36 protein-coding genes and 2 pseudogenes are annotated in these 47,108 nt (G+C 59.6%); 27 read left to right on the forward strand and 11 right to left on the reverse strand.

The window, feature by feature from the left end; genetic code table 11:
- Positions 1 to 262: 262 nt before the first annotated feature.
- The 6 genes and pseudogenes from recC (at position 263) to yfiB (ending at position 11,956) form a co-directional block, all read left to right on the forward strand.
- Complete coding sequence (gene recC / locus AC19YQ_RS22355) at positions 263 to 3,712, forward strand: exodeoxyribonuclease V subunit gamma (protein WP_500595977.1); 3,450 nt, start codon at positions 263 to 265, stop codon at positions 3,710 to 3,712.
- Positions 3,712 to 7,401, forward strand: a complete 3,690-nt coding sequence (recB, locus tag AC19YQ_RS22360) for an exodeoxyribonuclease V subunit beta (protein ID WP_500595978.1) — start codon at positions 3,712 to 3,714, stop codon at positions 7,399 to 7,401. Before recC ends, recB begins: the two co-directional genes overlap by 1 nt.
- Positions 7,398 to 9,482, forward strand: a complete 2,085-nt coding sequence (recD, locus tag AC19YQ_RS22365) for an exodeoxyribonuclease V subunit alpha (RefSeq protein ID WP_219262357.1) — start codon at positions 7,398 to 7,400, stop codon at positions 9,480 to 9,482. Before recB ends, recD begins: the two co-directional genes overlap by 4 nt.
- A gap of 121 nt (positions 9,483 to 9,603) precedes the next feature.
- The gene (gene yfiR, locus AC19YQ_RS22370) at positions 9,604 to 10,179 is read left to right on the forward strand and encodes a regulatory sequestration protein YfiR (RefSeq protein WP_133078804.1); all 576 of its coding nucleotides are present in this window, start codon (positions 9,604 to 9,606) and stop codon (positions 10,177 to 10,179) included.
- Positions 10,176 to 11,445 (forward strand): annotated as a pseudogene (gene dgcN / locus AC19YQ_RS22375) (diguanylate cyclase DgcN/YfiN). Before yfiR ends, dgcN begins: the two are co-directional and overlap by 4 nt.
- A 7-nt stretch (positions 11,446 to 11,452) precedes the next feature.
- A complete protein-coding gene (gene yfiB / locus AC19YQ_RS22380; RefSeq protein WP_338648839.1) occupies positions 11,453 to 11,956 on the forward strand; it encodes an outer membrane lipoprotein YfiB in 504 nt (167 codons plus the stop codon).
- Between the two features lie 118 nt (positions 11,957 to 12,074).
- Here the strand turns inward: yfiB and AC19YQ_RS22385 are convergent, their stop codons facing one another.
- On the reverse strand, positions 12,075 to 13,022 hold the full coding sequence (locus AC19YQ_RS22385) for a LysR family transcriptional regulator (RefSeq protein WP_219262359.1): 948 nt from the start codon (positions 13,020 to 13,022) through the stop codon (positions 12,075 to 12,077).
- Between the two features lie 114 nt (positions 13,023 to 13,136).
- On the opposite strand from AC19YQ_RS22385, the gene AC19YQ_RS22390 reads away from it, so the two are divergent.
- Together AC19YQ_RS22390 and mmsB are read left to right on the forward strand one after the other, a co-directional pair.
- Entirely contained in the window at positions 13,137 to 14,651 is a 1,515-nt protein-coding gene (locus AC19YQ_RS22390; protein ID WP_133078812.1) for a CoA-acylating methylmalonate-semialdehyde dehydrogenase, read from the forward strand.
- 11 nt (positions 14,652 to 14,662) lie between these two features.
- Positions 14,663 to 15,550, forward strand: coding sequence for a 3-hydroxyisobutyrate dehydrogenase (gene mmsB, locus AC19YQ_RS22395; protein WP_133078813.1), 888 nt, complete (start codon positions 14,663 to 14,665; stop codon positions 15,548 to 15,550).
- Positions 15,551 to 15,605: 55 nt separating this feature from the next.
- Here mmsB and AC19YQ_RS22400 read toward each other — a convergent pair whose 3' ends face one another.
- From AC19YQ_RS22400 to AC19YQ_RS22410, 3 genes are all read right to left on the reverse strand, one after another.
- Positions 15,606 to 15,950, reverse strand: a complete 345-nt coding sequence (locus AC19YQ_RS22400; protein ID WP_016783536.1) for a cupin domain-containing protein — start codon at positions 15,948 to 15,950, stop codon at positions 15,606 to 15,608.
- 137 nt (positions 15,951 to 16,087) lie between these two features.
- Positions 16,088 to 17,491 (reverse strand): amino acid permease, encoded by a 1,404-nt coding sequence (locus tag AC19YQ_RS22405; RefSeq protein WP_133078814.1) that lies wholly within the window; start codon positions 17,489 to 17,491, stop codon positions 16,088 to 16,090.
- 138 nt (positions 17,492 to 17,629) lie between these two features.
- Positions 17,630 to 18,511 carry a LysR family transcriptional regulator gene (locus AC19YQ_RS22410; protein WP_500595979.1) on the reverse strand — a complete coding sequence of 294 codons (882 nt, stop codon included), beginning with the start codon at positions 18,509 to 18,511 and terminating at the stop codon, positions 17,630 to 17,632.
- Between the two features lie 197 nt (positions 18,512 to 18,708).
- Here AC19YQ_RS22410 and AC19YQ_RS22415 point away from each other — a divergent pair, with 197 nt between their 5' ends.
- The 6 genes from AC19YQ_RS22415 to AC19YQ_RS22440 all read left to right on the forward strand — a co-directional run bounded on the left by AC19YQ_RS22415 (position 18,709) and on the right by AC19YQ_RS22440 (position 25,423).
- Positions 18,709 to 19,473 (forward strand): sulfite exporter TauE/SafE family protein, encoded by a 765-nt coding sequence (locus AC19YQ_RS22415; protein WP_500595980.1) that lies wholly within the window; start codon positions 18,709 to 18,711, stop codon positions 19,471 to 19,473.
- Between the two features lie 143 nt (positions 19,474 to 19,616).
- Positions 19,617 to 20,207: an NADPH:quinone oxidoreductase MdaB gene (gene mdaB / locus AC19YQ_RS22420; RefSeq protein WP_339476687.1), complete on the forward strand. Its 591-nt coding sequence runs from the start codon at positions 19,617 to 19,619 to the stop codon at positions 20,205 to 20,207.
- Between the two features lie 115 nt (positions 20,208 to 20,322).
- Positions 20,323 to 21,243, forward strand: coding sequence for a LysR substrate-binding domain-containing protein (locus AC19YQ_RS22425; protein WP_339476684.1), 921 nt, complete (start codon positions 20,323 to 20,325; stop codon positions 21,241 to 21,243).
- A 334-nt stretch (positions 21,244 to 21,577) separates the two neighbouring features.
- The gene (locus AC19YQ_RS22430; RefSeq protein WP_500595981.1) at positions 21,578 to 21,835 is read left to right on the forward strand and encodes a DUF3077 domain-containing protein; all 258 of its coding nucleotides are present in this window, start codon (positions 21,578 to 21,580) and stop codon (positions 21,833 to 21,835) included.
- A 289-nt stretch (positions 21,836 to 22,124) separates the two neighbouring features.
- The gene (ggt, locus tag AC19YQ_RS22435) at positions 22,125 to 23,792 is read left to right on the forward strand and encodes a gamma-glutamyltransferase (protein WP_219262365.1); all 1,668 of its coding nucleotides are present in this window, start codon (positions 22,125 to 22,127) and stop codon (positions 23,790 to 23,792) included.
- Between the two features lie 185 nt (positions 23,793 to 23,977).
- Positions 23,978 to 25,423 carry a SulP family inorganic anion transporter gene (locus AC19YQ_RS22440; protein ID WP_500595982.1) on the forward strand — a complete coding sequence of 482 codons (1,446 nt, stop codon included), beginning with the start codon at positions 23,978 to 23,980 and terminating at the stop codon, positions 25,421 to 25,423.
- 133 nt (positions 25,424 to 25,556) lie between these two features.
- Here the strand turns inward: AC19YQ_RS22440 and AC19YQ_RS22445 are convergent, their stop codons facing one another.
- The 3 genes and pseudogenes from AC19YQ_RS22445 to AC19YQ_RS22455 form a co-directional block, all read right to left on the reverse strand.
- Positions 25,557 to 26,000, reverse strand: a complete 444-nt coding sequence (locus tag AC19YQ_RS22445) for a hypothetical protein (RefSeq protein WP_500595983.1) — start codon at positions 25,998 to 26,000, stop codon at positions 25,557 to 25,559.
- Positions 26,001 to 26,249: 249 nt separating this feature from the next.
- A complete protein-coding gene (locus AC19YQ_RS22450; RefSeq protein WP_374105713.1) occupies positions 26,250 to 27,113 on the reverse strand; it encodes a methyl-accepting chemotaxis protein in 864 nt (287 codons plus the stop codon).
- A gap of 39 nt (positions 27,114 to 27,152) precedes the next feature.
- Positions 27,153 to 28,199 (reverse strand): annotated as a pseudogene (locus tag AC19YQ_RS22455) (methyl-accepting chemotaxis protein); the annotation flags it as partial.
- A gap of 342 nt (positions 28,200 to 28,541) precedes the next feature.
- On the opposite strand from AC19YQ_RS22455, the gene pmrG reads away from it, so the two are divergent.
- Positions 28,542 to 29,264, forward strand: coding sequence for a lipopolysaccharide core heptose(II)-phosphate phosphatase PmrG (gene pmrG, locus AC19YQ_RS22460; protein ID WP_339476674.1), 723 nt, complete (start codon positions 28,542 to 28,544; stop codon positions 29,262 to 29,264).
- Positions 29,265 to 29,474: 210 nt separating this feature from the next.
- On the opposite strand, the gene AC19YQ_RS22465 is transcribed toward pmrG, so the two are convergent.
- The 3 genes from AC19YQ_RS22465 to AC19YQ_RS22475 form a co-directional block, all read right to left on the reverse strand.
- A complete protein-coding gene (locus tag AC19YQ_RS22465; protein WP_500595984.1) occupies positions 29,475 to 29,981 on the reverse strand; it encodes a hypothetical protein in 507 nt (168 codons plus the stop codon).
- Positions 29,982 to 30,073: 92 nt separating this feature from the next.
- Complete coding sequence (locus AC19YQ_RS22470; RefSeq protein WP_500595985.1) at positions 30,074 to 31,534, reverse strand: ArnT family glycosyltransferase; 1,461 nt, start codon at positions 31,532 to 31,534, stop codon at positions 30,074 to 30,076.
- A gap of 197 nt (positions 31,535 to 31,731) precedes the next feature.
- Positions 31,732 to 33,027: a carbohydrate porin gene (locus AC19YQ_RS22475; RefSeq protein ID WP_500595986.1), complete on the reverse strand. Its 1,296-nt coding sequence runs from the start codon at positions 33,025 to 33,027 to the stop codon at positions 31,732 to 31,734.
- Positions 33,028 to 33,204: 177 nt separating this feature from the next.
- On the opposite strand from AC19YQ_RS22475, the gene AC19YQ_RS22480 reads away from it, so the two are divergent.
- The 12 genes from AC19YQ_RS22480 (at position 33,205) to AC19YQ_RS22535 (ending at position 43,576) form a co-directional block, all read left to right on the forward strand.
- Entirely contained in the window at positions 33,205 to 34,218 is a 1,014-nt protein-coding gene (locus AC19YQ_RS22480; protein ID WP_500595990.1) for an ATP-grasp domain-containing protein, read from the forward strand.
- Positions 34,219 to 34,312: 94 nt separating this feature from the next.
- A complete protein-coding gene (locus tag AC19YQ_RS22485; protein ID WP_133078829.1) occupies positions 34,313 to 35,449 on the forward strand; it encodes a phosphoribosyltransferase domain-containing protein in 1,137 nt (378 codons plus the stop codon).
- Positions 35,439 to 36,197: an HAD family hydrolase gene (locus AC19YQ_RS22490; RefSeq protein WP_500595987.1), complete on the forward strand. Its 759-nt coding sequence runs from the start codon at positions 35,439 to 35,441 to the stop codon at positions 36,195 to 36,197. The genes AC19YQ_RS22485 and AC19YQ_RS22490 overlap by 11 nt, the downstream gene beginning before the upstream one ends.
- Positions 36,190 to 37,284 (forward strand): cysteine protease StiP family protein, encoded by a 1,095-nt coding sequence (locus AC19YQ_RS22495; protein ID WP_133078831.1) that lies wholly within the window; start codon positions 36,190 to 36,192, stop codon positions 37,282 to 37,284. The genes AC19YQ_RS22490 and AC19YQ_RS22495 overlap by 8 nt, the downstream gene beginning before the upstream one ends.
- A complete protein-coding gene (locus tag AC19YQ_RS22500; protein WP_133078832.1) occupies positions 37,284 to 38,243 on the forward strand; it encodes an HpcH/HpaI aldolase/citrate lyase family protein in 960 nt (319 codons plus the stop codon). Before AC19YQ_RS22495 ends, AC19YQ_RS22500 begins: the two co-directional genes overlap by 1 nt.
- The gene (locus AC19YQ_RS22505) at positions 38,240 to 38,914 is read left to right on the forward strand and encodes an HAD-IB family hydrolase (RefSeq protein ID WP_339476656.1); all 675 of its coding nucleotides are present in this window, start codon (positions 38,240 to 38,242) and stop codon (positions 38,912 to 38,914) included. The genes AC19YQ_RS22500 and AC19YQ_RS22505 overlap by 4 nt, the downstream gene beginning before the upstream one ends.
- Before the next feature lie 73 nt (positions 38,915 to 38,987).
- Positions 38,988 to 39,578, forward strand: a complete 591-nt coding sequence (locus tag AC19YQ_RS22510; protein WP_133078834.1) for a TerD family protein — start codon at positions 38,988 to 38,990, stop codon at positions 39,576 to 39,578.
- A complete protein-coding gene (locus AC19YQ_RS22515; protein ID WP_500595988.1) occupies positions 39,575 to 40,786 on the forward strand; it encodes a TerD family protein in 1,212 nt (403 codons plus the stop codon). The genes AC19YQ_RS22510 and AC19YQ_RS22515 overlap by 4 nt, the downstream gene beginning before the upstream one ends.
- A gap of 66 nt (positions 40,787 to 40,852) precedes the next feature.
- Positions 40,853 to 41,302 carry a tellurite resistance TerB family protein gene (locus AC19YQ_RS22520; protein ID WP_133078836.1) on the forward strand — a complete coding sequence of 150 codons (450 nt, stop codon included), beginning with the start codon at positions 40,853 to 40,855 and terminating at the stop codon, positions 41,300 to 41,302.
- A 7-nt stretch (positions 41,303 to 41,309) separates the two neighbouring features.
- Positions 41,310 to 42,356 (forward strand): TerC/Alx family metal homeostasis membrane protein, encoded by a 1,047-nt coding sequence (locus AC19YQ_RS22525; RefSeq protein ID WP_339476654.1) that lies wholly within the window; start codon positions 41,310 to 41,312, stop codon positions 42,354 to 42,356.
- Positions 42,357 to 42,382: 26 nt separating this feature from the next.
- Positions 42,383 to 42,958, forward strand: coding sequence for a TerD family protein (locus tag AC19YQ_RS22530; RefSeq protein ID WP_133078838.1), 576 nt, complete (start codon positions 42,383 to 42,385; stop codon positions 42,956 to 42,958).
- A gap of 39 nt (positions 42,959 to 42,997) precedes the next feature.
- Positions 42,998 to 43,576 carry a TerD family protein gene (locus AC19YQ_RS22535; protein ID WP_133078839.1) on the forward strand — a complete coding sequence of 193 codons (579 nt, stop codon included), beginning with the start codon at positions 42,998 to 43,000 and terminating at the stop codon, positions 43,574 to 43,576.
- Positions 43,577 to 43,742: 166 nt separating this feature from the next.
- On the opposite strand, the gene AC19YQ_RS22540 is transcribed toward AC19YQ_RS22535, so the two are convergent.
- Positions 43,743 to 46,712, reverse strand: a complete 2,970-nt coding sequence (locus tag AC19YQ_RS22540) for an autotransporter outer membrane beta-barrel domain-containing protein (RefSeq protein WP_500595989.1) — start codon at positions 46,710 to 46,712, stop codon at positions 43,743 to 43,745.
- Between the last annotated feature and the right edge of the window lie 396 nt (positions 46,713 to 47,108).

A 47,108-nucleotide genomic window follows, 5' to 3' on the forward strand; every position in this document is an offset into this window, starting at 1 on the left:
GAAACGATGCATCGCCGATGGTAGTGTGGGGTTTCCCCATGTGAGAGTAGGTCATCGTCAAGATTAAATTCCAAACCCCCTGTCTGCTAACGCAGACAGGGGGTTTGTTTTTGGGCCGAGAAAAGTTTCGGTAAGCACACTTCCAATAAATCGCTCGATACTGCCCAGCCCCACGCCCTGTCTTTGAGCTTGCGCTCCACCAATCTTGCCGAGCAATGTTAAGGTTCGCCTTTGGATTTTGCCTTCCCCTAAGGATGCCGTCATGCCGGTTGCTACGTCCCTCAATGCGGGTTTTATGGTGGTTCACGGTAACCGCCTTGATGAGTTACGTAGCCTGGTGGTCAGCTGGATGCGTCGCTACCCCCTGGCTCCTCTGGAAAACGAAATCGCGTTGGTGCAGAGCAACGGCATCGCCCAATGGCTGAAGCTGGCCCTGGCCGAAGACGCTCAGGACGATGACCTCGGCGGCTGCGGAATTGCGGCAGCGGTGGATGTGCAGTTGCCCGGCAGTTTTTTGTGGCAACTCTATCGACTTGTATTAGGCAGCGAAGAAATCCCCGCCAAGTCCCTGCTCGACAAAGGCCCGCTGACCTGGCGCCTGATGCGCCTGCTTCCTGCTCTCATTGATCAACCACACTTCGAGCCGCTGCAGCGCTTCCTGACTCACGACACCGATTTGCGAAAACGCTATCAATTGTCAGAGCGACTCGCTGACCTGTTCGACCAATATCAGGTCTATCGTGCCGACTGGCTCGAAGATTGGGCCGCTGGCCGTCATCAACTGCGCAACGCCCGAGGTGAAAGCCCGGCCCTGAGCCCGGCCAACTGCTGGCAAGCCGAGCTGTGGCGTGCGCTACTGCTCGATGTGGGCGAGGAAGGCATGTCCCAGAGCCGGGCCGGTGTTCACCAGCGCTTCATGGACAAGATCAGCAGCCTTGAGCAAGCGCCGTCCGGCTTGCCTGCCCGAGTCATCGTCTTCGGTATCTCATCATTGCCTGCCCAAGCGCTCGAAGCCCTGGCTGGGCTTGCTCGTTTCAGCCAGGTATTGCTGTGCGTGCATAACCCCTGTCGCCACCATTGGTCTGACATCGTTGCCGACAAGGATCTGCTACGCCATCAGTACAAACGCCAGGCCCGCAAAAGCGGAATGCCTACAGCACTTGATCTCGACACCTTGCATCAACATGCCCATCCACTACTGGCCGCCTGGGGTAAACAAGGTCGCGACTACATCAACCTGCTCGACAGCTACGACGATCCCAACAGCTACCGTGCGGCTTTTCGTGATGGCCGTATTGATCTGTTCAGCGAAGTAGAACCGCTCAACCTGCTCAACCAGTTGCAGGATGACATTCTTGAACTGCGCCCCCTGAACGAAACCCGCGAATTGTGGCCCGCTATCGACCTGGAAGCGGATCATTCAATCCGTTTTCATATTGCCCACAGTGCTCAGCGAGAAGTCGAGATTCTCCACGACCAGCTACTTGCACGATTTAGCGAAAACCCTCAGTTGCAACCCCGTGATGTGATTGTGATGGTGCCGGATGTCGACAGCTACGCACCTCACATCCGCGCCGTATTCGGTCAGATTGAACGGGATGATCGCCGCTTTATTCCTTACACCTTGGCCGACCAGGGGCAGCGGGGCCGCGATCCGTTACTGATCGCCCTCGAGCATCTGCTCAAGTTGCCTGACAGCCGCTTCCCCGTCAGTGAAATCCTCGACTTGCTCGACGTCCCTTCGCTGCGCGCTCGCTTCAACGTCCAGGAACGCGACCTGCCAACCCTGCATCGCTGGATCGAAGGTGCGGGCATTCGCTGGGGGTTGAACGCCGAACAACGCGCTGGCCTGGGCTTGCCCCCGCAACTGGAGCAAAACAGTTGGCGCTTTGGCCTGCGTCGCATGCTGCTTGGCTATGCGGTGGGCAGTGGCGAAGCGTGCGATGGCATCGAGCCTTACGATGAAATTGGCGGCCTTGACGCCGTACTCATCGGCCCGCTTGTGGCCCTGCTCGATGCGCTTGAAATCGCCCATCAAGAACTCTCGAAACCGGCGCTGCCACAGCAATGGGGCGAGCGACTGCAAGCGCTGGTGCAGCTGTTTTTCCAGGCAGAAACCGAGCATGACGACTACCTGCTGGCCCAGCTTGAAGAATTGCGCGAAACCTGGCTCGAAACCTGTGAGCTGGTTGGCTTGCAAGATGAGTTACCGCTGACCGTAGTACGCGAAGCCTGGCTCACCGGGCTTGACCAAGGAAAACTGTCACAGCGCTTTCTTGCCGGTGCGGTCAATTTCTGCACCCTGATGCCGATGCGTGCGATCCCCTTCAAGCTGGTGTGTCTGCTGGGCATGAATGACGGCGACTACCCGCGGGCACAACCGCCGCTGGATTTCGATTTGATGGGCAGTGACTATCGCCCGGGAGACCGTTCCCGCCGTGAGGATGACCGCTATCTGCTACTCGAAGCGCTGCTTTCTGCCCGCGACCAGCTCTATATCAGCTGGGTAGGGCGCAGTATTCGCGACAACAGCGAGCGCCCCGCCTGTGTCCTGATTGGCCAACTGCGTGATCACCTTGCCAATGGCTGGCATCTGCAAGGGGGCGGTGACCTGCTCGAGGCCATGACCCAAGAGCATCCGCTGCAACCCTTCAGCACCCGTTACTTTCACGAGGGCAACCCCAACCTGTTCAGTTATGCCCGCGAATGGCAGCGATTACATGCGCCACAACCGCAACCGGTTCAGCCCGGTGCGTTAGGAGCACACGAGCAGGAAGAACCACTAAATCTGACGCAGTTACAGGATTTCTTGCGTAACCCTGTGCGTCACTTCTTTAGTCAGCGCTTGAAAGTATTCTTCGAAGCCGCCGAAGTGCCTTTGGCCGATGAAGAGCCGTTCGTGCTCGATGCACTGCAACGCTACACCTTGAGCGACAGTTTGCTTGAAGCGGCACTGGCACAGCCCGACCAGCTTGAAAACGCGTTGCACAACCGCGCCCTGCGTTTGCAAGGTAGCGGCCTGCTGCCCATGGCCGGGTTTGGCGAATGCCTGCAACAGGAGCTGATCGAACCATTACCGGATGTATTGCAACGCTATCAGCAACTGCTGGCCCTTTGGCCCACGCCGCTTGCCAGCGCGCTGCCCGTCAGTTTTGAGGACCAGGGGCTGATCCTGGAAGGCTGGCTCAGCAATCTGCATCAGCGCAGTGATAAAGGCCTACTGTCCATCACCACCATTCCTAACAGTATTGGCGCAATTAAAACCCGCAAATGGCACCGATTGACCCGGCCGTGGGTCAATCATCTGGCGGCGTGTGCCAGTGGCCTGGAGATGTCTACCGCGCTGGTGGCCAGCGATGACACTTTGCTGCTCGACCCTCTGGATGCCAAACAGGCCCGCGATATTCTGGGCAACCTGCTGGTGGCCTGGAAAGTCGGCATGAGTCATCCGCTGCCCATTGCCGTGAAAACCGCCTTTGCCTGGCTGGCACAAACAGACCCGGCAAAGGCCGATGCGGCCGCGCAGAAAGCCTACGAAGGTGATGGCCAAACCAGCGACGGCGAACGCCGCGAAAGCGCTGCTCTGGCCCGACAGTTTCCTGATTACACTGCCCTGATGGCGGCTGAAGAATTCGAAGAGTGGTGCGATGCCCTCTATCGACCCCTTTTTGATGCGCCTTGGCGCTCATTGAACAGCGAGGCATCCCGCTAATGAGCGAGCAAACATTACCGCTGGCCTTGGCCTTCCCCCTACGTGGCAGCCAACTGATCGAGGCCAGCGCCGGTACCGGCAAAACCTTCACCATCTCGGCGCTCTACCTGCGACTGATTCTGGGTCATGGCGGTGAAGAGTCTGGCTTTGGGCGTGAACTGTTACCGCCGCAGATTCTCGTCGTGACCTTCACCGACGCGGCCACCAAAGAGCTGCGCGATCGTATCCGCACCCGTCTGGCAGAGGCTGCCCGGTTCTTCCGTGGCGAGATCGAAGCCCCGGATGCCCTGGTCGAGCAACTGCGTGAACAGTTTGCTGGCGAGCAGTGGGCCGCTTGCGCGGGACGTCTCGACATCGCCGCCCAATGGATGGACGAGGCTGCTGTGTCGACCATCCACAGTTGGTGCCAGCGCATGTTGCGCGAGCATGCTTTCGACAGCGGCAGCCTGTTCACCCAGACCTTGGAAACCGACCACAGCGACTTGCTGGGAGAAGTGCTGCGCGATTACTGGCGGCTGTTTTGCTACCCCATGCAGGGCGATGCGCTGAGTTGGGTGCGCGCCCACTGGAGCGGCCCCGCCGCCTTGTTGCCGCGTGTGCGGGCACTGTTTGGCAGCTCACGCCAGCCAGCCAACCCGGAGCAAACGCCGGCGCAAATGATCGAAGCCTGTCTGCAAGAGCGCCGCCAGGCCTTGTCTGGGCTTAAAACGCCGTGGCTGCAGTGGGCTCAAGAACTACGGGATATCTGCCTGCAAGCCGTGGCGAGCAAAGCCGTCGACGGTCGCAAAATGCAAGCCCGCTATTTCGAGCCCTGGTTTGAAAAGCTCAGCGCCTGGGCTGCTGACGAAGCTCAGGAGCAGCTCGACCTCGGGACCGGCTTCACGCGTCTGACCCCCGATGGCATGGCCGAAGCCTGGAAGGGCGCGCCCCCGCAGCATCCGGGGCTCGACGCCATGCAGGGCCTCAAAGCTGCGCTCGATGCCTTGCCAACGCCCGACGCCGCAGTTCTGCAACATGCGGCGAACTGGGTCAGCGTGCGCTTTGAAGAGGAAAAACGCCGTCGCGCCGAGATGGGCTTTGACGACATGCTGCTGCGCCTCGGCGCGGCATTGCAGGCCGAAGGCGGCGAGCGCCTGGCCACCCTGATTCGCGAACAGTTCCCGGTGGCCCTGATCGACGAGTTTCAGGACACCGATCCCGTTCAGTACCGCATCTTCGAGACCATTTACCGGATCGAAGACAACAGCCCCGACACCGGACTGTTCCTGATTGGCGACCCCAAGCAGGCGATCTATGCCTTTCGCGGGGCCGATATTTACACCTACTTGCGCGCACGTCACGCCACCAGTGGGCGTTTACATACTCTGGACACCAACTTCCGGTCCAGCCACGCGATGGTCAAGGCGGTCAACCATGTCTTTGAGCGGGCGGAGCAGCGTGACACCGGGCGAGGCGCTTTTTTGTTCCGTGAAGGGGCTGAGAATCCTGTGCCCTTTGTGTCAGTCAAATCCCAAGGGCGTAAAGAAATCCTGCAGTTCGATGGTCAGCCTGTCAGTGCGCTGACGCTCTGGCAATTGGCCTCCGAGCAGCCCGTGTCGGGCGCCGTCTATCGTCAGAACCTGGCCGCGGCCTGTGCCAGCCAGATTGTCGAATTGCTCAATGGCGGTCAGCAAGGTCGCTGTGGTTTCGCCATAGACGGCGAATTCATGCGCGGCGTGTTGCCTGCTGACATCGCAATCCTGGTACGTGACGGTAAGGAAGCTCAGGCGGTTCGGCGAGAATTGTCGAATCGTGGTGTACGCAGCGTTTACTTGTCGGATAAGGATTCAGTCTACGCGGCGCAGGAAGCACACGATGTTCTGGCCTGGCTCAAGGCCTGCGCCGAACCGGACGTAGAGCGTCCGCTGCGTGCTGCGCTGGCCTGCATCACCCTGGACCTGCCGCTGATTGAACTGGAACGCCTGAACCAGGACGAGTTGGCCTGGGAAAAGCGCGTGATGCAGTTCCGTGGTTATCGCGAAACCTGGCGCAAGCAAGGGGTGCTCGCCATGTTGCGCCGCTTGCTGCATGACTTCGAGTTGCCCCAGGCCCTGATTGCCCGTCCAGATGGCGAGCGTGTGCTGACCAACGTGCTGCACCTGTCCGAACTGCTGCAACAGGCGGCTGCTGAACTGGATGGCGAACAGGCGTTGATCCGCCATCTGGCCGAGCATCTGGCATTGTCCGGGCAGGCGGGTGAAGAGCAGATCCTGCGCCTTGAAAGTGACGAGCAACTGGTCAAAGTCGTGACCATCCACAAGTCCAAGGGGCTGGAATACCCATTGGTATTCTTGCCGTTCATCTGCTCAACAAAACCCGTGGATGGCAGCCGTTTACCGCTGCATTACCACGACGCCGCCGGCAATGCCCACGTGAGCTTGACCCCGACGCCAGAGTTGATCGCCCAAGCGGATGACGAGCGTCTGGCCGAAGACTTGCGCCTGCTTTATGTGGCCCTGACCCGCGCCCAGCATGCTTGCTGGCTGGGCGTTGCCGACCTCAAGCGCGGCAATAGCAATCGGTCGATCCTGCACCTTTGTGCCTTGGGTTATTTGCTGGGCGGCGGAGCCGTGCTGGCCGAGTCGGTCGGGTTGCAGAGCTGGCTGGCAGATGCCCGGCAAGACTGTGCCGCGATTCAGTGCGAACCGGTACCGCCCGCTGGCGAGGCGCATTTTTATCCACCGCTTAACGAAGCCACCCTGCTTGAGCCGCTGATCCCTAGCCGCCGTGCTGCGGAAAACTGGTGGATCGCGTCCTACAGCGCATTGCGCATCGGTGACAGCCTCAGCCCTGCCGAGGCGCCCGAAAGCGCACTGGCGCAAAAGCTCTCTGATGACGAGCGACTCGATCCTGATGCGCCGCGTGAAGTGTTACTCAGTGGCGGTGATATACACCGCTTCCCACGTGGGCCAAATCCGGGGACTTTTCTCCACGGCCTGCTTGAGTGGGCAGGCAGCGAAGGTTTCAAGGCAACCCCTGAAGCGATCAGCGACGCCGTGGCACGGCGCTGCAACCGGCGTGGCTGGCAAGGCTGGATCGAGACCTTGAGCGACTGGCTGCAGCATCTGCAGGACGAACCGTTGCGTCTGAATAATGGCCAGCCAGCGGTCGTACTGAGTGAGCTGAGCCAGTACCAGATCGAAATGGAGTTCTGGTTTGCCAGCCACAAAGTCGATGTTGTGCAACTGGACACACTGGTACGTCAGCACACCCACGGCGGCGCGCCGCGTGCGGGAGTCGAGCCGAGCCTGCTCAACGGCATGTTCAAGGGCTTCATCGACCTGACTTTCGAGCACCAGGGCCGTTATTACGTGGCGGACTACAAATCCAACTGGCTGGGAGCCGACGATTCGGCCTACACCGAGCAAGCGATGACCGCCTCGATTCTGGATCACCGCTATGACCTGCAATACGTCTTGTACTTGCTGGCCTTGCACCGTCAGCTCAAGGCGCGATTGCCCGACTATGACTACGACCAGCACATGGGGGGCGCGCTGTATCTGTTTTTGCGTGGCACCCGCTCTCAAGGGCAGGGCGTGTATTTCACCCGGCCCCCCAGAATCTTGATCGAAAGCCTGGACCTGATGTTCCAGGGCAAACCTTTACCGAAAACAGCTGAGCCGGCCTGGGAACAGGGAGTGTTGTTATGAGTCGTTCGTTTGCCGAACTGTTGCCCACGCCGTTGACGGCCGAAAGCCTTGCCCTGCTGCAACCCTTGGGCCGTGCCGACGATCTGCTGCTGTTGCTGGAACGCTGGGTCGAGCGAGGCTGGCTGCGTGCGCTGGACAAAGCGTTCGTCGCGTTCCTGCATGAGCGCGATCCGCAAGGCGATCCTTTGGTGTTGCTGGCGGCCGCGTTGACCAGTCATCAGTTGGGCCACGGTCATGTGTGTCTTGATTTGTTCGAGACCCTCAAGGAACCCGACTTTGCACTGTCCTTGCCACCCGAGGGCGATGTGCAAACCGGCGCCATGCTGCTGCCCTCGCAGTTGCTTGAGGCGCTGGAGGGCGACGCGTGGTGCAAGGCCCTGCAAGCCAGCCCGTTGGTTGAGCACGCGGGCCAGCCATCGGCGGATGCGGCCAGCCGGCCATTGGTGCTGAGTGAGCGCCGTCTGTATTTACGCCGCTACTGGGCTTATGAGCGACGAATCGATAGCGCTTTGCGCCAACGTCTGTCGCAGGTTGAAGCAACGCCCGATGATTTGCCTGCACGGCTGAACGGCTTGTTCGGCAGCCCGGCACAGCATGCGCTGATTGACTGGCAAAAGCTGGCCTGCGCCCTGGCCACTCGCGGTGCATTCAGCATTGTTACCGGGGGGCCAGGCACCGGCAAAACCACCACCGTGGTGCGTCTGTTGGCCTTGCTTCAAGCCCCTGCCGTCGAAGCGGGGGCGCCCTTGCGCATTCGCCTGGCCGCACCGACCGGTAAAGCCGCCGCGCGCCTGACCGAGTCCATCAGCCTTCAAGTCAAATCCCTGGAAGTGGACGACAAGGTTCGGCAAAAAATCCCCAGTGACGTGACCACGGTTCACCGTCTGCTCGGCAGTCGCCCCGGCACGCGTCACTTCCGTCATCACGCGGGCAATCGCCTGCCACTAGACGTACTGGTGGTCGACGAAGCGTCCATGATCGACCTGGAAATGATGGCCAACTTGCTCGATGCACTGCCCGCCCATGCGCGGCTGGTGCTGTTGGGCGACAAGGACCAATTGGCGTCGGTTGAAGCCGGCGCGGTGCTGGGTGATTTGTGCCGCGATGCCGAAGCGGGTTGGTACACCCCGCAGACCCGTGCCTGGCTTGAGCAGGTCAGCGGCGAAAACCTGAGCGCCAGTGACTTGCAACAAGATCTGGAGGGTACGCATCCACTGGCCCAGCAAGTGGTCATGCTGCGTCACTCGCGCCGTTTTGGCGAAGGCAGCGGTATCGGCCAGCTGTCGCGCCTGGTCAACCAGCAACTGTCCCGCGAAGCACGGGCCCTGCTGGCGGCAGGCACCCACGCCGACCTCTTTGCATTGCCCCTCAAGGGCGAGCAGGATCGTGGTTTTGAGCGTCTGGCACTGGAAGGACGCGGCGCTGAGGCCAAAGGCTATCGGCATTACCTTGAGGTGTTGCGCGAGCAGCGCCCTACTGGCGAGACCGGTCTGGAAGCCCCTTGTTGGGCGGCATGGGCGGGTAACGTGCTGCAAGCGTTCGAGGCCTTTCAAGTTCTCTGCGCCGTGCGCAAGGGCCCCTGGGGTGTCGAAGGCCTGAATGAGCGCATCACCCGCGCCCTGTTTGCCCGCAAGCTGATCGACAGTGACCAGCATTGGTACGAAGGCCGCCCGGTCTTGATGACCCGCAACGATTACGGCCTGGGCCTGATGAACGGCGATATCGGTATCGCCCTCAGGCTCCCCGAGCGTGATGGGCTGACCCAGCGTCATGTGCTGCGTGTGGCATTCGCCCGTAACGACGGGCAGGGCGGTATTCGGTTTGTCCTGCCCAGTCGGCTCAATGACGTTGAAACGGTCTATGCCATGACCGTACACAAATCCCAAGGCTCGGAGTTCTCCCACACCGCGTTGGTGCTCCCCGAGGCGCTCAATCCGGTGTTGACCAAGGAGCTGATCTACACCGGCATCACCCGGGCCAAAAACTGGTTCAGCCTGGTCGAGCCGCGTACCGGCGTCTTTGAAGAGGCCGTGCAGCGCAAGGTAAAACGCCTGAGCGGGTTGATGCTGGGGCTGGGGTAAGCCTGCTTCCACAGGGAAATGGAGTTCCCAATTGCAACAAATGTGACCTGTATCACGGTCGTTTTGCCGGCTGTGCTATCGTTACGACATTACTCTTACAAAGATTACAGAGAAATCCTGCATGGACGTGGCTGTCTCATCGACAGAACAGTACTTTGGATGGCGGCTTCGGCTGCTTGCATTTTGCTTGTTACTGCTGAGCGTTCCTTGCCTGGCTCAAGCTGAAGCGCCAATCAACCTGGCTGATCAGCGTGCCAAGGCTGTGACTCAAGTGGTCCTTGGCATCCTGAGCTATGCACGCTGGCCCTCCGAGCCGGCGCAATTGCAGCTATGCATCATCGGCCCCACCGAATACACCGATGACCTGCTCAAGGGCGCGACGCAATCCAGTGGCAGACCGGTGCAGGTGCACCGCGTGCTGGCCAGTGACCCGGGCATTGCGAGCGACTGTAACGCTGTCTATCTGGGCAAGCTCAGCGTTGAGGAACGCAGTGGTCTATTCACCCGGCTGAATACCAAAGCCGTTCTGAGCATCAGCGAAGACAGTGATCAATGCACCGTTGGCAGCCTTTTTTGCTTGCACGTACGCGATAAGCAAGTGTCGTTTGAGGTCAATCTCGACTCCGTGGCCCGCAGCGGCGTACGTATTCATCCCAGTGTGTTGCAGCTGTCACGCCGCCGGGCGGCAGAGCCATGAGTGCGTTCAAGCCCCGTAAAAAACCTCTGCGCTTGCGCTCGGTCTTGCGCCGTGGCCACCTGGGCGTGGCCTTGGTGGCCGTCACACTGGCCAGCGCTTCCATGACCCTGCTGGGGGTGCTTGCGCTCAAGGTTTACGCCGATCACAACCTGCACCTGATTGCCCGCGCCATCAACTACACCTCTGAAGCCGCCGTGGTGTTTGATGACCGCGCGGCGGCAACCGAAGCGCTGGCCATGATTGCGTCCACTGAAGCAGTCGCCGAGGCTCGGATCTACACAGACGATGGCGAACTGCTTGCGCACTGGCAACGCCCTGAAAACGGCCTGCTGTCGAAGGTCGAAATGCTGTTGGCCGATGGATTGCTTGAGCAACCGATCAGCGTGCCGATTTTGCATCAGGGCCAGGAAATCGGCTTGGTGACAGTCCGGGGGCATGGTGCCAATTTGCTGCGCTTTTTACTGAGCGGGCTGTTGGGTGTGCTTGTGCACGGCGCTCAGTGCCTGGAGTGCGTTGTATCTGTCGCGTCGACTCCTGGATGGCATCACAGGTCCCTTGCAACAACTGGCAGAAGTGGCCCACGCCGCTCGCCGCGAGCGTGCGTTCGATCGGCGCGTGCCGCCTGCGCATATTGCTGAACTGGACAGCCTGGGCAACGACTTCAATGCACTGCTCGATGAGCTTGAGTCCTGGCAGAGCCATCTGCAGAACGAAAACCAGACCCTGGCGCATCAGGCCAGTCACGACTCGCTGACCAACCTGCCCAACCGCGCCTACTTTGAAACGCGACTGACGCGCACCCTGCGCTCGCTGAACAACGCCCGAGGGAAGGCCGCCGTGCTGTTCCTCGATAGCGATCATTTCAAAGACATCAACGATTCCTATGGCCATGCCACAGGTGATGCGGTGTTGGTGGCTATCGCTACGCGCATTCGCGCCCAGTTGCGTGAAGGCGATGTTGTGGCGCGTCTGGGTGGCGACGAATTTGCAATATTGCTGACCCCGCTGCACAAGATCGAAGACGCCCAGCGCATTGCGGACAAGGTGATTGCCAGCATGCTTGAGCCGATTAAAGTGCCGGGCCAAATCAGCATCGTGTCCTCACTCAGTATCGGCATCGCCGTCTACCCCGAGCATGGTGCAACCGCCGAGGATCTGCTCAGCGCAGCGGATGCGGCGATGTACCAGGCAAAGCGCCTCTCCCGAGGGGGGCAACACCTTGCGGAGCTGGAGTGCCCCGCAAACACCGTCATTACCAGGAGCTAACCCCCACATGCGTGTTTTGATTCATCGTTACCTGACATTTTTTAGCGTTGCCTTGTTGCTGGCCACGCTGTCGCTGACCGGTTGCCAGACGGCTGCGCCAAAAGGGCTGACGCCTGCCCAAGTTGCCGTTCTGAAAGAGCAGGGCTTTGAACTGACTGAAGAGGGCTGGGCATTTGGCTTGTCGGGCAAAGTGTTGTTTGGCAGCGACCTTGAAGTGCTCAACGGGCAAAGCCAGGAAATCGTGGAGCGCATCGGCACCGCTTTGCTCGGTGCAGACATCCAGCGCGTGCGGGTCGACGGCCACACTGACTCCTCAGGCAAGGAGTCCTACAACGAACAACTGTCCGTTCGCCGCGCCAACAGCGTGGTCAAGGCTCTGCTCAAGGTTGGCATGCGCCCCGAGAATATCCAGATCCGTGGGTTGGGCAGCCGCGAGCCGGTGGCGTCGAACAACACCCGCGCCGGGCGTACGGAAAACCGCCGCGTGTCGATTGTGGTGATTGCCGACTAGAGATTCGTACTGACCCCTCTTTGTGGGAGCGGGCTTGCTCGCGATAGCATCACCGCGATCATTCAGGCAGACCGCGGTGTCTGAATCGCGAGCAAGCCCACTCCCACAGGAGGTGGGGTCAGTCCACAAATTTCATCCCGCGCGTCTCGCCCAGCAGCAGCGGCGCATTCAGTTCCGTCACTTCGCGGATGTAATCCCATAGCAAGGTGATGCGTTTCAACTTCCTCAGATCTTCACGGCAGTACATCCAGAACTGTCGCGTGAGGTTGACCTCGTCAGGCAGCACCGGCAGCAAACGCGGGTCCTGAGCCGCCAGAAAGCACGGCAGAATCGCCAGCGAACGGCCTTGCTGCGCGGCCACGAATTGCGCAATCACGCTGGTGCTGCGCAAGTTGGCGCTGGCGCCCGGCAATACATTGGCCAGGTAAAGCAGCTCCGAGCTGAACGCCAGATCGTCCACGTAACTGATAAACGTATGCTCCGACAAATCAGTCATCCGGCGGATTGGCGGGTGCTGGTCCAGATACTCCTGGGTCGCATACAGCTGCAAGCGGTAGTCGCACAGCTTGCAGCACACATAGGGCCCGTGTTCCGGGCGCTCCAGCGCGATAACAATATCGGCCTCGCGCTTGGACAAACTGATGAAGTGTGGCAACGGCAGGATATCCACCGAGATCGCCGGGTAGGTATCCACAAAATGGCTGAGCTGGGGAGTGATGAAAAAACTGCCAAAACCCTCAGTGCAGCCCATGCGCACATGCCCCGACAGCGCCACGCCAGACCCTGATACCTGCTCGCAGGCCATGTGCAGCGTGCTTTCTATCGACTCGGCATATCCCAGCAAGCGCTGGCCTTCGTTGGTCAGGGTAAAGCCATTGGTGCGCGACTTTTCAAACAGCAAAGTCCCCAGGGCAGCTTCCAGCGAGCTGATCCGCCGCGACACGGTGGTGTAGTCAACCGCCAGCCGTTTGGCTGCGCTGCTGGCTTTGCGAGTGCGGGCCACCTCAAGAAAAAACTTCAGGTCGTCCCAGTTCAGGGCGCTTAACGATGTGATGTTTTTTTGCATGTTAGACCGGCTTTTATGTGCGTTCTTATTAGAAGAACGCACACCTATACTCCAAAAACAGTCCTGCGACCAACCTGGACGCCCGTACTCACAAGAATAATTCCGGAGACTTCCATGAGCGTTTCTAACACCCCGTATCAAAACGCACGCTTGCTGATCGACGGCGAATGGGTCGAGTCGCAGACCACCGAGTGGCACGACATCGTCAACCCGGCTACCCAGCAAGTGCTGGCCAAAGTGCCGTTCGCTACCGCCGATGAAGTCAATGCCGCCATCGCCGCCGCTCAACGCGCCTTCCAGACATGGAAGCTGACGCCTATCGGTGCGCGCATGCGCATCATGCTCAAGCTGCAAGCGCTGATCCGCGAACACTCCAAACGTATTGCCACCGTCCTGAGTGCTGAACAAGGCAAAACCATTGCCGACGCCGAGGGCGATATTTTCCGTGGTCTGGAAGTGGTCGAGCACGCGTGCTCCATCGGCACTTTGCAAATGGGTGAATTCGCCGAAAACGTTGCAGGCGGGGTAGACACCTACACCTTGCGTCAGCCTATCGGCGTCTGCGCAGGCATTACACCCTTCAACTTCCCGGCCATGATTCCTCTGTGGATGTTCCCGATGGCCATCGCCTGCGGGAACACCTTCGTACTCAAGCCGTCCGAGCAAGATCCGCTGTCGACCCTGATGCTGGTCGAGCTGGCCATCGAAGCCGGTGTTCCGCCGGGCGTGCTCAACGTCGTACACGGCGGCAAGGACGTCGTGGACGCGCTCTGCACCCACACCGATATCAAAGCGGTATCGTTTGTCGGTTCGACCGCCGTCGGCACCCATGTCTATGACCTGGCGGGCCGTCACGGCAAACGCGTGCAATCGATGATGGGCGCCAAAAACCACGCTGTGGTACTGCCCGACGCCAACCGTCAACAAACCCTCAACGCACTGGTTGGTGCAGGCTTTGGCGCTGCCGGCCAGCGTTGTATGGCCACCTCGGTGGTGGTGCTGGTGGGCGCCGCCAAACAATGGCTGCCAGACCTCAAGGCGCTGGCGCAACAGCTCAAGGTCAACGCAGGCAGTGAGGCGGGCACCGATGTGGGGCCGGTGATCTCCAAACGTGCGAAAGAGCGCGTACTGGGGCTGATTGAAAGCGGTATCAAAGAAGGCGCGGTGCTGGAACTGGACGGGCGCAATGTCAAGGTTCCGGGTTTCGAACAAGGCAACTTTATCGGCCCGACCCTGTTTTCGGGCGTCACCACCGACATGCAAATCTACACCCAGGAAATCTTTGGCCCGGTGTTGGTGGTGATTGAAGTCGACACCCTCGATCAGGCCATCGCACTGGTCAATGCCAACCCGTTTGGCAATGGCACCGGCCTGTTCACCCAAAGCGGCGCTGCGGCACGCAAGTTCCAGACTGAAATCGATGTCGGCCAGGTCGGTATCAACATCCCGATTCCAGTGCCGGTTCCGTTCTTCAGCTTCACCGGCTCCCGTGGTTCGAAACTCGGTGATCTGGGGCCGTACGGAAAGCAAGTTGTGCAGTTCTATACTCAAACCAAGACCGTCACCAGTCGCTGGTTCGACGATGAAAGCGTGAATGATGGCGTCAACACCACCATCCATCTTCGTTGAGGGCACACACCATGAACATCGCATTTATTGGCCTGGGCAACATGGGCGCACCAATGGCGCGCAATCTGCTCAAGGCCGGGCACTCGTTGAACCTGTTTGACTTGAACAAAGACATCCTGGCCGAACTGGCAGCCCTTGGCGGCCATGTCAGCGCCTCACCACGGGAAGCCGCCCAAGGCACCGGGCTGGTGATTACCATGCTCCCGGCGGCCGCCCATGTACGCAGCGTATGGCTGGGTGAAGACGGGGTGTTGGCCGGGATCGGTGCCGGGGTGCCCGCAGTGGATTGCAGCACCATCGACCCGCAAACCGCCCGTGAAGTGGCCGCCGCTGCGGCCAAACAGGGCGTGCAAATGGCCGATGCACCGGTATCCGGCGGCACGGGCGGCGCGCAGGCGGGGACCCTGACCTTTATGGTCGGCGCCTCACCGGCATTGTTCGACACCTTGCACCCGGTACTCGCTCAAATGGGTCGCAACATCGTCCATTGCGGGGATGTGGGCACCGGCCAGGTGGCTAAAATCTGCAACAACCTGCTGCTCGGGATTTCCATGGTCGGCGTCAGCGAAGCCATGGCACTGGGTGCCGCGCTGGGCATCGACAGCGAAGTGCTTGCGGGTGTTATCAACAGCTCCACCGGGCGCTGCTGGAGTTCGGAGGTGTACAACCCGTGGCCGGGCATCGTTGAAACGGCCCCGGCATCGCGGGGCTATACCGGCGGCTTTGGCGCCGAGCTGATGCTCAAGGACCTGGGGCTGGCCACCGAGGCTGCACGCCAGGCCCATCAACCTGTGGTGATGGGGGCTGTGGCGCAACAGTTGTATCAGGCCATGAGTCTGCGCGGCGAAGGCGGCAAAGACTTCTCGGCCATCATCAATAGCTATCGCAAGCCCGAATAGGGCTTTTCCGGGAATCCGCGTCGGGCGGATTCCCGGTTTTTTTGCATGCTTTCAATCACGCAAAAACGAAGTACTTGCGCACGGTTTCCACCACTTCCCACGTGCCTTTCATGCCCGGCTCCACCACAAAGATATCCCCGGCCCGCAGATGGATCGGTTCTTTGCCTTCCGGGGTGATGATGCAATAGCCCTCACGGAAATCGCAGTATTCCCACTTCACATACTCCACGTACCACTTGCCGGGCGTGCAGATCCACGTCCCCATGATCTTGCTGCCGTCTTCGCTGGTGTAGGCGTTGAGGTTGACGGTATGCGGGTCGCCCTCGAGTTTTTCCCATTTGCATGCATCGAGCACGGGCAGGGGATGGGTGTCGCGAAGCACGGTGATTGGCGCAGACATAAGACCTCCGGTGATGGGTTATCGAACCTCACCCTAACCGTGGTGGCGCACTGACAGATGCCTGATTCCGACACCCAGATACGCAAAAGCCCCGGCACTGAGTGAGTGCGCGGGGCTTTTGTGTAACGGCTGAAGGCTTAGCGGGTGTTCGCCAGCGCCTGGCCCTTGCTCAGGCGTAAACGGTAGAACCCGTAAATGATCAACAGCCATACAGGGATTGCATACACCGAAGCGCGAACGTCGGGGATCATCCAGATGACGGAGACGATCACAGCCATAAACACCAGGCACAGGATGTTGCTGAACGGGAACCAGAACGCCTTGAACGAAGGCGTCACGCCCTCAACGGCCATCGCCTTGCGGAACTTGATATGGGTGAGGCTGATCAGCGCCCAGTTGATCATCAACGAGGCAACCACCAGCGCAAACAGCAACTCCAGCGCTTTATGCGGGGCCACATAGTTGACCACCACGCACAGCAACGTCACCAGCGCCGACACGCCCAGCGCGCGCAAGGGCACGCCATTTTTGGTCAGTTTCATCAGCGCCTTGGGCGCGTCACCCTGCTCGGCCAGGCCGAACAGCATGCGGCTGTTGCAGTACACACCGCTGTTGTAGACCGACAGCGCGGCGGTCAGCACCACAAAGTTGAGGATCTGCGCGGCGGTGTCGCTGCCGATCAAGGCAAAAATCTGCACAAACGGGCTGCTGCCGTAGGCATCCCCACCGGCGCCGAGCGTGACCAGCAACTGGTCCCACGGATACAGCGCCAGCAGCACGGTCAGTGCGCCCACGTAGAAAATCAGGATCCGGTACACCACCTGGTTGATGGCCTTGGGGATCACTTTTTTCGGCTCGCTGGCTTCAGCCGCCGTGATGCCCACCAACTCCAGGCCACCAAAGGAAAACATGATAAAGGCCATCGCCATGAGCAAGCCCATGCCGCCATTGGGGAAGAACCCGCCGTGGCTCCACAGGTTGCTGATCGACGCCTGTGGGCCGCCGGTGCCGCTGAACAGCAGGTAGCAACCCAGTACGATCATGCCGACAATCGCCACCACCTTGATAATGGCGAACCAGAACTCCATTTCACCGAACACTTTGACGTTCAGCGTATTGATCAGGTTGACCAGCACAAAGAACACCACGGCGCTGACCCAGGTCGGGACCTCGGGCCACCAGAACTGAATGTACTTGCCCACCGCCGTCAACTCGGCCATGCCGACCAGCACGTACAGTACCCAATAGTTCCAGCCCGACAGAAACCCCGCGTAGCCGCCCCAATACTTGTGGGCAAAGTGGCTGAAGGAGCCGGCAACCGGTTCTTCGACGATCATTTCGCCCAGCTGGCGCATGATCAGGAACGCAATGAAACCGGCGATCGCATAGCCAAGAATCATCGACGGTCCGGCCGACTTGAGCACGCCCGCCGAACCCAGAAACAGGCCCGTACCGATCGCGCCGCCCAGGGCAATCAGCTGGATATGGCGATTTTTCAAACCGCGTTTGAGTGTGACCGGGGGGGAGTTAGCGTCAGCCATCGGGTGCCCTGTGAGTTGTTATTCTCAAAAACTTGATAAAAATACCCGCGGCCAAAGGTGCCTAGGGTGTCGCAAGCCCCGGATATTACTCTTGGTAAAAACGAAGGCATACAGGAGAGCACCAAACAGCGACTCTTCCTACAGGCTCAACGCCTCCAGCAAGGCCACTGCATAGGCAGGCAACTGCTCAAACGAGCGTGCGCACAGCAGCAGTTTGCGATCCGCCCACGGCTCGCAGAGGTTCACCACCTTGAAGGTGCGCGGCGCCTGCCAGCGCTCAATCGTCGCCTTGGGTACGACACCCAGCCCGGCACCGCGGGCGACCATGCGCAACACCCCGTCGAAACCTTCGGCGCGAATCCGCACCTGCATGCGAACGCCCACGTGCAGCGCCTGCTCTTCCAGGTACACCGCCAACGCGCTGCTGGCCGACAACCCTACATAGTCATGGCTCAGGGTGTCGCTGAAGGAGAGATCAGGCCTGTTGGCCAGAGGATGGCCGAGGGGTACCACCAGTACCAGCGGGTCATCGCGAAAGGGGCGGGTTTGCAGGTCGCGGGTGTCGACGGCATTGGAGATGACGCCAATATCGGCTGCGTCCTGGCGCAATGCATGGGTGATGCGCAGGCTGGTGAGTTCTTGCTGGTCGACGCTGATGTTGGGGTGCTGGCGCACGAAATCGGCGAGCAGTTCGGGCAGGTATTCGGTGAGGGCTGAGGTGTTGCACAGCAGGCGTATCCGGCCCTTGAAGCCCAGGGCGTACTCAGCCAGGTCATGGTTCATGCGCTCGACGTGCTGCAGTAACAGCCGTGCATGGTGCGCGAGCGCTTGCCCGGCCGGGGTCGGGCTGACCCCACGGCGAGAGCGGAGTAGAAACGCCACGCCCAACGACGCCTCCATCGCCCTGATCCGCGCACTGGCCGCAGGCAGAGACAAATGACTGAGGCTGGCGCCCGCCGTAATGTTGCCCGCCTGCACCACATTCAAGTACAGGCGCAGATCAACCAGATCGAAGTGCATGAACGGTCCTTGCCCTCCCTGTGGGAGCGGGCTTGCTCGCGATGGCAGCGCCATGATTTGGCAGATACTGCGCGGCGATAGCATCGCGAGCAAGCCCGCTCCCACCCAGATGCGTGTGTTTAGTCTATTGCTGCGCAAGAGGCAGGCTTCATCTATGGTGAATTTTCAACGCCGTCGCCGTGGCCCAGCATACACCCATGAAAACACTGATCGAGTTCTACCAACACCTCGGCCTGGCCTTGTCACTGCTGGTGATGATGACCTTTTTGCTGGCGGGCACCGTCAAGGGCGTCATCGGTCTTGGCTTGCCAACGGTGGCGATGGGCATGCTCGGGCTGGCTATTGCTCCAGCGCAGGCTGCGGCGTTGCTGATCATTCCCTCCATTGTCACCAACGCCTGGCAACTGGCTGCCGGCGGGCAGTTGCGTACGCTGATAAAACGCCTGTGGCCTATGCAGTTGGGCATCTTTATCGGCACGGGGGTTGGCATGCTCTGGCTAAGTATCGACGGCGGCACGTGGGTGGTACGGGCGCTGGGGGCGGCCTTGCTGTTCTACGCCCTCAGCGGACTGTGGCTGCCCACCCTGCGCGTCGCCCCGCAGCGCGAGCGCTGGCTGGGCCCGATATGCGGCGTGATCACCGGGGTGATTACATCGGCCACCGGCGTGTTTGTGATTCCCGCCGTGCCCTATCTGCAGGCGCTGGGCTTAAGCAAAAACCAATTGGTTCAGGCCTTGGGATTGTCCTTCAGCGTCTCCACATTGGCCCTTGCCGCCGGGCTTTACTGGCGCGGCAATCTGGGCGGCGGTGAGCTCAATGCCTCATTGCTGGCGCTGGTGCCCGCCATGCTCGGCATGTGGCTGGGGCAGTGGTTGCGCCAGCGCATCAGCGCCACGCTGTTCAAACGGGTGTTCTTTATAGGCATGGCGCTGTTGGGTGCGCACTTGCTGGTCAACAATTGAGTATTCATTCGTGCATTAACAGCAAAGGTGATTTGACCCACCACGGGTTTTTCTTGAGCAAGCGCATCGATATTCTGCCGACATGATTTTTAACCCCCCTGTCGCTCAACAGCGCTGAGGGTTTACCCCCCTGGAGGCTGATGATGAAAAAAATACTCTTGCTTAACGGCGCCAAAAAATTTGCCCACTCCGATGGTCGCTACAACCTGACCCTGCACGACACCGCGCTGGCGTTTTTTGATCGCCAGGGCTTTGAAGTCAAAGTGACCCACATCGACGAAGGCTACGACATCGCCGAAGAGGTTGAAAAATACCTGTGGGCTGACGTGATCATCTATCAAATGCCGGGCTGGTGGATGGGTGCGCCCTGGATCGTCAAGAAGTACATCGATGAAGTGTTTACCCAAGGCCACGGCAAGCTCTACGCCAGTGACGGTCGTACCCGTTCCGACGCTTCTCAGCGTTACGGCAGCGGCGGCCTGATTCACGGCAAACAATACATGTTGTCCCTGACCTGGAACGCCCCGCAGCAAGCGTTCGATGATCCGGCGGACTTTTTCGAAGGCAAAGGCGTGGACGCGGTGTACTTCCCGTTCCATAAAGCCAATGAATTCCTGGGCATGACCGGCCTGCCGACCTTCTTGTGTGTCGACGTGATGAAGCGTCCGCAACCCGAAATCGACGCCGCGCGTTATGAACAGCACCTGAGCGAGGTGTTCGGTCTCAAGGCATAACGACGCCAGGGTGGGAGCAGGCTTGCTCGCGATGCAGGCGACGCGGTTGTTCAGACGAACCGCGGTGATACCATCGCGAGCAAGCCCGCTCCCACACGTAGATAAGGTCGCCCGCGTGAAAGCCAGATCCGATGAGCTGCAAATTTTTGTCTCGGTCATCGAGTGCGGCTCGATTTCTGCCGCTGCCGAGCAAGCCGGGCAAACGCCGTCCGCCGTCAGCCGCACGCTTTCAAGGCTGGAAGCCAAGCTCGGCACCACGCTGATCAACCGCACCACGCGGCGCATGGACCTGACCGAGGAGGGCAAGTTTTTCTTCGAGCGGGCCAAGCTGATCCTTGAGCAGATGGACGAGCTGGAAGAGCGCCTCATCTCGCACCAGCGCACGCCCTCGGGACGGTTGCGCATCAATGCAGCCGCGCCTTTTGTGCTGCACGCCATCGTGCCGTTTATCCCCGAATTCCGTGCGCTGTACCCCGACATCCAGCTCGAACTCAACAGCAACGACCTGATCATCGACTTGCTGGAGCAAAGCACCGACATCGCCATTCGTATCGGCACCCTGGCCGACTCCACCTTGCACGCCCGTTCTCTGGGGTGCAGCCCGCTGAACATCCTGGCCAGCCCCGACTACCTTGCCCGTCACGGCGTCCCCACCCGCGTGGCGGACCTGGCCAACCACACCCTGATCGGCTTTACCCAAAACGATGGCCTCAATCAGTGGCCGCTACGTTATGCACAGGGTGATCGCTGGCCCATCCAGCCGGCCATCAGCGCGTCCAGCGGCGAAACCGTGCGCCATCTGGCGCTGCAAGGGCAGGGCATTGCGTGCCTTTCGCACTTCATGACCCATGAAGACATTACCCACGGGCGCTTGCACGTCGTGCTGGGCGAGTTCAACAGCGGCTACCGTCAACCGATCAACGCCGTGTACTACCGCAACTCACAACTGGCGCTGCGCATTCAGTGCTTTCTGGACTTTATCCAGGCCAAGCTCGCCAGCTACGCGATCTGCGACAAGCCCACAGGGCTTGAGTGAGGTTCCTACACATAAAGCAACGTCTGCACCTGCTGCGTCGCTTTCTATTGAGGGACGATTCCTAGAGAATCCTGACCGTCTTGTGGCGCTGCACACGGGTGGATAGTCTCGCCGGGTCGCTGATTTCAGTGACCGGTTTTGACAGACCGTGAAGAACGAGTAGCGTTGCGTCATATACATCTCAACGTGTTATGGCGGCTGCGTGTGGGGCACTTTCGAGTGCACCGGGTCTTGCTTGTTCTCCTCGGTCTGTCAACCCGCACGCAGCTGCCACCTTCTTCGATTGACAGCGGGTAAGTGGTAGTTCTTCCAGGCTTTTTATGAGAATTAAGCGATGAAGAAGATTGTTCCCGACCCTCCGCTGTTCACCTGCGCCCACCAGGGCACTTCGCTGTTTGCCATCAACCCCGGCGTACCTGTTCAGGAAGCGCTCAAACATGCCTCGTTGCTGCTCAAAGGCGCAGAACTTACTGCCGACGACATCCGCTCCCACCTCAGTGGTTTTGAGGCCGAGCAGTTGTGGTGCGTGATTCACGGCGTCGAACTTGCCCGTGGTCTGGTGGATGCACTGATCACCGAAACGCGCACATAACGCCCTCAGTAGCAGCTGCCGAAGGAACGAGGCTGCGTTCGGCGACGAAGTCGTCGCAAATCCTGCAAACGCGGTATTCCTGAAACACCGGGTGGTAGGGTTTACGACTGCTGCGCAGCCGGACGCAGCCTCGTTCCTTCGGCAGCTGCTACGAGTCCTGTTTTTGGCGCAGAACGGCGTTGTCTTCGAGGTTGTGCGTCACTGCGCATTTTCACTTTTGTTGTTTGAAAATGTTGCCCAAATCAGACAAGGTTTGGCCACAGTTGATAACAATAAAAGGAAGTACCGAATGCGCATTGTGTGGTTCAAAACCCTGGCCTTGACGGCCGCCATCGCTGCCAGTTCCTCGGCTTATGCCGTTACCCTGGAGGGCGGGGCTGTCGCTGCACCGGACCAGTACGGTGCCGAAGTGGCCGCGCAGATTCTCAAAAAAGGCGGCAATGCGGTCGACGCTGCCGTGGCAACCGCCTTCACCCTGGCCGTGACGTACCCCGAAGCCGGTAACATCGGCGGCGGCGGTTTCATGACGATGTACATCGATGGCAAACCCTATTTCCTCGACTATCGCGAGACGGCGCCCAAAGCCGCCACCCGCGACATGTACCTCAACGACAAAGGCGAGATCATCGAGAACCTGAGCCTGGTCGGTTCTCGTGCCGCTGGCGTGCCGGGTACGGTGATGGGCTTGTGGGAAGCGCACCAGCGCTTCGGTAAATTGCCGTGGGCCGAACTGCTGACCCCGGCCGTGGGTTACGCCAAAAACGGTTTCAAGGTGGCCGACCAGCAATACCAGTACCGCGAAGATGCGCTGGCGCTGTTCAAGGGCACCACCAACTTCGGTGACTACTTTGGCAGCATGAAGCCCGGCGAAACCTTCAAGCAGCCTGAGCTGGCCGAGACCCTGGAGCGCATCGCCGATCAGGGCGCCAAAGAGTTCTATCATGGCAAGACCGCTGACCTGCTGGTCGCGCAAATGCAGAAGGACAAAGGCCTGATCACCAAGGAAGACCTGAACGAATACAAGGTCAACTGGCGTGAACCGATGCGCGTCGATTTCCGCGGCAACACCCTGTACACCGCGCCGCTGCCAAGCTCGGGCGGTATCGCGCTGGCCCAACTGATCGGCATCAAAGAAGACCGTGCAGCGGACTTCAAAGGGGTTGAGCTGAACTCCGCGCCGTATATCCACCTGCTGGCCGAGATCGAAAAACGCGTGTTTGCCGACCGTGCCGACTACCTCGGCGATCCGGCTTTCGGCAAGATGCCAGTGGCTGAACTGACCGACCCGGCCTACATCGCCAAGCGTGCGAAAGAGGTCAATCCGAAGGCTATTTCCGAGACTGCCAAGGTCAAGCCGGGCCTTGAACCGCACCAGACCACGCACTTCTCCATCGTCGACAAGCAGGGTAATGCGGTCAGCAATACCTACACCCTGAACTGGGACTACGGCAGCGGCGTTGTGGTCAAAGGCGCGGGCTTTTTGCTGAACGACGAAATGGATGACTTCAGCTCCAAGCCGGGCGTGGCCAACGCCTTTGGTGTGGTGGGCGGCAATGCCAATGCCATCGAGCCGGGCAAGCGCATGCTGTCTTCCATGAGCCCAAGCCTGGTGACACGCGATGGTGAAGTCACGCTGGTACTCGGCACACCGGGCGGTTCGCGGATCTTCACCTCGATTTTCCAGGTGCTGAACAATATTTACGACTACGACTTGCCACTGGAGAAAGCCGTGGCTGCACAGCGCGTGCATCACCAGTTGCTGCCCAAAGACACGATTTACTTCGACGCCTATGCACCGCTCACCGGCAAGGTGGCTGACGAGCTCAAGGCAATGGGTTACACCCTTGAGGATCAGGGCTGGAACATGGGCGATATCCAGGCGATCCGGGTTAACGGTACCCAGCTTGAAACCGCGTCCGACCCGCGTGGTCGTGGTGTGGGCATGGTTGTGAAGTAAACCCGCAACGCACAGAGTGGGAGCGGGCTTGCTCGCGATGCAGACACCTCGGTCATTCTGGTTCACCGAGGTGTGGCCATCGCGAGCAAGCCCGCTCCCACAATTGCTTTTTAGCCCCTGCAATTTGTTACCATCCTTTACTTATTATCCCTTCCGTTTTTCCCGTCCCGACTTTTAGGTAAGCCATGAAACTCTCACGTCTGCGCGCTGATGTCCTGGCCGGGCTCACGACGTCCTTCGCCTTGTTGCCCGAGTGCATCGCGTTCGCGCTGGTTGCCCACCTCAACCCGCTGATGGGCTTGTATGGCGCGTTTATCATCTGCACCCTCACCGCGCTGTTTGGCGGGCGACCGGGCATGGTGTCCGGTGCGGCCGGGTCGATGGCGGTGGTGATCGTCGCGCTGGTGGTGCAACACGGCGTGCAGTATCTGTTGGCCACCGTGCTGTTGAGCGGGCTGATCATGCTGGCGTTCGGTTTGTTCAGGCTCGGCAAGCTGGTGCGCATGGTGCCCCATCCGGTGATGCTGGGCTTCGTCAACGGCCTGGCGATCGTGATTGCCCTGGCGCAACTGGATCACTTCAAGGACGGCGGCACCTGGCTCAGTGGCATGGCGCTGTACATGATGATCGGACTGGTGGCCGTGACCATGGCCATTGTCTATCTGCTGCCACGCCTGACCCGCGCCGCGCCGCCTGCCCTGGTGGCCATTCTGGGCGTGGGCCTGGCGGTCTATTTTCTGGGCTTGCCGACCCGCACCCTGGGCGATATGGCGCACATTGCTGGCGGTTTGCCGAGCTTCAGCCTGCCGCAGATTCCATGGACGCTTGAGACCCTGAGCATCATCGCGCCTTACGCAATCGTGATGGCCGTGGTGGGTTTGCTGGAAACCCTGCTGACCCTCAATCTGACCGACGAAATCACCGAGAGCCGTGGCTACCCGGACCGCGAGTGCGTGGCGTTGGGCGCGGCAAACATGGTGTCGGGTGCGTTTGGTGGCATGGGCGGTTGCGCCATGATCGGCCAAACCGTGGTCAACCTCAGCTCCGGCGGGCGTGGCCGGTTGTCGGGTGTGACTGCCGGACTGATGATTTTGCTGTTTGTGTTGTTCCTGTCGCCGTTTATCGAGCGTATCCCGTTGGCGGCGCTGGTGGGCGTGATGTTTGTGGTCTCGCAGCAGACCTTTGCCTGGGCCTCGTTGCGGGTGCTGAACAAGGTGCCGCTCAACGATGTGCTGGTGATCATCGCCGTGACGGTGATTACCGTGTTTACCGACCTGGCGGTGGCGGTGCTGTGCGGGGTGATTATCGCCGCGCTCAATTTTGCCTGGCAGCAGGCGCGTCAGCTGTACGCCGACGCGGATCTGCAAAGCGACGGCAGCAAGCTTTACCGTGTTCATGGCACGTTGTTTTTTGCCTCGACCACGGCCTTTCTCAAGCAGTTCGACCCGGCCAACGATCCGGCTCAGGTGACGCTGGATTGTCGCCACCTGAACTTCATGGATTACTCGGCCATCGCGGCACTGGACACCTTGCGCGAGCGCTATCGCAAGGCGGGCAAGCATCTGCGGGTGCTGCACCTGTCCGAGCGCAGCAAAAAACTGCTCAAGCGGGCGCGTGTTCAGCACGAATGAGCGAAATGCGTACGACACGTTGAGGCGTACCGTGCGCTGGTGAAGTGGGTTTCTGGCAATGAAAGTTGCCGGTGTATATAAGCCCGTGTGTTTAATAGCCGTGAACCAAGTTCGCGGCTATTAAAAGGTTTTGTTAGCCAGGTAGTAAGATTTTTACGCTGGCAGTGCAAGTGGGTTTGCTGTTTTGTGATCGATCAAATTCAAATTTGACGTATTGAGTCACTGAACTAGGTGTCCACAGGTAGGTTCGCATTTTCATCACGTGCTTCAGGTTATCTTGCCTGAGGTTCTTGCTATAACTTTTCCACGGCGTTGGTTTATTAAAATAGCCGTCAACTTCATAAACGCTGAGCTTGGCGGTATGAGCGTTCTGATGCCCTGCAGGCGCTTTGATTTGATAGGCGGTATTGGTGACGTAGACCCGCGGACCTTCTCTTTCTGCATTTATATAGGCGGTGCCGGTGAAGCCGGCGGTCGAGCAACTGGCTGTGTAGTCTTGAGCGAACGAAGAGGACATCGCAAACAACGTTGCAATGGCAAGAGTAACTTTAAGTGCGGATTTTTTTTGAATTGACATGAGTCTGGAGCCTGTTATTAGTTCGGCCCGAGACTTTAGGTGAGGCGTTCATTGTTCGACTATGCGCACGTTTACATTTGTCGGTAAGGTTTTTCTTAGTTGTTTATAGTCGTAAGTAGTGCGGCACTTCGTCGTGGGCCTATGTCCGGGGACGATGAGTAACGTCTCCCGGCAAGTCACTGTTGATGGCGGGCGCCGTTCTTTGAAAGGGGCCGCTGAAGCGGCCCCTCCGGTGTCACGAGTGGGTCATTACACCTTGAAGTGGCTGACCATCTCTTGCAACTGATTGCCCAGACGCGCCAGTTCAACGCTGGACTTGGCCGTCTCATCGCTGGCCGCTGCGGTTTGCTCGGAGACGTCGCGCACGTTGACGATGCTGCGGCTGATTTCTTCGGCGACCGCGCTCTGCTGTTCGGCAGCAGCGGCAATCTGCTGGTTCATCGACTGGATATTCGACACCGTACGGGTGATGCCTTGCAGTGAGGTGCCCGCCTGACGGGTCAGGGTCACGCTGCTGTCGGTCAGGGTGCGGCTGTTGTGCATGACGGTGGCCACGTGCTGCGTGCCGCTTTGCAGGGCCGCCACCAGGGTTTGAATTTCTTCGGTGGATTTTTGCGTGCGCTGGGCCAGGCCCCTTACTTCGTCGGCAACCACGGCAAAACCGCGACCCGCATCACCGGCGCGGGCAGCCTCGATGGCGGCGTTGAGGGCCAGCAGATTGGTCTGCTCGGCCACGGCCTTGATCACATCCATCACGCTGCCGATCTTGTCGCTTTCCTGTTGCAGTACAGCCATGGCTTCGGTCGAGCGACCCACTTCCACGGCCAGGCGCTCGATCTGGTCAATCGCCTGGTTGACCACGGTGTCACCTTCGCGAGCTTCGTTGTCGGCGGCTGCGGCCGCTTGGGAGGCTTGCTCGGCATTGCGCGCCACTTCTTGCACGGTGGCGGTCATTTCATGCATGGCGGTGGCCACCTGATCGGTCTCGATCTTCTGGCTGTTGACCCCGGCGCTGGTTTGTTCGGTCACGGCAGACAGCTCTTCGGCCGCGCTGGCGATCTGGCTGACGCCGTCACGGATACCGCTGATCAACTCGCGCAGGGTGGTGCCCATGCGTGCAATGCCTTGTTGCAGTACGCCCAGCTCATCGCGGCGGGTCACGCGCAGGTTGTGGCTCAGATCGCCACCGGCAATGCGGTCTACCACGGCCAGGGTTTCACGCAGAGGCACAGTGATCTGACGCGTGATGATCACGGCGGCCGTGATGCCAAACAGCAAGACCAGCAAGGTGGTGATCAATTGCATGCTGTTGGCCGTGGCGCTTTCGATGTCGCGACGTTCCAGCTGGATCTTGTACAGCTCATCGCTGAGGCCAAGGACGCTGGCGCCGTATTCGGTCATGTCTTTGCGCATGGCGATGATGGTGTTGTCGGTGCTGGCATACAGCTCCAGCGCCTGCTGGTACTGCTCCATGGTTTTACCCAGGGTGCGCAGGGTGTCGCCGGCATTTTCGCCAAAGTGCGAGCTCAGGCGTTCCAGGCTTGCGATGGCGGTGTCCAGTTGCTGGCGTGCGGCCTTTTCGGTCGTGGGGTTGGGCGCAGCAATGTAGGCCCGAACCTGGTAACGCGAGAGCAGGAACTGCTCACGTACTTCGGACACGTTCTGGAACATGGCAAAACGGCTTTCATCGCCGACGGGTATTTGCAGGGCGCGCTTGATCAGGGTTGCGATGGCGTCCTGTGCCAGTACGGCGTTGCGGTCCATGTTGGCTCGCGACACGGCGGACTCAACGTAAGCCTTGCGCATCGTGACCAGCGCACGCTCGTAGCGGCCGATGATCTCTTGTTGCTCTTTGAGCAGCTTGAGGTTTTCCGGGCTCAGGAAGGTGCTGATCAGCTCTTTTTGCTGGGTAGAGAACGCATCAATGCTGGCTTGTACATTCTGTGCGGCGGTTTCGTCGCCATCGGTGAGCATGTACTGCAGGCGCGCCACCCGCAGGTTGGTAAACGCCGTATTGAGCCGCGTGATGTCGCTCATCCAGTTACTGCGATCAATCATCTTGTCGAGGCTGATCCAGTTACAGACGGCCATCACGCAGGTAAGGGCCAGTACCAGGCCAAAGCCCAGGGACAGTTTCAGGTTGACGCTGATATCGCTCAGCCATCTATTCATAAGGTTCTCCAGGAACGCTGCACGCATGATCTAAGTTCGCTGGAGGGAATTATTTTTTTTGACCCAGCCGAGTGTTGTGTTGGAGAGGTATCGGCTGCATTCGTCAGAGCTGAAACGTTTTGTTTTGCGCCAGTTCACATAACCTCATATCCATTTGACGCGTGTGCCTGATCTTCGCTTTTACGCTTTTTTTCACATTCGTTTCACCTGCCTCTGACCTCCATTTTTTTAGCCTACTGTTCAGCTAATAGATGCCTGAGTTGTGCAAGTCTATTTCTTACAGCAGGGCCGCGATGCGACCCGTTGTCATATTCGAGCGATAGGGTAGGCCGGTGTCTTTCACTGACTGCCGCAGAGGGTATAAGTACCGTGACGTTGAGCCTTGATCTGACCGGGATTAACCGTACGCTGCTACGCCGTGGCCTGGTTCGTTATAAAAATGCGCTGGTGGTGATCGTCGCGAGCGTGATGGCTATTGCGTTGACGCTGACGCTGCTGGCCCCTGCAGCCCCGCCTGATCTGGCACAGCCTAGCCATGCCGATCATGTGGTGTTGCTGACCGATAGCTGGGCCAAGGGTGATGTGATTGCGGTGGTCCGTCATGGCGAGCGTTGCGACCGTTCCTCGGCGCAGTGCCTGGGCCCGGCAGACGGTGTGACGGTGCGCGGTGAAGCTGCGGTTCAGGCGCTTGGCGCAGACTTCAATCAGTTGGGGCTCAAGAACGCTGACATTTACAGCAGCCTGTTGACCCGTGCGCGGCAAACCGCCAGCGCCATGTTCGTGCACCCGGTTGAGGCACAGGACTGGCTGTTCAACTGCCGGGGCACCATGTTGCGTGATGCCCTCAAGCACAAAGTAGCGGGCCAGAACCTGATTCTGGTGAGCCACAGCGAATGCATGGACCAACTGCTTTTGGACATGCACCTGTCAACGAGCACCACATTTGGCTACGGCTCCACCTTGTTCATCCGGGCTAGTGACGCCCACGGTGAGCCGCAGATGCTGGGCTATATCGAGCCCAAGGACTGGGCGAGCATCGTACCGGTGATGACCGCTAGCAGCCGCCACGGGTTTGAAGCCTCGCAATTCTGACCCCCCCTTCAAGCAACACGCGAAGCCCGACACATGAGCGCAATGCTGTTCAAGTGTGGGAGCGGGCTTGCTCGCGATGGTCTTCAGAGCGCCGCATTTACTCAGTAAATACGCGTCATCGTTAACGACCATCGCGAGCAAGCCCGCTCCCACAGAGGCAGAAATCACTTAAGTGAACAGCCTTGCGCGCATGTGCCGGGCTTTTTCATGTCATGCGCGGTTCAGCAGGCGGTTCCAGTTTTGCTCGTCGGGTAATGGCAGGTCGCTGAGTTCCCGTGCCACCACCTGTTCGATATCGCTGGCGCTGAGCACTTTTTCATCGAGCCACGGCCAGGTCGCATCCGCATCCCTGAAGTTGAGCTGACTGTTCAATTGCTGGCAGGCGAGGGCGAGCAGATGCATCAGCCACCACTGGCTGGTGATGTAGGGCTTTTGCTGCGCGGGAATGCGATTCAGCAGGGCTGCCACGTCGGGCAGGTTGGGGCTGGGGGACTCGCTGCTGTGCAGGTTCCAGACAATCGAGCCGTTGTTAGACACATCCCGATTGGCCAGTGCCGGATCGGTACTGACTTCAATGCTGACCTTCACATGTTGCTGCTCAAGCTGATCAATCAGGTAATTGGCCAGATCAGATGTGCGTAAAAATGCGGTGGCCGTGTTGAAGGCCAGGTGAGCGTCGTAGTCGCTCAGGGTTTTGCTGGAAATACCGATGGTCATGACAGGCTCCTTGACTGGGAATCGCCCAAGGAGCGTAGCCAATACACCGTGATCGGCCACGTCATATGCCGTTCTGTTGCCCGGGATCAAGTTTATGGGGCGGGAGCGGCCTGGCTGACAAAGTAGAAGTGGTGCCGCCCTACACTGACCTCATCCAGGATGCTCAGGTTCATCCCCGGTACCTCGGGCTTTTCCACCAGGGCGATATGGTCGGGCGATGCACTGAGAAACGCCTGCAGTTCTGCTGTTGAGTTGAGCGTGTGTTGCAATTGCTGGCTGTAAAACACCACGGCACCCAGGCGCTCGTCGGGCCTGAGCAGCGCCACCTGTTTACCGCGGGCTTGCAGATCCATGACGTAGGCCGCCAGAGGCTGGAATGACTCTTCCTTATCGGCAAGGGGTGCGCGGTGCGCTGCCAGCAGGTAGGCGGCTACCAGGCCCGCCAGCAGTGCGGCAGCCAGTGGCCGGTGGTAGTCGCTGAGGAACCTGGCCGTGGCCGACACCGGACTTTTTTTGCGCAGCCAGTCCACAATCACCTGGGCGTATTGCGCGGCAATCACGGCGGCTGCAGGTGCCATCGACATCATGTACACCGCGCGCTTGCTGGAGGCGAAGTTGAGCAGCGCAAATTGCGCCACCAGCCACACGCAGAAAAACAGCAGGAACGGATTGCTTCGCAGTTGTTTGCGAAAGTGCCACAGGCCCAGATAAGTCAGCAGGTTCCACGGTAAAAAGGCTTCGGGCAGTTTTCGCAGGTAGTAGTAAAACGGTTCGTAATGCCCGGCCTCGACAAACGACCCACTGAAGCGACCCACGCTGTTGGTCCACAACAGTTCGCTGACCGCCTGCATTCCGCCGCGCTGGTAGAGCACGCACAGCCAGATGAACAGCGGGATTAGCCCGAGCAGAGTCAGCAACCCCGGGCGTAGCCAATTGCGCAGGACGAAGCGTTTCTCTATCAGGCTTTCACACACCAGATAGGTAAAAATCACGATCCCCGGCAGCGCCAGGCCCAACACGCCTTTGCTCAGGGTGGCAATGGCAATCCCGGCGGCAAACAACAGCCAGGGGCCCCAGGCAAAACGCAGCTGGCGGCTGGCATAGAAAAACGCCAGCAAGGCCATGGTCACACCCAGGGTGAGCAGTGCATCTTCGCCTACTTGACGGGTGTTACCCCAGAAAATGCCCATCGTTGCCAGCATCGCTGCTGCTGTCCAGGCCAGTGCCGTGGGGCGTGCGAGTTTGCGCAGCATGACGTACAGCAACATCACACAAAACAATCCGGCAAAGGCTGATGCCAGTCGCACGGCGAATAGCTGGGCGCCGAACACGCGGATGGCGCCAGCGTCCAGCCACAGGCTGAGCGGTGGTTTTTCCAGGAAGGGTTCGTTGAGCAGGTGGGGTGTCACCCAGTCGTCGCTCAAGTGCATCTGCATGGCGATACCCGCCACCCTGGACTCGGTCGACCCCTGCAATTGGTGATTGCCCAGCGCAAAGAAGAACAGCACGCAACCGAGCAGTAATAACAGTAGAGCGGGGCGAGTCAGGCGCATTGGGCTACCAGGCAGTCATCGAATGGAATACTGCGCTGGAGTATAGGAGGGGAGTTCTTAACAAATTGTGAAAGCTGGCAGGCCAACTACACATCCCTGTGGGAGCGGGCTTGCTCGCGATGGTATCGCCGCGGTCTGACTGCAAACCACAGTGATAGCATCGCGAGCAAGCCCGCTCCCACAATAAGCCCAAGCCGTTAGAACGTCGCTTTGACCTGCAATCCCGCGACCAGGGCATTGCTGCGGCTGGCGCCATAGAACGCACCGGGTTCGATGATGTACTGAAGGTCGGGACGCAACAGCAGCCACGGCGTGACTTGTGCGCCATAGTTCAGTTCAAGCAACTGCTCGCCGCTGTCCAGGCTGGCAATCATGTCGGTTTGCTCAGGGCTGCTGGCAGCCGCTTCTTGTACATCCCGTGAGCGCGAGTTGAACACGGCGCGACCATAGGCGAAGGCGATGCTGTCTTTAGGACGGCTGGCAAATGGCTTTTGCTTGACCAGGCCCACCGAGTACCAGTGGCTCATCGGTGAGGTCGCGGCATTGCTGCGGGCCGCCTGGCCAAAGGCGCGCAACACGCTTTCGGGGTCTTGCTCGTCACGCCAGATGGCCTGGTCGACCAGCACGTAAGCACCGGTACGGTTGTTGGCTTTTTGCGTGCTGCCAATTTTGCGAGTGTTGGAGGTGTCGTAGTACCAGCCCACTTTGTATTGGCCATTGAGCCAGGCGTCGTGGGTGAAAATCGCCTCCAGCGGCATGATCGCCCCCGTCGTGCCTTTGGTGGTCATGCTGAAGGCTTCCGAGGAGCGGCTGTTGTACTCGGGGTTGACCTGGAAGACAGCGGTTTGCAGGGTCAGTGCCGGGCTTACGGTGTAACGCAATTCGCCACCCCAGTGACCGGTCGGGTAGTTGGTCCAGCCACTGCCGTTGGACTGGGTCAGCGGGTGTGCGCAAAACCCGGCGTTGACGAAGCTGGTCAGCAACGGCATGCCGCCAAAATCATTGCCCATCGGCATGAAGCCCAGCTTGGTGGTCAGGTCTTCGGAAAACAGGGTGCGCTGGTAGCTGAACTCAGACAGACGGGTGTAGTTGCCGCCAGCGTTTTCCTGGATCGGCAGGCGGTTGCCTACCAGATCTTCAGAGGCGCTGTGGCCGCGACGATCATTGACGGTGATTTGCACCAGGCCAGCATCGGCGGTGCCGAGCAGCTTGCTCAGGTCGAACTGGGCGCCGATACGCACTTGCTGCGAATAACGGGTGCCGTGCTTGATCCCGCCATGCAGGTTGGAAAAGGTTTCGGAGTTGTAGTCACCGGTCAGTTTGACGCCTTTATCCATCAACTTTTGGCGCTCGCCGCCCCAGTCGCCGGTCAGGGTCGAACGGTTCATCAGGTTGTCGGTGGTGTCGGCCAGTACGCAGGCAGGCGTCAGGGCCAGCAATGACAAGCCGCTGCACAAGCTGGTGCTCAGCAGGGCGCGGGAAGAGAAAAACATCTAAAGAAGCTCCTTCGAATGAAGTGCCGGCGAACAGGGCGCGACACGATGTCGCACATTATGAACTAGTTGGTTAATAATTTTCATATTTGGTTACACGGGCTCCCCATAATGACTGAGGGCGTCGGTTACACCCTTGCGCTAGACTCCCGCGTTTATCCGTACCAAGGGATGTTCATGATCTGGTTTCTTGAAGGGCAGTCCAGCCAGCGCGACGTGATTGCAGGTGCCCGGGCGGCGCTGCCCGATGACGTACGGATTTATGCCTCGCACCGACAAAATCGCCCTGAAATTACCGGGTTGGCGGATGTCGCCTGGAGCGAGCCGCAGGACAATCAAGCGCGCATCGACTGGGTGATCGAGCAGGCACGGGCCCATCAGATCAAGGTCGTGCTGGCCGGGCGTATCGGGCAGGTTTATGAGGCTCACCGGACCGAGTTCGAGTCTGCCGGACTGCAGTTGGTGACCGGGGCTCTGGATCTGGACACCTTTGAACGGGTGGACGACAAGTCGGCGTTCACTCGCGAGGCCCTGGCAGCAGGGTTGGCGTGTATCCCGGCGATCACCGTGAGCACCCGGGCCGAGTTGCAAGAGGCCTATGCCCAACTCGCCCGTGACGGTCAGGTGTGTGTAAAACCGACTCGCGGCATTTACGGTCAGGGCTTTTGGCGCCTGGCCGATGACGTGGATCCGTTTCGCAGCTTTGCCAACGCCGATGCCCATGAAGTCAACGCCCAGGTATTTGCCCAGGCCTACGGCCAATCAGCTGCCCCCAAGCCGTTGCTGGTCATGCCCTACATGCCCGGCAGCGAGTGTTCGGTGGACATGGTGTGCGAAGCTGGCGAGGTCGTGGCCCATGTCGCACGACGCAAACAGGGCCTGATGCAGACGTTCGAGCGCGAGGGTGCAGCGGTCGAGCTGGCGATCAAGGCGGCGCGGCACTTCAAGTGCGACGGCATCGTCAATGTGCAAACCCGCGATGATGCCGCAGGCCAGCCGCACTTGCTGGAGATCAATCTGCGTTACTCCGGTGGCATTGGCTATACCCGTGAAGCAGGTGTGAATCTGCCCGGGATTTTTGCCGCTCGTCGTCTTGGCATGCCGGTTCCGGCCAGCGTCTGGCGCGAGGATGTTCAGGTCAAGGCAATCACCGTCGTGGTTCCGGTTCGCGGGAATTCGCTGCTGGGTTGAGTTGACTTGTGCGGTAACCATTTTTCGCTTGTTTTAAGTGATCGACTCGCTGATCGTCCCCCACTTTTTAAGTATTTCCAGGTAGTAAATGTTGATGAATAGCGCTAACCCCGTGACCGATCCCAAGGTTTTGCATGCAAACCTCAAGCGCGGTCGTCTGGAGGTACAGGTCAATGCATCGACCTTTGATCCACAGGCACTTTTCGATTTCGCCGAGCGGCGCAATCCAAAGCGGGCTTTTTTGTTTGTTTCCCGCGTGCTGGGTCGCCATATCCCGGCCCGTCCCTCACTGATGGCTGAAAGCTTCAATGCACTGGCCAGCAAGATCCCCGCTGACTTGCCCGGCCCGGTGCTGGTGATCGGCATGGCCGAAACGGCCGTCGGTCTGGGGGCAGGCGTACACCGTGCGTTGAGCCAGACACGCAATGACAGCGTGTACCTGTGCAGCAGTCGCCACCCCACGGGCAGCGAGCTGTTTGCCCGCTTTGAAGAAGAGCACAGCCACGCCAGCTCGCACTTGCTGCACCTGCCGCAAGATGCGCGCACCCGCGAAATGATGCTCAGTGCCCGCTCGCTGGTGCTGGTGGACGACGAAGCGTCGACCGGCAATACCTTTATCAACTTGTCCCGGGCGCTGGCTGAAGCGGGTCTGGATTCCATTGAGCGGATTGTCACCGCGACCCTGACCGACTGGTCTCAGGATGCGGTGCGCAAGGCAATGGGCGATCACGTCACGAGCGTCTCTTTGCTCGACGGTCGCTACACATTCGCCGAAGATCCTGCCGCAGAACTGCCCGAAATGCCCGAAGTGGGCAGTGTGGCCCAAGGCGACTGGGCTCTCGATCCAGACCGCGACTGGGGCCGCATGGGGGTGCGTGAGCACCTCGATACGCTGGCGCCCGATGTGCAAGTGGCGCCCGGTGAGCGGGTACTGGTGATTGGCACCAGTGAGTTTGTCTGGCGCCCGTTCCTGCTGGCCGAGCGACTTGAGCGGGCGGGGGCCGATGTGCGCTTCAGCTCCACCAGCCGTTCGCCAATTGCCTTGGGCCATTGCATCGACCATGCGTTGTCGTTCTCTGACAACTACGGCCTGGGCATCCCCAACTTTCTTTATAACGTCGCCCCCGGCCAGTTTGACCGGGTGCTGATTTGCAGCGAAACCCCGGCAGCTGCCGTCGACCCGGCGCTGGTCAGCGCATTGAATGCGCAGGTAATCGTTGATGAACAGTAATCGCCCTCTGGTGTTCGTTGATCTGGACGACACCCTGTTTCAAACCGCTCGCAAAATGGGCGATGAGCCCCGTTTTGCGGCCACGCTGGACGTGGACGGCCAGCCCAACGGCTTCATGAGCGCCACCCAGAAGAGCTTTGTTGAATGGCTGCTGGCGACCAGTGACGTGGTCCCGGTGACCGCGCGCAGCATCGAAGCCTATCAGCGGGTGCAATTGCCCTTCGTCCACGGTGCGGTCTGTGCCCACGGCGGGGTCATCCTCAACCCGGATGGCTCGCTGGATCTGGATTGGCATGCACGGATGTGCGAGGCGCTGGCACTTGAGCAAACCCGTCTGCACCAGTTGAGCGAGCAGACCCTGGCCATTGGCGCAGAACTGGGGTTCTCGCTGCGTGGCTGGGTAGTCGAAGAGCAGGGGCTGGCCAACTACGTCGTCACCAAGCACAACAACGAGACCGACGAAGCGCTGCTCATCGTACTGGCCGAGGTCAGGGCGCGGGGCTTGCTCGACGGGCTGTATGTGCACGGCAATGGCAATAACCTGGCGTTCCTGCCCCAGGCTTTGCAAAAACGTGAAGCGGTATGCGAGTGGATCCGCCGCGATCAGGCGATCAACGGCAAGCGCCCGTTGCTGGGCTTTGGCGACAGTGTGTCGGACCTGGGCTTTATGGCCGAATGCGACTGGTGGGGCACGCCCAAGCGTGGCCAGTTGGCCAGTCATGTGCTGGCGAGCGTTGACCATGAGTAATGCTTTTGCAGGTCTGGAGACTGTCGGCAGTGGCAGCTATGACGCTGATGACGTGCACTTTTTACTGCGTACCTTGCAGATCGAAGTCACCGACGTGCAGGAAAAAGAGCGGCTGATCCAGACCCGGCAGCGTCATTACTCCGAAATGATCAGCCAGGAACATGCGCCGTCAGACACCCATAAAAGTCTCTATCAGCTCGCCCTGGCACAGAACGGCGCCCGCATGGCGGCTGATGTGCAGGCGCTGGCGCTGGCGTTGAATGAACGCTACAGCGGGCCGACGATTGCGCTGGTGTCGTTTGTGCGGGCCGGTTTGCCGCTGGGTGTGTTGCTGCGCCGGGCGCTGCTCGACCTGGGCCGTGAGGCGGCGCATTACGGGGTCAGCATTATTCGTGACCGTGGAATCGACAACGTCGCACTCGAAGCTATCATCAAGACCCACGGTGCCGAGAACATCGTGTTTGTCGATGGCTGGACCGGCAAGGGCGCGATCAGCGGCCAGATCCGCGACAGCCTGGCCGGGGATTCACGTTTTCCGCCAGATCCTCGACTGGTGGTCCTGGCCGACCCTTGTGGTCGCGCCTGGCTGGCGGCATCGGCTGAAGACTGGCTGATTCCGTCGGGCATTCTGGGCGCCACGGTGTCGGGGCTGGTTTCCCGTTCCATCTGGCCACAAGACCCGGGCCTGCATGGCTGCGTGGTGTATGACCATTTGGCGGAACACGACGTGACCATGAGTTTTATCCACAGCATCGAAGCCGAGCGTGCGCTGCTTGCCCCCCAGGCGAGTGCGCAACCCTGGACAGCGGAGCAGGCCGCAGCGTTGCAACACTCGGCTGTCGCTGCGGTCGAACGTATCTCGACCCGGTTTGCGGTGACCAACCCCAATCGGGTCAAACCGGGTATCGCCGAGGCAACCCGCGCCGTGATGCGCCGTGTGCCGGACCACGTACTGGTGCGCAACCGTGACGATCAGGACGTGCAATTGCTCCTGCACCTTACGCGCCAGGCCAACATCGAGGTCCAGGAGGTCGGTGATGAATTGGGGCCGTATCGCGCTGTGACCGTAATCAGGAGTGTTCGCTGATGATCAAGCATTCAGCCTATGCCTTGGGCGCCACACTTTATATGCCGGCTACCCGCCCCGACATTCTGGAGGTGGTGCTGGGCGAGAAGATCCAGGGTTTGCGCTCGCTGGTGGTGTGCCTGGAAGACGCTGTGGCCGAAACCGACGTGCAGCAGGGGCTGAACAACCTCAAAAACCTGCTGCTGGGGATCGAAGCGCGAGGCGGTCGTCCGTCCGTCGGTCCTATCCTGTTTGTGCGGCCACGGGACGCGGCGATGGCAGCGGTGCTCAATGAATGGTCGCTGATGCGCCATGTTGACGGTTTTGTGGTGCCCAAGCTGAGCCTGGGCAATATCCGCGAGTGGCAGCAGGCGGTGACCCGCGACGACCTGATGCTCATGCCCACCCTGGAAACCCCGGAAGTCTTTGTTCCCGATGCGATGGTTGAGCTGCGCAGCGCCCTGCTGGAACAATTGCCGGGGCGTATTATTGCGTTACGCATTGGTGGTAACGACCTGATGGGCTGCCTGGGGTTGCGCCGTCACCCGGCCATGACCCTTTACAGCACGCCCATGAGTTATGTGATTCCAATGTTGTGCGGGATCATGGGCTCTGCAGGCTTTGCCCTGACCGCACCGGTGTTCGAACAACTGAATACACCGCACTTGCTGGAGCAAGAGCTGGCGCTGGATATGGCCCACGGGCTTGTGGGTAAAACCGCTATCCACCCGTCGCAAATTGCAGTTATCCACAGGGCGCTGCAAGTCAGCCTTGAAGATCTCAACAGTGCACGCCAAATACTGAGTGAGGCGGCGCCTGCGGTGTTCAAGTTCAACGACGCCATGTGCGAGCCTGCGACCCATTACAAATGGGCGCAAAAAATTATTGAACGAGCGCATTGGCAGGGGGTTCGCCCCGAAATCGCCAGCTCGTCAGACACTTTTGGAGGCAGCCTTAGATTGGCTGAATTAGTGGGTTGAACGACGTTTTGAATACACCGGTTAAAGGCAAGCAGGTTCTGTCAGCGTTCGATTTCGATGGCACGTTGACCTATCACGACACGTTTGTGCCGTTTTTGCGCTTTGCCTTTGGCAATCGGCTGTTCGCGATGCGCTTGTTCCGGATGATTCCGGCGACTGCGTGCTACCTGCTGGGTAGGATTTCGCGTAATGCGCTTAAAGAAAAGCTCATCGCGGTCTACCTGACAGGTGCCAAAGAGGCGTGGGTAAAAGAGCGCGCAGAAGCATTTTGTGACGTTTCGTGGCAGCGCCTAATGCGGCCTTTGGGCTTAACATCCGTCGCCAACCAGCTGGAGCAGGGCGCCAACGTCACCATTTGCTCGGCGTCCCCTGAATTGGTGCTCACACCGTTTGCCAAAAAACTCGGTATTGGCCTGATCGGAACACGGTTGGCGTCAGTCGATGGCGTGCTGACGGGGGGTATCGACGGTATCAACTGTCGCTGTGAACAAAAAGTCATCCGGCTGGAGGCGCAATACGGGCCTTTGGACCAATACACATTACGTGCCTGGGGTGACACCGTGGGCGATGAACAGATGCTCGGGGCCGCTCAGGAGCCACATTGGCGCGAATTTCACGCGCTGTGGCGTCGCAAGCGGCCACTTGACGTGTGTTTGCGTGAAGGGCTGTAAGCCAGGCGTAAGCAAAGCGTGTCAATAATCAGCAATTACCTATCGTGCTTGAGTGCAGACAAGGAGACGCTTCATGGCCATTTCGCTGTCCAAGAATCAAACCATTTCTCTCGAGAAAGAAGCTGGAACCGGTCTCAAGAAAATCCGCATGGGCCTGGGCTGGGACCCGGTAAAACCGAGCGGTTTTTTTGCCAAACTGCTGAGCAGTGATGCTGCCATCGACCTGGATGCATCGTGCATCCTGCTCGACAGTGCCAAGCAAGCGCTGGACCTGGTGTGGTTCCGCCAGCTCAAGTCCAACGACGGCTCCATCGTTCACTCCGGCGATAACCGCACGGGTGAGGGCGATGGCGACGACGAATCGATCCTGGTCAACCTGGAGCAGCTGCCAGCCGGGGTCAAGCACCTGGTGTTTACCGTGAACTCGTTCACCGGGCAAAACTTTGAAGCCGTAGAAAACGCCTACTGCCGCATTGTTGATGAGCTGACCGGCAAAGAGCTGGCGCGCTTCAACCTGTCGGACAAAGGTCGTCACACAGGCGTGGTCATGGCGTACATCAGCCGCACAGCTGCTGGCTGGGACCTGACCGCTATCGGCACCGTGGCCAATGGTCGTACCGCACAGGATCTGGCCAGCGATGCGGCCCAGGCGGTGCGTGTATGACGACGTTGACTCCTGGCGCCAATACCGCTGTCGCTGCCGGCAGCCTGAGCGTCACCATCAGCTACACGCCGGTGGCAGGCGCTGATCTGGACGTTTCTGCCTTCCTGCTCAATGAGTCGGGCAAGGTGCGCGGCGACAACGACATGTGCTTCTTCGGCCAGCAAAGCGTCAACAATGGCGCGGTCAAGCTGGTCGAGTCGGCGGCCGGTCGCAGTGTGTTCAGTGTCAATCTGGACGCCATTGATCAGGCCATCGAGAAAGTCGCCCTGACCGCGACCATCTACGAGAACAAGGCCCGGTTCGACGCCTTCCCGCAACTGACCGTATCGGTGAGCGGCGGCATTGAAGCGCCGATCCCGACCCAGGGCATGCAAGAAACCGCGTTGATCCTGGGCGAGTTCTATCGCCGTCAGGGCGCGTGGAAATTCCGCTGCGTGGCCCAGGGCTTTGCCGGTGGCCTGGCGCCTTTGGCTCAGCACTTCGGCGTTGATATTGCTGCTCCTGCTCCTGCTCCTGCTCCAGCACCGGCAGTCGCGCCCACGCCAGTGGCACCGCCACCGCCTGCTCCGGCACCGGCCGCCAAGATCAATCTGTCGAAGATCACGCTCGACAAGCAGCGTCCGTCCATCAGCCTTGAGAAAAAGGACGGTGACTTCGGCGAGATCAAAATCAACCTGAACTGGAACCGTACCAACCCCAATGCAGGCGGCGGTGGCGGCTTTTTCGCCTCGTTGCGCGGCAAGTCGGGTGGTATCGATCTGGACGTGGGTTGCCTGTACGAAATGGACAACGGCCGCAAAGGCGCGGTTCAGGCCCTGGGTAATGCCTTCGGTGATTTCCGTGACGAACCGTTTATCCAGTTGATGGGCGACGACCGTACCGGCTCTGTGAGCGACGGCGAGTGGTTGCGTATCAACGGCAAGGAGTGGCGCAAGATGCGTCGCGTGCTGGTTTACGCATTTATCTACGAAGGCGCCCCGAACTGGCAGGCCACAGACGGCGTTATCACCTTGTACATTCCGGGTGAGCCGCCGATCGAAGTGCGCCTGAGCGAAGAGGGTGGCACCAAGGGCATGTGCGCCATCGCCCTGCTGGAAAACGTCGGTGGCAGCGTGAAGGTCAACCGTCGGGTTGAGTTCTTCAAGGGCCATTCCGACATGGATAAAGCTTTCGGCTGGGGCATGCGCTGGGCTGCCGGTTCCAAATGAGCGCTCTGTAAGTGGCCGCCTGATGAAACAGGCGCCGTACCTGCAATTTCAGACAAGGTGACTCCAATGCTCGAATGGCTCAAAACCAACGCCACTGCCGCCCGTGACAAGCTCTCGGCGGAAGTCAGCAAGTTCAAGAACCGTGAATTCATGGAAGCCGTGGTTTCCGGGTGCGCACTGGTGGCGGCTGCCGATGGCAACATCAGCAGCGACGAAAAACAGAAGATGGTCGGGTTTATTCAAAACTCGAATGAGCTGAAGGCTTTTGACGTTAAAGACGTGATCAAGGCTTTCAACGCTGTCTGCGAAAAATTTGAGTTTGATCAGCAGATCGGTCGCGCCGAGGCGCTGAAGTCGATTGGTCAACTGCGTAAAAAAGAAGATGCCGCCCGCCTGCTGGTGCGTGTTTGCTGCGCAATCGGTAGCGCCGACGGCAACTTCGATGAAAGTGAGCGGGCTGCTTGCCGCATTATCTGCAATGAGCTGGGGTTGAACCCTGGCGATTTTGATCTCTGAGGACATCATGGAAAACACGGCAATTGGCTTTCCGCCAACTACCATCGCTGTATTTGTGGCTCTGGCGGTCATTGCTCTGGCAATTGACCTGTTTACCCACAAAAGCGATAAACCGGTCTCGCTGACCAACGCCGCCGTCTGGTCGGTGTTCTGGGTGCTGATCTCCCTCGCCTTTGCGGGCTACCTGTATTACGCCCACGGCCCAAGCGTGGCCAGCCTGTTCGTGACCGGTTACGCGCTGGAAAAAGTCCTCAGCGTCGACAACCTGTTCGTGTTCATGGCGATCTTTGCCTGGTTCAAGATCCCGGACGCGCTGCGTCACCGTGTTCTGTACTGGGGCATCATCGGCGCCATCGTCTTCCGCCTGATTTTCGTAGCGATCGGTACCGGTCTGCTGGCGTTTGGCCCTTGGGTCGAAGTGCTGTTTGCGGTGGTCGTGGCCTGGACGGCGATCATGATGCTGCGCAGCAAGGAAGAAGATGAGGAGGAGGATTACTCCAAGCACATTGCCTACCGTTTTGCGAAAAAACTGTTCCCGGTTTGGCCAAAGCTGCACGGACATAATTTCTTTGTTTCGCGCGCAGAGCTTGAAAAAGAGATCACGAAGCCGCAGAACAAGGGAATGACCCTTGTAGGCAAGGGCGCTCTTTTTGCGACACCACTGTTTTTGTGTGTGGTCGTGGTTGAAGTATCAGACATTTTGTTTGCCTTCGACTCCGTACCAGCAGTGATTGCCGTGAGCCGTGAACCCCTGATCGTGTACTCGGCCATGATGTTCGCCATTCTGGGCCTGCGGACCATGTACTTCGTTCTCGAAGCGCTGAAACGCTACCTGGTACACCTGGAAAAATCGGTTATCGCGCTGTTGTTCTTTATCGCCGGCAAGCTGGCCCTGAACGCAACCGATCACCTGTTTGGCCACGGCATCAGCATTGATCCAAACACCAGCCTGATAGTGGTGTTGGTGGTATTGGCCATCGGTATTGTGGCCAGCATCATCTTTCCAGGTAAGGAAGAAGAGCAATCCGACGTTAAAAACGACACGAACGCTTGATCGCACATTACTAAGGAGAATTACACATGGCACTTTCCCTTTCCAAAGGCGGCAACCTGTCCCTCTCCAAAGAAGCTCCGGGGATGACTAAAGTCCTCGTGGGTCTGGGCTGGGATGCTCGTTCCACCGATGGTCAAGACTTCGACCTGGATGCGAGCGCTTTCTTGCTCAAGGCTGACGGTAAAGTCCGCGCTGACTCCGATTTCATTTTTTACAACCAGCTCAAAAGCGTTGACGGCTCGGTTGAGCACACTGGCGACAACCGTACCGGTGAAGGCGACGGCGATGACGAGGCGATCAAGGTCGACCTGTCCAAAGTACCTGCTGACATCGACCGTATCGCGTTCACCGTGACCATTCACGAAGCCGATGCCCGCAGGCAGAACTTTGGTCAGGTGCGCAATGCGTTCATCCGCATTGTGAACCAGGACAACAACAACGAAGTGGCGCGTTATGACCTGGCTGAAGACGCCAGCACCGAAACCGCGATGATCTTTGCCGAGCTGTATCGCAATGGCGCCGAGTGGAAATTCCGCGCTGTGGGTCAAGGTTTTGCCGGCGGCCTCAAGCCATTGGCTGAAAGCTACGGTCTGAAATTCTAATCTGCACCCCATCAACTTTTCATATAAGGGTTCACGAACATGGCAGTAAGTCTGAGTAAAGGCGGCAACGTTTCCCTGACCAAAGAAGCTCCGGGCCTGACCGAAGTGATTGTGGGCCTGGGTTGGGATCCGCGTGTGACTGACGGCCAGGAGTTCGACCTGGACGCCTCGGTGTTCATTGTTGGCGAGAGCGGCAAAGTGCTGAACGACGGCAGCTTTGTGTTCTACAACAACAAGACTTCGCCGGACGGCAACGTTGTGCACCAGGGCGACAACCGCTCGGGCGCTGGCGATGGCGACGACGAACAAGTGAACGTCAACCTGGCGGGTCTGTCGCAAGAAGCCAAGAAACTGGCTTTCGCGGTCACCATCCACGACGCTGATGGCCGTAAACAAAGCTTTGGCCAGGTTTCGAACGCTTACATCCGCGTTCTGAACAAGGCAGACGGCAAAGAGCTGGCACGCTTTGACCTGAGCGAAGACGCTTCGACCGAAACCGCGATGGTATTCGGCGAGCTGTATCGCAATGGCGAAGAGTGGAAGTTCAAGGCTATCGGCCAGGGTTTTGCGGGTGGCCTGGCGCCATTGGCTTCGAACTTTGGCGTTAACCTGGGCTAAACCCCGGCGTTAAACAAAAGGCCCTCCCCGGTTTCGGGGAGGGCCTTTTTTTTGTGGGTCTGTCCACCACCTGTGGGAGCGGGCTTGCTCGCGATGCAGAAGACACGGTCTGTCTGGATAACCGCGTGATGCAATCGCGAGCAAGCCCGCTCTCACAGGGCCGGGGTCAAAAACTCATTTGCCATTGCCCGATCAGCCCGTGGGTGCGGCTGTTGCTGCCCATGTCGCCGGTGTAGCCCACGCCCAGTGTCTGGCGGGCGGACACGCCAATATCCAGCCCGGCTTCCAGCACCAGGCTGTTGCGATCCAGCGCGCTGCCTTCGACATTGAACGCAGAACCGCCGAGCACAAAGCGCTGATTCGTTGAACTGCTGACATCACCATACGTGTGCTTCCAGCCTGCGCTCAGGCGGGGCGTGATGCTCATGCCGTTTTCCAGTTGGCTCAAATGGGCCAGGCGCACGCCCAGGGTGCTGCTGAAGTTGTCCTGGGTCTGCTTGTCGACGCTCAACGCGGCCGCACCGCCTTTTTCGGTGTAGCGGTCACGCTGGTAGCGTTGATAACCCAGGTTGGCAAACGGCTCGGCACTCAAGCGACCGCTGCCCAGGGCGTAGCCCAGCTCGGCAAAAGCCTGCTGGCTGCTGGCGTGGTAATCGCCCTTGGGCTGGTCGGTAAAGCCGTTAAACGCCACGCTGCGTTTGCTGTCCCCGTTATGGCCGCTGTAGGCCGCGCCCAGACGCACTGCCAGCGCACCGCTCTGGCGTATCCCGTAGACACCCGCATGCCAGCTGTTGACCGTGCCCTCCATAGCGCTGCTATCCACATCGGTTTTTGAGTAGCCGCCCAGCACGCCCATGCGCCAGTCCGGTGTCAGGGCCCAGTCGGCGCCCAGCACGCCGCCTTTGGTGCGTTGGGTCAGGTCGCTGTTGCCGTGTGTCCCGTCCAGTCGGCCATAGCTGCCCAGCCCCTGGAGCCAGAGTCGGCCCTGGGCATTCGGGTCATTGAGGTTGCGCACGCCGGGCGGCAGGCCGGTGGCGGCCAGGGCTGGGGTGTCCTGAGCGGCACTGGCGACCCGCAAACCGGCGCCTGTGCCCACGGACTGCATGGCCGCCAACATGCTGCTGCCCACCAGGGACGTGGCGCCCAGGGTGGCGCTGCTCAGGCTGGCGTTGCTGCTGCCAGCCAGTTGCTCGATGGCCGCCCCCGCCGCTTGTGTGCTGGTGTTGAGCAGGGCGTTATACAGCGCGTTGTCCGCCTTGAGCTGGCTCAAACCGATGGCGGCGCTGTGGCCGTTGGCGCTGCTGGCGTACTCGGCAAAGGCCACGTCATTGCGGGCATAGGTCAGCTCGACGCTGGTGGGGGTGTAGTTGAGCGTTGGGGTGAGGAAGGCATAGTCACTGGTGACATTGCCAAACGTGCCGTCGAGGGTGCCAGCGCTCAGCACGCGGTACTGGCTGAGCCACGGGTAGGTGCCGTTGCCAGCATTGATGGCCAGCGTTGCACCGTTGAGGTGGGCGGTGCCGCCGACCTGCACCGGCGCGCTGCTGCCATCGGCATTGACCCCGTAGGCCAGGGTCGCGCCGCTGCCCAGGGTCAGGTCATGGGTGATGGTCGCGGTGCCCAATTGCGGGCTGGTTTGCAGCGTGCCGTTGACCAGCAGGTTGCCGACACTGCCACCCCCGGCGTAAATGCCACCTTCGTCCACGGTGAGGGAACCACTGATGGCGCCCTGATTGATCAGGCGGGCGCCGCTGAAAATCTCGCCCCCGTCACTGAAATCGTTCTGGCTGGTGAGTGTCCAGCTGCCGGATTTGACGTCCAGCCATTCGAAGTTCCGGCTGTTGCCCAAGCGGCCACCGGCCGGGTCATCCAGAGACACCCGGTCGTAACCGCTGCCGCCGTCCACCAGGCCGTCGAAGCGGCTGGCACTGCCCAGCGTGAGACGGTCATTGCCACCGCCAAGGTCCAGCGCCTGGCCATTACTGCCACTGATCAGGCCATTGTTGAAGACCACGTCCTCGAACTCGCCCACGAACTTCACGCCAAAACCGTCCTGGCCCTGAATCGTGCCGTTGTTGATCAACGTGGTGGCGGCCAGCCCTGATCCATCGCTGCCGTCATCCACCAGCACCGCATTGTTGGCGCCGCTGACCCGTGCGCCCAGGGCGTTGTAGATAAAACCACCGCCCAGGGCGATCCCTTCGCTGCCATTGGCAAACCCGTTCTTGTCGACGCCACCGGCGCCGGTGCCCTGAATCACGCCGTAGTTCTCAATATGGGCGATCAGGTCGATATCCACGCCATCGCCGTCACCATTGGGCTTGAGCCCGGAATAGGCGCCGGTGATGGTGCCGTGGTTGATCACGGTGCCATCACCGTCCGAGCCGAAGCCCGAACCGTTGCGCCCGGTGACGTCGCCATAGTTGATCAGTGTTGCGCCCAGGTCGGTGGTGATGCCGTGGCGCCCGCCCGAGAGGGTGCCGTAGTTGGTCACCGTCACGCCGGTTGCCGAGTCGATGTCGACGCCGTCGAACTTGTTGTCGTCGTTCAGGGCGTCGCCTGTGGAAATCTCGCCGTAGTTGAGAATCGTGGCGTTGGAGCCGGTCTTCATGCCGTCGCTGAACTCACCGCGAATCAGCCCGCCTTCGCGGTTGATCAGGGTGGTTTTGACGTCGTGGCTGCGCACCGCGTCGAGGTCGATGGCCTGGCCGCTATCGGTGGAGCGAATAGTGCCGCTGTTGTCGATCAGCACACTGCCACTGCTGAACGGGGTGTCGATGCGCAGGGCATCGTTGCTGCCCTGAATCGTCGCGCCGCTGCGGTTGAAAATACTGTAGTTGCGCTCGCCGCTTGCACTGCCACTGCTGTCGATGGCTCGCCCGCCCGTCGAGATCAGGCTGCCTGCGTTGTCGATCATCACGCCCGGGCCGCTGGTGCTGCCCTTGAGCGTGACGGCCACCTTGGCAGTGGTCAGGCTTGCGGCCGGGGTCACTGTCAACGTATCGCTGGCGCTCAGGTTGAGTGCGCTGGTGCCGGGTGAGTCCAGGAGGGTGTCACTGGCAAGTGCCAGCGGAGCAACGGTGCTTGAGCTCAATAGCGCGATGGCGAGCGCAAGGCGTTGGGGGGAGGCAGGCATGGCGGACGACCTTATCGGGAATAACCGGGCCGTCTTTTATAGCGAGTGGTTTTTACAAAATGATGTATCTGAATACCACTTGAACCTCTGTATTGTGTCGGGCATTGCAGGAATTTTCGCTTTCTCCAGGCGCTTTCACGTTTTTTCGATGCGCCCCCTTATCAAAGTGGTTCAGCTCACACATGGATACAGTACGCGCACGTCTCGCCGGTCTGATTGAATTTGTTAAACAGACGGCACTCATGCAAAAGCGGCCAGCGTTGACCGTCAACCAACACAACGCATTCAGTGCCAGCGAAGAAAAGCTGCGGGCATTGCCGGGTGTCAGCCTGGATGTGCTGGAGGGTGACGAAGATGAAGTCTGGTTGCGGCTTGAGCGTTTGCACGAGACCCGCC

It is taken from the genome of Pseudomonas sp. MF06569, from assembly GCF_059862735.1.

Excerpts from the sequence above, each read along its gene's own strand:
- recD (WP_219262357.1), top strand. The coding sequence starts at position 7,398 with ATGAGTCGTTCGTTTGCCGAACTGTTGCCCACGCCGTTGACGGCCGAA.
- AC19YQ_RS22385 (WP_219262359.1), bottom strand. The coding sequence starts at position 13,022 with ATGCAAAAAAACATCACATCGTTAAGCGCCCTGAACTGGGACGACCTG.
- ggt (WP_219262365.1), top strand. The coding sequence starts at position 22,125 with ATGCGCATTGTGTGGTTCAAAACCCTGGCCTTGACGGCCGCCATCGCT.
- AC19YQ_RS22530 (WP_133078838.1), top strand. The coding sequence starts at position 42,383 with ATGGCACTTTCCCTTTCCAAAGGCGGCAACCTGTCCCTCTCCAAAGAA.
- AC19YQ_RS22520 (WP_133078836.1), top strand. The coding sequence starts at position 40,853 with ATGCTCGAATGGCTCAAAACCAACGCCACTGCCGCCCGTGACAAGCTC.
- mmsB (WP_133078813.1), top strand. The coding sequence starts at position 14,663 with ATGAACATCGCATTTATTGGCCTGGGCAACATGGGCGCACCAATGGCG.
- AC19YQ_RS22430 (WP_500595981.1), top strand. The coding sequence starts at position 21,578 with ATGAAGAAGATTGTTCCCGACCCTCCGCTGTTCACCTGCGCCCACCAG.
- AC19YQ_RS22525 (WP_339476654.1), top strand. The coding sequence starts at position 41,310 with ATGGAAAACACGGCAATTGGCTTTCCGCCAACTACCATCGCTGTATTT.
- recC (WP_500595977.1), top strand. The coding sequence starts at position 263 with ATGCCGGTTGCTACGTCCCTCAATGCGGGTTTTATGGTGGTTCACGGT.
- AC19YQ_RS22535 (WP_133078839.1), top strand. The coding sequence starts at position 42,998 with ATGGCAGTAAGTCTGAGTAAAGGCGGCAACGTTTCCCTGACCAAAGAA.
- AC19YQ_RS22510 (WP_133078834.1), top strand. The coding sequence starts at position 38,988 with ATGGCCATTTCGCTGTCCAAGAATCAAACCATTTCTCTCGAGAAAGAA.
- AC19YQ_RS22500 (WP_133078832.1), top strand. The coding sequence starts at position 37,284 with ATGATCAAGCATTCAGCCTATGCCTTGGGCGCCACACTTTATATGCCG.
- AC19YQ_RS22465 (WP_500595984.1), bottom strand. The coding sequence starts at position 29,981 with ATGACCATCGGTATTTCCAGCAAAACCCTGAGCGACTACGACGCTCAC.
- AC19YQ_RS22400 (WP_016783536.1), bottom strand. The coding sequence starts at position 15,950 with ATGTCTGCGCCAATCACCGTGCTTCGCGACACCCATCCCCTGCCCGTG.
- AC19YQ_RS22475 (WP_500595986.1), bottom strand. The coding sequence starts at position 33,027 with ATGTTTTTCTCTTCCCGCGCCCTGCTGAGCACCAGCTTGTGCAGCGGC.
- AC19YQ_RS22540 (WP_500595989.1), bottom strand. The coding sequence starts at position 46,712 with ATGCCTGCCTCCCCCCAACGCCTTGCGCTCGCCATCGCGCTATTGAGC.
- AC19YQ_RS22450 (WP_374105713.1), bottom strand. The coding sequence starts at position 27,113 with ATGGGCACCACCCTGCGCGAGTTGATCAGCGGTATCCGTGACGGCGTC.
- mdaB (WP_339476687.1), top strand. The coding sequence starts at position 19,617 with ATGAAAAAAATACTCTTGCTTAACGGCGCCAAAAAATTTGCCCACTCC.
- yfiR (WP_133078804.1), top strand. The coding sequence starts at position 9,604 with ATGGACGTGGCTGTCTCATCGACAGAACAGTACTTTGGATGGCGGCTT.
- AC19YQ_RS22490 (WP_500595987.1), top strand. The coding sequence starts at position 35,439 with ATGAACAGTAATCGCCCTCTGGTGTTCGTTGATCTGGACGACACCCTG.
- AC19YQ_RS22405 (WP_133078814.1), bottom strand. The coding sequence starts at position 17,491 with ATGGCTGACGCTAACTCCCCCCCGGTCACACTCAAACGCGGTTTGAAA.
- AC19YQ_RS22495 (WP_133078831.1), top strand. The coding sequence starts at position 36,190 with ATGAGTAATGCTTTTGCAGGTCTGGAGACTGTCGGCAGTGGCAGCTAT.
- AC19YQ_RS22410 (WP_500595979.1), bottom strand. The coding sequence starts at position 18,511 with ATGCACTTCGATCTGGTTGATCTGCGCCTGTACTTGAATGTGGTGCAG.
- AC19YQ_RS22480 (WP_500595990.1), top strand. The coding sequence starts at position 33,205 with ATGATCTGGTTTCTTGAAGGGCAGTCCAGCCAGCGCGACGTGATTGCA.
- AC19YQ_RS22470 (WP_500595985.1), bottom strand. The coding sequence starts at position 31,534 with ATGCGCCTGACTCGCCCCGCTCTACTGTTATTACTGCTCGGTTGCGTG.
- AC19YQ_RS22440 (WP_500595982.1), top strand. The coding sequence starts at position 23,978 with ATGAAACTCTCACGTCTGCGCGCTGATGTCCTGGCCGGGCTCACGACG.
- AC19YQ_RS22415 (WP_500595980.1), top strand. The coding sequence starts at position 18,709 with ATGAAAACACTGATCGAGTTCTACCAACACCTCGGCCTGGCCTTGTCA.
- AC19YQ_RS22485 (WP_133078829.1), top strand. The coding sequence starts at position 34,313 with ATGAATAGCGCTAACCCCGTGACCGATCCCAAGGTTTTGCATGCAAAC.
- yfiB (WP_338648839.1), top strand. The coding sequence starts at position 11,453 with ATGCGTGTTTTGATTCATCGTTACCTGACATTTTTTAGCGTTGCCTTG.
- AC19YQ_RS22445 (WP_500595983.1), bottom strand. The coding sequence starts at position 26,000 with ATGTCAATTCAAAAAAAATCCGCACTTAAAGTTACTCTTGCCATTGCA.
- AC19YQ_RS22515 (WP_500595988.1), top strand. The coding sequence starts at position 39,575 with ATGACGACGTTGACTCCTGGCGCCAATACCGCTGTCGCTGCCGGCAGC.
- AC19YQ_RS22390 (WP_133078812.1), top strand. The coding sequence starts at position 13,137 with ATGAGCGTTTCTAACACCCCGTATCAAAACGCACGCTTGCTGATCGAC.
- recB (WP_500595978.1), top strand. The coding sequence starts at position 3,712 with ATGAGCGAGCAAACATTACCGCTGGCCTTGGCCTTCCCCCTACGTGGC.